Genomic DNA, 53,670 nt, shown 5'->3' with positions numbered 1-53,670 from the left:
AAAGAGTTCCTGTACCGCCATACTGTCAGCGCAGTGCGGTATCGAAAGGTGCAATCTCTAAGATTGCATGGGTCGCAAAGATTCCCCCACCATAGCTCTTAGCTTGGTGGTGGGAGTATGTCAAAGTGAAAAAAACTCAGCAGAATCCTTAAAAGTGTCATAATATTGGGTGCGAAATATTGAATTTTTCTCTATAGTAGCACCTGATCTACAAAGACATTTTTAAAAAGTAAAACTACCACAAGTGCAGCGCGGCATATTGTGGTGTACGGGGTTGAATCACAGATGACAGCAGAGAGTTTAGCTAAGTATCGCCGTTATATTGCGATTTCTTATGTCTTCATGTTTTTCGCTTTATTTACCCTGATTAGTGGTGTATTTGCCTACGGTTTTGCACGCAAAGTGACTCAAATCGATTCTACAGAAGTTTGGCTACAAGCCCAAGCGCTTTGGGTCATGCGCACCGTCGTGATTTATTCCATGATGGCCATTTTTGCCGCACTGTGGTTTATTCCTTTATTTTTCTATTATTGGGACACCTATCTTTGGGTGACTGCATGCACGGTAATTGGTGTGGTCTTTGCTGCGATTGCCTTTTTGTATCTATTAAATGCATGGATCCAAGGTCTATCCAAATTCGTTAAAAATAAGGCCGTCTTCTAAGTCGATTTATTTTTTTCCTGCCTACCCCTTGAAAAAATGGTTTGATTCCCCAATTTCAGACCACAGTTAAGTATTAAATTAAATTCCGTGAGGAGCATCGCCAGACATGGCTAAACGTGATTATTATGAGGTTTTAGGTGTATCTAAAACCGCAAGTGATGATGAAATTAAAAAAGCCTACCGTAAGTTGGCGATGAAGTATCACCCTGACCGTAATCCAGATAACCCAGAAGCTGAAGAAAAATTCAAAGAAGCTGCAGAAGCATATGAAGTTTTATCGGACAGCGAAAAACGTAGTATGTATGACCGTATGGGACATCAAGCTTTTGAAGGCGGCATGGGCGGCGGCGGTGGCTTCGGTGGCGGATTTGGCGCAGAAGATATCTTTAGTCAGTTTGGCGACATTTTCGGTGGCGCATTTGGCGGTGGTGGCCGTGGTGGTCAGCAACGCGCACGCCGTGGTTCAGACTTACGCTATGTCATGGAGCTTACCCTTGAGGAAGCTGTGAAGGGCGTGAAAAAAACCATTACCTTTACTGCGCCAGCGCCATGTGATGCCTGTGATGGTAAAGGATCTAAAAATCCGAATGACGTTGAAACCTGTAAAACCTGTCATGGTGCCGGTCAAGTGCGTATGCAACAGGGCTTCTTCTCTGTGCAGCAAACCTGTAGCACCTGTCGTGGTCAAGGTAAAATCATTAAGAACCCATGTAATAAATGTCATGGTTCAGGGGTTTCTGACCGTCAGCAAACTTTAGAGGTGACCATTCCTGCAGGTGTGGACAATGGCGACCGCGTACGTTTAAGTGGCAAAGGCGAGGCGATCCGTGATGGCCAAGCAGGCGACTTATATGTAGAAGTGGTGGTACGTGAACACGAAATCTTCCAACGTGATGGCGCTGACCTATATATGGATGTGCCTGTAAGCATTGCAGATGCTGCATTGGGTAAAGAAATTCAAATTCCGACACTCGATGGTCGTGTGAGCTTGAAAGTACCTGAAGGGACTCAAACTGGTAAATTGTTCCGCTTACGTGGTAAAGGTGTGAAGCCTGTACGTACCAGCATGACCGGTGACTTACTCTGCCGTATCGTGGTGGAAACGCCTGTGAACTTAACGGCTCGTCAACGTGAATTGTTGAAAGAGTTACAAGACACGATGGATGGCGATGACAATAAATCATCTCCGAAGAAAAAATCATTCTTCGACCGTTTGTTTGATTAATTGAAATGATTTGCTTGAGTTCGCTGTGATGTGAACTCAGGTATAAAAAAGCCTGCATAATTGCAGGCTTTTTTATTGAGCGTTTTAAGGTTTCGGCTGTGCTGTAGGCGGTAATAAACTCTCATAGCTCATGTCGAGCCTATAGATATTTTTAAGACGCTGTAGCTGATGACGTGCTTCAGCCTCACGACCATTAAATGCCAATAAACGTGCATATTTAATGATGTGGTATTTCGCTGGATAGCTGCGAACCAATTTTTCAGTATCCTGAATGATTTGTTCAGAAACGATGGAATATGGATTTAAACGAATAATCGCCACCCGATGTCTAAATTCTGTGAGTAAATAGATCGGCGCATGGTTGGTGATTTTCTCCGGCGTTTTTTCATATTTTGATGCCTGACCCAGCTGAATTGCTGCATTGGCATAATCACGATAAATCACCGTAATCAGCACGGCGCCAATCACGAAAACAATGCGGATAAACCACGGAGACAGGCTCAAAGTAGCCGTCTGTGGCTTCGCTGCTTGAAGAATCCCGATAATAAAACCCGCAGGCAGTAAGAAATATGCGTAGTTTTGCGGAAATTCTAGCATGGCATGAATAACGAAGACACCGACCATCAATAGGCCAATGACAGATAATGCAGACTTAGCTAACTTTTGTAATTGGATGCCCCAATAGGCGAAATAGGCCAAGAACGGCACACCAATAATGGCGCCATTCCACAATAAGAAATCCAAAATAAAATTGTGTGAGCTACGAATCCATACAGGCCCTTGTACCGTGTCCGAGATCGAGACAAACGCGCTACTGGTTTGATGCCAACCATAGCCAAACCAAGGCTGTGCAGCTACGGCATGCGCCATTTGTTGCCAAATGGCTAAACGAGACATATCTCCACTAGCACGTTCGGCTACGTCACGACTTTCTTGAATATTCATGTCGGATATTTGGCTCATGATTTGACTTAATTTTGGCATCAATACAATCAGTGCCACAAAGCCCATAAACCAGGCCAAGCTGTAAAACCAGCGAAGACGGATATAATCTTTGTACTGTGCATAAGCCAAATAGACTAGGACACAGATACTTGCCACCCAAGAGGTGCGAGATTGGCTGAGCGCGACCCCAATTAAAATAGGAATTGCACAAGCGACCAAATAGCGGGTTTTAACTTTTTGCTGTTCATAAACATATAAGCAGGCTAACAAGGACATGAGCAGAAACGTGGCCATGTTATTTGGCTGAGCAAAGTTTGCAAATGGGCGCGTAGTTCCACTAATTTTCATCACAAAAGGAAGAAACGAGTCGAAATCTAACCACTGACATATTGCGATGAGCCCTGTCATAACCCCAGAAGCAACAAAGGTATAGCTTAGGTATAGGAATGTTTTTTCGCGTTTTTCTGTACCTTGCGAGAGACTAAAACCTAGATTGATACACAGCCAGAAGCTGAACACAAACAGCATACAGAGCAAGGCGATACTAAAATAATATACCTGCCCAAAAGCCAGTTGGATGAAGGGGATCAGCGCTAAGAGCAACAGGGGCAAGGAAATTTTTGCCACCATGAGCTTTTCTTTAAAGAACGTTGCCGCTAAAGCAAACAGGGCAAAGAAGGTATAAAGCTCACCGGTATACGTGGCCCAAGGTCGGTAATGAATCGGAATCAGCCATGCCAGTGCAATACAGACTGCCGCACAAAGATACAATAGGGTTTTCATGAATATTCAAGATCAATAGAACGCGCCTATCATACCGTGAAAATGCCTAAACTTGGTGAGGGAATAGTCAGCGTCTGTCGTAGAAGTTGATTTGCACAATGACTCCAGAAAATGCAGGATTTTTTTGTTTGTAACTTAGCCTGCGCATGGAGTTTTGATATAGTAAGACCAATTTCGAATCAACATTAGGAAAATGTTATGTCAGCAGCTCCACGTATTGGTATCTTGGGCGCAGGCGGTCGTATGGGACGCATCTTAATTCAAGCGGTTCAGCAAGCTGGCTATCAATTGGCTGCTGCGGTAGAACGTCCTGAAAGTAGCTTGGTCGGTGCGGATGCTGGTGAACTTGCAGGGATTGGCGCGGTTGGCGTAAAGGTTGTCGGTAACCTTGCTGAGGTTTTAAAAGATTGTGATGTCGTGATCGATTTTACTGCACCTGCAGCAACGGCACAGCATCTTAAACTTTGCCGTGAAGCAGGCGTTGCGATTGTCATTGGTACCACAGGTATGAATGATGAGCAAAAAGCTTATCTCGATGAAACAGCAACAGAAACCCCAGTGGTCTATGCAGCGAACTATTCTGTCGGCGTAAACGTTTCAATCAAACTTCTTGAATTGGCATCAAAAGTATTTGGCGATACTGTAGATATTGAAGTGATTGAAGCCCATCATCGCCATAAAGTTGATGCACCATCAGGTACAGCGCTAATGTGGGGCGAAGCCATTGCCGGTGCTTTAGGACGTGACTTAAAACAAGATGCTGTGTATTGCCGTGAAGGTCATACGGGTCCACGTGAACGTCAAACCATTGGCTTCCAAACGATTCGTGGTGGTGACATTGTCGGTGAACATACTGCGATGTTTATTGCGGATGGCGAACGAGTTGAAATTACCCATAAAGCGACCAACCGTATGAACTTTGCCTCTGGTGCAGTACGTGCAGCTGCATGGGTAGTCGGTCGTGAAGCACGTAAGTACGATATGAAAGACGTACTGGGTTTTAACGATATTGACGTATAAAAGTGCGTTAAAATCCGTTATAACAACAGCATAAAATTAAAATAAGACGATCAATGGAATGAAAAAAGTCATCTTTATGGCCTGTGCTGTCGCATTCACTGCGGCAGTACAAGCGAAAACTATGGATAATGCCAAACTCACGATTAATAAAAATAATATTAAAGTTTGGACCTACCAAAATGCTCAAAATCCTGTCTTTCAATACAAAGCTGAAACCAGTTTTGATGTGCCCATCGAAAAAGCGGTTACCCTGATTTTAGATGTGGAAAATGCAGTGAATTGGGTCCCTTATATGGGCAGTGTCAAAGTCTTATCCCGCGATGACCAGAAAGGTGAATTCAGTTTATATATGGTGTTGGATTTTCCTTTTCCCTTAAAAGACCGTGATTTGGTGGTACAAGGCAAAATGCGTAAAGATGCACAGGGCATTATTAGCATCCAAAATAAAGCGGTGAAAAAAGGTTATCCGATCAATCCCAATTATGTACGCCTAACCGACTATGAGGGCGATTGGACCTTCCAGCGTTTAGGCAATCAAAAGGTCAAAGTTTCGACCTATGGCTACGCCAATCCGGAAGGTTCCATTCCGCTCAGTTTCGTGAATATGTTTGTGCAGCAACAGCCTTATCAAATGCTACAAAAAATGAAAGTGCAGTTGGGTAAAAGCAAAACTGCAACGGCATTTCCCGAAATTTTAAAATAAGCAGCAGTAATGATTCAGTTCAATATGAACGATCAATGACTTTGCATCTCAGGCAGGCGAAAAGCAGTCAACTGCTGCATGTGCTGTGCTTCTGGAAGTTCGATACTGAGTAAGGTCTGTTCTGGAAATTGATGCGGATGTAGCTTGATTTGAAATTGCCGCGCGGTCATTTGTTCACAGGCAAAGCGAAGTTTGGCTTGCTGCGGCATGATATTCATGCCGTTTTCAGATTTGGATTTATAAATATATAGCTGCTGATGTAACCCGCCGCTAGTGATCGGTTGGATCTGCTCAAGTTCATATTGCGTCAGTTTTTGGGCACTCAAAAAACCTTGAATTAAAGATTTACAGATAAAATTTTGCTGGCTTTGAGCTTGAGTGTGCTGTTCGGGTTGGCACGCCATAAGCGTGAGTGTGCTGATGATGATTAGACCCGCTCGAAGCTGTGTGAAGTCATTCATTTAATTGTCCCCCTATCGTTATTTTTGAGATATCAACCTGATGCCATCAGCTTAAATCTGTTAACTTAATGGGTACAGATACAAGAATGATTAAAAAAAGGGTACAGATGGCTTTTCAATATCAGCAGCTTGCGCAGCAGTTGGCACAGAAAATTTATAGTGGTGAATTGGCCGCAGGGCAGCGACTGTATGCGCTACGTCAATTTTCACAGCAGCATCAGATCAGTTTAAATACCGCGAAACGCTGCTATGAATTACTTGAAGCCAAAGGCCTCATTTATGTCAAAGAAAAGTCTGGTTATTTTGTGCAATCCTCACAGAAAGCCCAGCAAATTGCCGTGCCGAATCATCCTGATTTTGATTCCCAACCTCGTGAAATTTCGAATTTAGAATTGCAAATTCAGATCCATGAAGCATCTGCAAATAGTCGCCTGATTCATTTGGGTTCAATTCAGTTGTCCCCCAATTTTGTTCCTGTTGAAGCAATCAGACGTTCAATCCAAAGGGCATTAAAGCATTGTAAACCAGAAGATTTTTTATATAACAATCGGCAAGGTCATCCACAATTGCGTGAAGCTTTGTCGGCACATTGGGCTGAAGATGGTTTTTACATGCCTAAGGATGATATTTACATCAGCAATGGTTGTATGCCTGCTTTGTCAGTGATGTTGCAAAATCTGAGTGCGGAAGGGGAGAGTGTCATTGTTCCGACGCCGAACTATAACGGGCAATTGCAATTATTGGCTTTATTAAAGCGGAAAATTGTTGAAATTCCTGCCAATACGGAAGGTTTTGATTTAGATCGTTTAGAGCAGGCGATGCGGGATTCAGGCGCGAAAGTATGCTTATTGACTGCAAATTTTCAAAATCCTTTGGGTTTTTGTTTAAGTAATGAAGATAAGGAACGAATTGCACAACTGGCTGAAAAATATCAATGTTATGTGATTGAAGATGATATTTATGCGGAGTGTAGTTTCAATGCAAAGCGACCATTGCCTATCAAATATTGGGATCGGGCGGGCTATGTGATCTATTGTGCGTCGATTTCAAAATCTTTGTCGCCTTCTTATCGGGTGGGGTGGTTTTGTCTTCCACCACATTTGCAACATTTGCGTCCCAAATTACTTTTGCAAAATGATTCGGTGAATACGCCTTTGCAGTTAGGACTTGCAGATTTGATTTTTAGTCGTGCTTATCGCCAACATCTTGCTGAATTGCGTCCTAAATTAATGGGGCAAGTCGAGCAGTATCGTCAGTATATTTACGATGCTTTTCAAGGGGTTGATATCCGTCTAAATCGGCCTCAAGGCAGTTATGCACTGTGGTTGCAGATGCCTGAACAAATAGACAGTTTGGCGCTGTATTACCATGCGCAAAAACATGGCATCAACATTGTGCCAGGTTTAATTTTTGGTGAGGACAATCGTTATAACAACTGTATTCGTCTAAATGCCGGGCATGAGTTGTCTGTAGATATTCAGCAGGCCATTTTGTTGCTTGCAGATTGGGTGCGTAAGGAATGCAGAAACACAAATGTCATCTAGATTAATGAGTCCATAAAGCATACAAAAAAAAGCCTGCATGCAGCAGGCTTTTTGGGCTTAGATTTTTGCCGTTAAAAATCAGCTTTCAACACGATACGATAACGCACGTTTCCTGAATGCAAACGTTCAATCGCTTCATTCACCTGAGACATTGGATACATTTCAATTTGAGGTGCAATATTTTGACGTGCGGCGAATCGAAGTAATTCACGCAGTGCTGCAGGAGAGCCTGTTGATGAGCCAGTGACAGATTTAGCACCACTGATCAGCATACCTGCGGGGATTTGCATCGGCTCAAGTGCTAGGCCGAGCATGTGAACGCTTCCATTCGGTGCCAAAGTTGAAAGATAGGCTTGCCAATCCAACGTCACATTGACCGTGCTTAAAATTAAATTGAACTTACCACGTTGTGCTTTAATCGCGGCAAGATCACGACTATTCACCACATGGTCAGCCCCCATAGCTTTAAGTTCATCGGTTTTATCTAAGTTTGAGCTGAATGCGGTAATTTCACAGCCCCAAGCTTTGAGCAGTTTAATCGCCATATGACCTAAACCACCAATGCCGATCACGGCAACATGGTGAATGGCCTGAATTTGGTGCTGTAAAATGGGATCAAATACCGTAATCCCGCCGCAGAGCAGAGGACCAGCACTGGTTGGATCAAGATCATCTGGAAGCGGAATAACCCATTGCCAGCCAGCACGGACTTTGTCGGCAAAGCCACCTGCATGACCGACGATTGTCGCTGTCTTGGTTCCAGTACATTGCACTTGGCGACCATCGATACATGGGTCACAGTGTTGACAACTTTCTGCTGTCCAGCCTATGCCCACACGTTGTCCGATTTTCAGTCCTTTGGCTTCGCTGCCGAGTTGGGTAATGGTTCCAATCACTTCATGCCCTGGGACCACAGGATAAACCGAAGATTTCCAATCATTTTGGATAATAGAAATATCTGAGTGACAAAGACCGCAATACTCGACTTTGACTTCAACCTGATGGGCTTGTAATTCACCTGCATCAAATTGGTAGGGAACAAGGGCTTCACCACTGTTCATTGCTGCATAGGCGTGGATTGTATTGTCACTCATTATTCTATCCTTTATGTTTTGAGGTCATTCTTCGTGCGTGTATTTAAAGTCACAGTGATTTTCATGATCATTGACCATGCCAATGGCTTGCATCAGAGCATAGCAAGTCGTTGGGCCGACAAATTTAAAACCATTCTTTTTTAATGCTTTGGACATGGCCTGACTTTGAGCGGTTTGTGCAGGGGCGCTGCGATATTCAACTACATCATTATTGGCAATGTGTCCTTCGACAAAATTCCAAAGAAATTCCACAGGATGAATCCCTTGGGCTTTTAACTGTTGCCATGCTTTTGCATTATCTCGAATGGCAGTGAGTTTGCCGATATGGCGAATCAAACCTGAATCTTGTAATTTTTCTTGTAATTGTAGGTCACTCAACGCTGCAATTTCGGCAATGGGATATTGAAAAAAATGCTGCTGATAACAAGCCCGCTTTTTCAGTACAGTGATCCAAGACAGCCCCGCTTGTTGTCCTTCAAGACACAGCATTTCAAAGAGATGCTGCTCATCAAAACTAGGTTTAGCCCACTCAGTGTCGTGGTAGGCAATATACAAAGGATCTTCGGAGCACCAAGCACAGCGTTGTATTGTCATGTTGAATGCTCCTTTTTGACTTAAATTTTAAAGACTGTCCATTGATCGTTTTTATTGTCCCAATACAACAGTTCCGCTTGATCGAGATCGGCAAATTGAATCCATACATCTTTACCTGATTTGTCTGCATAGCCGGTGCTGATGAGTAATGCTTCTTCAGTGATCTCCATGATCCAGCCCTGATAAGACTGTCCATTGAGGCTGATTTTTTGTTGATTACCAGATTCTGCAAATTCCACCAGACGATTGATCAACGCTTCTGACATGTATGTTTCCTAAAATTAACGTAAATACGGATAGGGGTTAACGGCATTGCGACCTTTACCACCCAAGTAAATGCCATAATGCAAATGTGGTGCAGTATGTCGAGCATTGCCAGTATTACCTACATAGCCAATGACATCACCTTTTTTGACATAGTCGCCGACATTTAAGCCACGTTTATGACCATCAAGATGCGCATAATAATGCCAAGAACCTGCGGGTCCCATAATCCATATCACTTTACCACCCAAATTGTTATTACGTAAGTCAGCAACTAAACCTTCTGTAGCACTGAGGACTTTTGTTCCACGTGGAACAATAATATCAATACCTTCGTGGCTTCGTCCTTGGCTACGCGCTGCGCCCCAAGTATCCTTGAGCGCACTTCGTTTGACTTGATGAACAGGAACAGGCAATTGATTGGATAAACGCATGTTTTGTAATTTTTTCACTTCATGAGCAGGCAATGTACTGCCTGATGGTTTGGGTGGAGTCGACGTACAGGCGCTGAGTAAAAGCAAAATAAAACCAATACCGCCGAACAACCCTTTGCGAAGCTGAAAAAATCCTTGAGTCACGTTTGTCCCTATACAATTGATGAGCAGTTCAAAACTATGGCATAGAATGGCTTTCGAGTTCTAGCGTAGAAATGAGTTTTTTCATTGCAGTAGGAATACCGAGTGAAGTGGCTTGTATCGGTGTAAACCACTGTGCGTTGCATTCAATGGCCAAATGCTCTTTTTGATCGGCGGCAACGCTAAACACTGTAGCCTCTAAAAGCCAAGTAAAGTGGGTAAAGCTATGTGATATCTGCACTTGAGTGGTGGTAGGTTTCAGTCCAAGTTGCTGAGTGTGGGATTGAAACTCATGGGGTTGATCAAAAATAGGTAAACACCACAGACCACCCCATAGCCCGCTATTCGGACGTTGTATCCAAAGCCATTCTCCTGCAGATTGAATCAGCATGACTTGGGCCTCTCTCACTGGAACAGGCTTTTTAGGCTTTTTATAAGGTAATTCAGTCTCTAAACCTTGAGCATGTGCTTTGCAGTGCTGTTGCATGGGACAATATAAACAGAGCGGCTTTTTCGGCGTGCATACCGTTGCACCAAGATCCATAATCGCTTGGGTATAATCGTGGTTGCGTTCAATGGGGCAGAGCTCTGTCGCCAGTTGCCACATGGCCCGTTCATGTACAGGTTTCGATAAATCATCTTCTATAGCAAAGAAACGAGACAATACTCGCTTGACGTTGCCGTCCATAATCACGCCATATTGTCTTAAACCCAAAGACATCAGCGCACCCGCGGTAGACGGGCCGATGCCCGGTAGTTCCATCCACTGCTCAAGATTGCTTGGAAAATGTCCCTGACGTGCAACAATTCCTGCGGCTTTATGTAAGTTCCGAGCCCGTGCATAGTAGCCTAAGCCAGCCCAATAGGGCGCCACATCATCCCAAGAGGCATGGCCTAAATCTTCAACAGTCGGAAACCGTTGAATAAATCGATCAAAATATTGTAAGACGGTTTTGACTTGAGTCTGTTGTAGCATAATTTCTGAAACCCATACTTTGTAAGGGTCATCCTTCACTTGCCACGGTAAGTCATGACGACCATGGACATCAAACCAGTCGAGAAGGGCATCAGAAAAGTTAAACATGCAATACAGTCAAAATTGAAAAAACCTGCCTAGTATACATCTTTCAATAGGCATTCTTTTTGTTCAAAACGAAATCTGTATATCAGGGGAAATGCAAAAATAGTGGCCATCAAAAAAGGAGCCGAGGCTCCTTAGTGAGTGTAAATTTAAAGTTTAGCTTTTAAAGCCCCAGCGGGTATCGAGCGCCAATGTTTGGTTTTCATAACGTGGAATAATGTGAATATGCACATGTTCAGTGGCTTCGCCAAAAACTTGTCCATCATTAAACCCAATATGAAAGCCAGTAGGTTGATAGCGTAAATTTAATTCATTACGCGCTTGTTCAAGTAAGGACATTAAACTTTTACGTTCTTTATCAGTAATTTCAAAAAATGAACCAACATGACGTAGCGGGACAATGACAGCATGCCCTTTAGACAGTGTATGTGGTTCAGGAAGTACAACACCAAAATCATTTTTTGCAATCACGTCATATTCGTCAAAATTGCAATATGGACAATTGAGTTCTGTCATTGTGCTCTCCTCATTTTTATAAATTAAATATTGGTATTGGTTCTTAGCGCTTTAAGAACCAAGCTGGCGTGCTAACAAGGCATACATGGCCGCTAAGCTTTGCTGTTCTGCAGCAGCGTTATAAGCTAAATCTACGCCGTTTGCTTTGGCGCGTTCATCCGCCATCGGGTTGCTAAAGCCATGTTTTGCACCTTCAAAAATATTGATTTGATACTGCACTTGGGCAGCATCCATTTCATTTCTAAAGGTTGCAACATCATCTAAGCTCACCATCGAATCGAGCTCACCATGTTGCACTAAAATCTCTGCTTGGACTTGTCCTGTTTGTGCAGGAGTTGCTGTAGCAAGTGTTGCATGGAAGGTCACCACTGCTTTTAATGCAGCACCTGAACGAGCTAAATCCAGCACGACTTTTCCGCCATAGCAAAAGCCTATAGCTGCGAGTTTATCTGCATTTACTTCCTTTTGCTGTGCCAAAGTGTTTAATGCAGCAGACGCACGGGTCACGATGGTGTCACTATGATCAAAAGTCTGCATCATCCATTCATAAGCTTGCTTTGCATCAGTGGTGACTTTTTTGTCACCATACATATCCAAAGCGAAAGCAGCATAGCCTTGTTCTGCCAATTCGCGCGCACGTTGTTCGGTATATTCATTGCGTCCCCACCATTCCGGGGCAACTAACACACCTGCGACCGCAGTGTCTGACTCTGGTGCGGCAAAATAGCCAAAAAGTTGAGTTCCATCCGCTGCTGTATATTGAATTTCGCGCGTCTTAATTTTAACGGTCATGGTCAAATCCTTATGTGCGGCTACACAGTTGATGGAGATTTAAAAATAAAGGGAAATTGGTTTTTGTGAAATAAATATAAGATATCAATGTGAATTTTAAGTCAAATCAATCAAAAAAATTGTAAAAGAAAATAATGGAAAGAAGAAATATTGAGGAGCACCGAGATTTGTCGATGCTCCTAAAGAGAGTATTGTTATTTCGGGAGAACTTCAATGAGCTCTACATCAAAAATCAGCGTGCTATTTGGCTCAATGACGTCTGCTGAACCAATTTGACCATAGCCTAAATTTGCAGGAATGAAGAAGCGATATTTTGCACCTTCTTTCATCAACTGTAGACCTTCTGTCCAACCCTGAATGACTTGACTCACTTGGAACATCGCAGGTTGGTTACGTGCAATTGAACTATCAAAAACAGTGCCATCAATTAAGCGACCTTCATAGTGAACTTTCACTGTTGAATTGGCTTTGGGTGATTTACCTTTGCCGGCTTGAATGACTTGATACTGCAGGCCAGATTTCGTGACCAGAATGCTCGGTTTTTTGGCATTTTCAGCAAGGAAAGCTGCACCAATGGTGGCATTCGCATCCGCTTTTTGTTTCAGTTCAATCAGTTGTTTCGCTTCGGTTTGCTTTTTATATTGGGTTAAGGCACGGGTCATTTCTTCATCTGTTAGTGACGAAGCTTGACCTTTAGATGCTGCCTTTAAACCTGCAACAAATGCATCAATATCTAAATCCTTAATGGATTCAGCATTACTGCGTCCCATTAAATAACCAAAACTATAACCGACTTGTTCTGCAGCACTACTTTTATTACTGACATCTTTGGCAAATACAGTGCTTGAGCAGAGTGCCAAACACAACATACTGATCTGTAATTTCATGACCGAGTCTCAAAATAAAGCAGGAGAGCGAAAAGCTCTCCTGTACCGGTTTTATTATTTAACTTCAATGAGTTCTACATCAAAAATTAAAGTACTGTTCGGTGGAATCGTTCCTGGAACACCTTGAGCACCATAACCTAAGTTTGAAGGAATATATAAAGTGGCTTTACCGCCTTCTTTCATTAACTGTAGACCTTCAGTCCAACCTGGAATTACTTGGTTCAATGGGAATTCAATTGGCTCGCCGCGCTGTACTGAACTATCAAATACTGTGCCATCCACTAACTTACCTGTGTAGTGAACTTTAACAACTGATGTGGCTTGCGGTTGTTTACCTGTACCTTCTTTCGTTGTTAGGTACTGTAAACCAGAAGCAGTGGTTTTAACCCCCGCTTTGCTTTTGTTTTCCGTTAAGAAATTATCGCTGCTACTTTGTGCTTGCTTATTGCTTTCGAGCTGCTTATTTTGCATTTCTTGTTGGAACTCAGCATATGCTTTTTGTAATTCTTCTTCAGTATATGCAGGTTTTGCACGAGCATGGCCTGCACGAACGCCAGTGACAAAGCTATCAATATCTAATTCTGGAGGCGTTTGATGGGCAACTTCATAACCAAGTGCATAACTGATTTTAGCGACAGCAGAAGCGTTTGCAGCTGGTTGAGTTGATGTTGCTGATTGCGTAGCAGGTGTTTTAGTTGCATAGTAAACAGGAACAAGTGCGGCACCGCCGAGTAATACAGCGACAGCGATAGGTAGGGCCTTACTCATATATTTTCCCACAATTATTTTATATGTAAAAAGTTGCTGAAATTCTAGCAGACTTTTCCTGTTCAGCGCTTACCTATCTCTATGATCAGGTAAGGTGCAGGAAAGATCATCATAGTCATGTTCTTATTTTTATACTATAACGGTATGAATATATAAAACATTTTTTATACAGAAAGTGGCATGCAACATAAATTTCGCACATAAAAAAAGCCACCGTATTCGGTGGCTTTTTTGAATAGGCTTGAATTAGTCTTGGTCTTTTGAAGCTTTATAACCATAAGAATAGTTATAGCCATAACCATAACCATAACCAGCTGAGCTACGTTGAATGTCGTTTAAAATAATACCATTGACCTTCACACCCACTTGTTCAAAGCGGTTCACGGTTAACTCTAGTTCTTTCAACTGAGTTTTCGCATAACGAGCAATCACCAAATTTACACCAGCATATTGCGAAATAATGATACCGTCTGTCACCGCAAGTACAGGAGGGGTATCAATGATCACATGATCAAACATCGGTGAAATCAAATCTAAGAATTCTTTGAATTTACCAGAACTTAAAAGCTCAGATGGATTAGAAGGGCTTTTACCACGAGTAATCACACTCAAATTTGGAATTTCAGTGGTTTTAATGATGCTGTCTAGATCACGCTGACCATTTAAATACTCAGAAAGACCTGGTTGGTTGTCATGATTGAAGTATTTGTTCAAATAACCACGACGTAAATCGGCATCAATAATTAAAACACGTTTATCGCTTTGCGCAAGAATCGTAGCTAAATTGGTTGAAATAAACGATTTACCAACTTCTGGTGCTGGCCCCGAAATCATGATCAGGTTATTTTTTGCAGATGTCAGTGCAAAGTGAATGGCAGTACGCATACTGCGCAGGCTTTCAATTGCAATATCATCGCTATTTTTAACCGCAAGTACAGGAATGGTCTTTTTCTTCTTCAGTAACTTGATGCGACTTTCTTGAACAGGGGAACGTGGCACAGTGGCATAAACCGGAAGATCCAGATTATTTTCAATTTCTGAAGAATCTTTAATTCCTGAGCGAAGCATATTGCGAACAAGAGCAATTAATACACCAATAAAGCCACCGACAAATAGCGAGAGTATAAGGACAATTAACTTTTTAGGTTTAATAGGTTCAATTGGCTCTACTGCAGTATCAACGATGCGGACATTACCAATTTCCCCTGCTTTTGCAATACGGAGTTGTTGGTAAGAGTTGAGTAGAGCGGTATAGAGTTGCTGTTTCACTTCAACTTCACGATAAAGCTGTAAATAGCGGCGTTGTAAATCTGGAAGTTTTTTTAATGTGGCATTTAGTTCAGCAATTTTGCTATTAATTGCCCCCAATTGTGCATTCATTTGCTGCATCACTGGGTGTTCGCTGGTGTATTTTGCAGACGCCTCAGCTACTTTTTGTTCAAGCTGTGCTTTTTGGGTTTCGAGTGTAATACTTTGAGTTAAATACAACTCAGACTCTTTAGTGACATCTACCGTATTAAACTCTTGACGGAATTTGTTAAATTCGCGTTCCGCAACATCCAGTTGTTGTTTTAGTTCAGGTAGTTGCTCATCCAAAAACTTTAAGGTCTGCGCGCTTTCAGCTGAACGGCGTTCAATATTTTGCTGGCTATAGGCTGCTAAAATTGAATTGAGTACTTGGGTAATATGTTCTTTATCTTGACCCTGATAATTTAATCCAAGGACACCGGTCATTTTCCCTTTTTCAGCAACCGAAAAATTCTCTAAAATATTATCAACTGCAGCAGGTAAAGATTGCTTTTGAATTAGGTAGTGATCTTTTAACTTGTCGCGGGTAAAAATCGAAATATCCCACGATCCATCAGTGGTACGTAATGAATTCGCTTGATTGAGCTTCGCAGTCAGAATTTTTTCTTCAGTTTCGGTATCTATCAGTGTAATGAGATTATCTTCGAAGCTTAAACTGAGGTCTTTATCACGATATACGTTAGGCACATTAAATTGACGGACTTCAAAACTTTTTTCATCGTCTTTAAAAGTTACTGATTTATTTTTATATTCTGTGACATATTCATGCGGGGAAAATAAGCGATCAGTGAAAGAATTTTCTGTACCGGAAATTTTTAGGTCGAGATGTAAACTCTGAATGACATTACCAAGAACTAAACGTGATTTAAGAATCTCAATTTCTGCTTGGGTAGGTTGTTTTTGATCAATCATGCTTGATAGATCACCCAAGAGTGCTGCTGAAGTTCCTTTACTTTCCTCAACCTGTACCAGTGCATTTACTGCGTAGGTATCAGGCGTGGTTCTTAAATAAAGCAGGGCACAAACGAGACTTAAAATTACACATAAAGCAATTAACTTCCACTGTGCAATCAGAGAGAAAAATAATTCTTTTAAATCAATTGTATCTTCTGTATTGGTATTTTGGCTCATAATCGTACATCAAAAGTTAAATTTGTTTAGTCCAATCTGCAACGCAAGATTGGATCAGTTCTGAGGTCTGGTCAAAAAAAGCTTGATCGTGCTGATATGGGTCAGGCACATTTTTACCTTGCCAATGACCTAAACGAAAAGTCTTTCCCTTTGCAAATGGCCATGTCTGTTCAATATGCTTTTGTTGATTTGAACTCATGACCAAAATTAAATCTGATTTTTTGATCAGTTCAGCATTTAATTTTTGGGCAATATGTCCACTCATATCGATGCCAATTTTTTGCATACAGTATTGAGCTTTTTCATCTGCTGCATGTCCAATCATACCTGAGATTCCAGCTGAATAAATATTCAGGTCGGGATGATCTTTTTTTAGGAGATACTCCGCCATAGGACTTCGGCAAATATTACCTACACAGACCACCAAAATATTTTTAAATAACATTATTGGCCCAATCTGTCCAAGTTATAGATGATATTTGAGAAAGGAATCACTTGATTGATTACACGCTGCCAGCGAGCTAAACCAGATGCATCAACATACACAATATCATTGCTGCGCATTTTGAACTGGTTAGCGAGCCCAAAGTCACCGATACTGGTTAAATCTAAATGGTAAATTTCAGTCATCGGGCTATTTACATCGCTACGCACTACGTAGATTTTACCTCGACTTGCTGAAAGTGAGTTAATCCCTAGACTTTCACCGAGGACATCACTGAGGCTCATGCCTTGTTCACGCATTGGTAACGATTGGTTTTTGCCAGACTCTCCCATCACATAAATTTTTTGGTTTTCACGTGAGTTGACATAAATTGTGTCATTTGGTTTGATGAGTAAGTTGTGTAAAGAATATCCAGCTTTTTCAAGTTCAATACTATTGAGTACATAACTTTGACCATTTCTAACTAAGGTTAAAGATGCATTGTCACCAAATTGACTATTTACTCCGCCCGCCATACCTAATGCAGTATAAATACTAGTTGGTTGGTCGGTTAAATTAAACTGACCACCTTTCATCACGTTACCTTGAACAGAAAAACGTTGGCCTTGGTAGGAAAGTACCCGAACAATCACATCTGGGGTTTTTAAGTAACGAGCAAGTTGACTGCGTAATTCCTGATTGACTTGTGTCAGCGATTTTCCGGCAGCTTTATATCGGCCAATAATAGGGAATTGGATATAGCCACTTTGATCAATTTGGTAACCATTTGATTTAATCGCTTCTGCATTGCTTATTGTATTTGTGGGTGGTGTAATTTCAGGATATGCCCATAAATAAATAGATAAAATATCACCCGGATTTAAACGATAACTTTTTTGTTGTTGATTGAATAGATGGGCAAAATTTTGCTGATTTACTTGGGCGGGTTGAACAGCAACTAAATTTTCTTGAGTTAGTTTAATAACATTGACTGTCGAGCCTAAATCAGTCTGAAATGTACCTTCCTTAGGAAGGTCATAGGTTTGTAAGCCTGAAGTAATGGCACAACCCGTCATACTCAGACTCAAAGCTAACATACAGCTATAACGATAGTAACTCACTCGAATACAAATCCTATTTATAAAATTTTTGAATCATTGAAATACGGGTTTAAGTACCCAAATTACTCATTTTAGAATGTTAAGTTTATACTATTCACCTCGTAGAATATAGCTTTACATTTGTTTTAAATCGTAAGTTTAATCAACACTTGTATGGATAAATATCTTTTTAAAGATCTTGTTGTTAGTTAAATTTTTTTAAATATACAAAGTTGGTTTTATAGGGGGAGTTGTTTAATCCAATAAATATTGTTGATTAAAATTACAGTCCTCATAGAACATCATTACACAATCGAAATTTGATTTTCTGATATAATTTAACGCTATTTACAACATAACGATGATTGATGATTCATCGATGACATAGGCTTCAGTATGTTACAACTCTCCGAATTAAAAATTGCCATAATCGGATTAGGTTATGTCGGTTTACCGCTAGCTGTTGAGTTTGGAAAAAAAGTTCCCGTGGTGGGCTTTGATATTCATCAGAAGCGTATTGATGAATTACGTAGCGGACGTGATCATACCCTAGAAGTTTCTCCTGAAGAATTAGCACAATCAGCTCAATTAAGTTACAGCGCAAATTTAGAAGATTTAAAAGACTGTAATTTCTTTATTGTTACAGTGCCAACCCCGATTGATGAATATAAGCAGCCAGATCTAACGCCATTAGTGAAAGCCTCAGAAAGCATTGCAAAAGTGTTGAAAAAAGGTGATGTGGTTGTTTATGAATCGACCGTTTATCCGGGTGCAACAGAAGAAGTCTGTATTCCTGTTTTAGAGAAAAATTCAGGCTTAATATTCAATCAGGATTTTTATGCAGGCTATAGCCCTGAACGAATTAATCCGGGTGATAAATTACACCGGGTAACCAATATTTTAAAAATCACTTCGGGTTCAACACCAGAAGTGGCTGATTATGTTGATGAAGTCTATAACCTGATTATTGAAGCGGGTACTCATAAAGCAGCTAGCATTAAGGTTGCAGAAGCAGCGAAAGTGATTGAAAACACTCAGCGTGATGTGAATATTGCCTTAATTAATGAATTGGCATTGATTTTCAATAAAATGGGTATTGATACCGAAGCGGTATTACACGCAGCGGGAACAAAATGGAACTTCCTTCCATTCCGTCCGGGTTTAGTCGGTGGTCACTGCATCGGTGTTGACCCGTACTATTTAACGCATAAAGCCCAAGCGATTGGCTACAACCCTGAAATTATTTTAGCGGGTCGTCGTTTAAATGATGGTATGGGCGCTTACGTTGTGACTCAGCTAGTGAAAGCCATGCTGAAAAAACGCATTCAAGTGGAAGATGCCAAAGTCCTCATTTTAGGCTTAAGCTTTAAAGAAAACTGCCCGGATATCCGTAATACCCGTATCATTGATATTGTGAAAGAACTGCAAGAATATCATGTCAATGTTGATGTATATGATCCTTGGGTGGATGCTGCTGAAGCTGTGCATGAATATGGGATTCAGCCTGTACAAATGCCTGCACAAGGTGAGTATGATGCTGTGATTTTGGCAGTCGCGCATGAGCAATTTAAAGACATGGGCGTAGATGCCATCCGTGCTTTGGGTAAAGCTGATCATGTGTTGTATGACTTGAAATACGTGTTATCTCAAGCTGAATCTGATCTTCGTTTGTAAGGGGCATACCAAATGAATCAATATCAACAGGTATGTGAAAACCTTAAAACAGCGCCTAAAACATGGCTGGTAACTGGAGTTGCTGGATTTATTGGTTCAAACTTGCTTGAAACTTTATTAAAGCTGAATCAAACCGTAGTGGGTTTAGATAACTTTGCTACAGGTCATCAGCATAATTTGGATGAAGTGCAAAGTTTAGTGACTGCTGAGCAATGGGCGAAATTCAGTTTTATTGAAGGTGATATTCGCCAATTTTCCGACTGCCAAAAAGCCTGTGTTGGCGTGGATTATGTCTTGCATGAAGCCGCTTTAGGTTCTGTACCGCGTTCAATTGCAGACCCCATCACCACCAATGAAACCAATATCAGTGGTTTCTTAAATATGCTCACCGCAGCACGTGATGCGGGTGTTGCTAGCTTTACTTATGCGGCCAGCAGTTCAACCTATGGTGACCATCCGGCATTGCCAAAAGTGGAAGAAAATATTGGTAATCCACTTTCACCTTATGCGGTGACCAAGTATGTAAATGAACTCTATGCCGATGTGTTTGCACGTGCATACGGTTTTAAAGCGATTGGCCTACGTTATTTTAATGTGTTTGGTCAACGCCAAGATCCAAACGGTGCTTATGCGGCAGTGATCCCGAAATGGACGGCATCGATGATTGATGGTGAGGATGTCTTCATCAACGGTGACGGTGAAACCAGTCGTGATTTCTGTTTTATTGATAATACGGTTCAAGCCAATATTTTGGCGGCGACAGCATCGGATGAAGCGAAAAACCAAGTGTATAACGTGGCTGTGGGTGACCGTACTACGTTGAATGAGTTATATCGTGCCATTCAGGTGGCACTTGCTGAAAATGCGGTGAACTTTGAGCGCGATCCTGTGTACCGTGATTTCCGAGCTGGTGATGTACGTCATTCACAAGCCAGCATTGCCAAAATTGAGCAAGGCTTGGGTTATGCACCGCAGTTCAAAATTGCCGAAGGCATTCAACTGGCGATGCGTTGGTACGTAAACAACTTAAAATGATATTGAACAGATGATTGCGAAAATTTTCGCAAAGTATCAGTCGATTGGGCTGATTACCTTAAGTTTACTGGCAGGTGCGATAATGACATTTATCGCACTTCCTGTTTTAACACGCCTATATTCTGTTGCTGACTTTGGGGCTTACGGGATTGCATTGGCGATAGTCAGTGTACTTTCAACTGTAGCCAATTTGCGTTTGGATCAAGCGCTATTAGTTGCCGAAGAAGGTGATAAAAAAAGCCTGATCTTTGAAGGGGTAGTATTTTCAACTTTCATCGCGATTGTTAGCGGCATTGTTATTAGTTTTATTCTAAATATTGAAATGGCAGGGGCTGTTGCCACAGGCATACTTGCCAACACTTTGATTCAAAGTCTGTATAACTATCAATTTGCAGCGCATAAAGAATATTTTTGTGCAGGTTTAAATATTTTTAGAAGTGCCATTGTCGTGTTGGTGCAACTCTCGTTGCCATTCGTGATGCAGATCAGCTTGGCGAATAGTTATAACGTCAGCTCGATTATCATGATTGTGGCGGTGCTGATTTATTTACTAAATAATCAACTGTATCAAGTGAGTTGGCAAGCATTTAAACATTACAAAGATTTTATTTATGCCAATACACCGCATGCCTTGCTGAATAGTTTTTCGCATAATTTGCCTTACTATGTGGTGTCGCATTTTGTCGGTGTGCAGGCGATGGGCTTCTATGCCATTGTCGAAAGGACTTTGCGTGTTCCGATTAATTTGATTTCGCAAACTTTGCGTCAGTTCTTTATTCGCAAATTTAAAACCACGGATTCCAATCAAAGTGCTTTAAAGGCGAGTGTACTACTCAGTCTGGTTTCACTGCCATTATTTGCTTTGGTCTTTGTATTGCCTGAATCTTTATATTTATGGGTTTTTGGCAGTGAATGGGTGGGTATTTCGAGCTATTTCCAAATTTTAGCTTTGGGCTATTGGGCGATTTTCTGTAATCCGCCAAGCTCAGCTTTTCTGATTGCTAAGCGCAATAGCCAAGTGCTGTTTAAGTTGCAAATCGTAGAACTCATCATTAAGTTCGCTTTATTTGCAGGCTTCTATGCAGTCTTTGCTGATAAAGTATATATGTTGCTTGCGGTGCCTGTAGCACTGATCATTTATAACTTTGCCATTTTATATGTGGTGTGGAGAAACAAAAGCTGATGTTTTTTAAACTGTTAAAACTGATGAATTGGTTCACTGCACAATCCCGTCAGCAATTTTATAATGTGGCTTTTGGCACCAAATTTCGTTATTTCGGCAAAGCCTGTACGGTCGATATTAGCGGACAAGTGAAAATTGGCAACAATGTTTATATTGGCGATCATGTCAGTTTAATTGTCGAGCAAGGTGCGAGCTTAGAAATCGCGGATAACAGTTTTATTGGTGAAAGTTGTTATATCAAATGCTTTGGTGGCAAGGTGTCGATTGGTAAAGATGTCAGTATTAACTCTAAGTCATTTATCAATGGCTGTGGCGGTGTGAGCATTGGCGATAACACCCGTATTGGCACGCAAAGCATCATCATTGCCAGCAATCATAAATTTGGTGAACCTGATATTTTGGTGAAAGATGCGATTACCAAACAAGGGGTCAGTTTAGGTGAAAATATTTGGCTTGGTGCGCGGGTGACGGTACTTGATGGCGTGAAAATTCCAAATGATTCGGTGATTGGCGCGTGTAGCCTCGTGTCGAAACCTTTGGACGACTCGGGTGTCTATGTCGGCAGTCCTGCCAAAAAAATTAAATCGCTGTGATCTTATTTTTCATCCTGCATCGTGACTGCGGTTTCCATATCGTAAAGTGTATTTTCAGCGTAAAATAGCTGACTTATTTTCCTCCTTTTAAGTTGCCTCGCCTCATTCAGGTACTGTGTATGTCATTTATGGTTTCTGCTTTTCGACAGCTGTTTGATTTAGCTTATTTTATGGTAAAAGGCAGTGTGGCTTATGCACGTAAAAAAGGTGTGAAAGTTGGTGAAAACTGCCGAATCTATATTAAAAGTTGGGGCTCGGAACCGTTCTTGGTCAGTATTGGCGATCATGTGACGGTCACTTCAGGAGTGAAATTTATTACCCATGATGGCAGTACCTGTTTAGTCAAAGATGAGCAAGGGAAGCGCTATCAACGCTTTGCGCCGATTCAAGTCGGTTCTCATGTATTTATTGGGGTCAATACTATTGTAATGCCGGGTGTAAGCATTGGCTCCAACGTGGTGATTGGCGCAGGCTCGGTGGTGACCAAAGACATTCCTGATCACAGCGTGGCGATTGGCGTACCTGCCAAAGTGGTATCCAGTTTTTCCGATTATCAATCCAAAATTCAAAGCACCTGTGCCAGTGACAGTGAGCTTGCTGGCATCACGGATTATCGTGAGCGTGTTGAGCATGCCATGGCGATTCAAGCCTCAAAAACACTGCATTAATATTCTCCCATTTTAAAATTTAGGTCTGCATATGTTGAATAAAGTCATGTTCTTTTTGCCGAGCTTGGGCGGTGGCGGTGCAGAACGTACAGTCATTCAACTCGCCAATAGCTTTGCAGAACAAGGTCTCAATATTCATTTGGGCGTGTGTAATGTCACAGGTGACAAAGCCAAGCTATTACCCGAAGTGAGTTCTAAAATTGAATTGGTGAATTTTAATTGCGGTCGGGTGATGAATAGCATCACGCCTTTAAAAATAAAAATGAAAGCTGAGCAATACGACTGCTTAGTCGCAACGCAAACCCACACCAATATTGTGGCAGGTATTGCGAAAAGACTCGCAGGTGTTAAAACGCTATTAATCTTCCGTGAAGTATCTACGCCGTCCAAAAACTTAAAATTGCAAGGTCTTGCCAAATTTTTGCTGAAAACTTTGGTGAATTGGACTTATCCCATAGCACAGCAAGTGGTTTGTGTTTCCAAAGGGGTTGAAGCCGATTTTCGTGAATATTATGGCTATAAAAATAATAATCTGAGCACGATTTATAACCCTGTATTGGACGATGCCTATTTTGAAAAACTCAAAGCGCCAGTCACACACAAATTTTTAAATGGTGACCATAAAGTGATTTTGGCAGTGGGGCGTCTCACTGAAGCAAAGAACTTTGGTTTTCTGATCCGCTCCTTTAAAGCCTTGCATGATCAGCATCCTGAAACCCGATTATTGATTTTAGGTGAGGGCGAACTGCGTGCAGAGTTTGAAGATTTGGTATCTGACTTAGGTTTAAAAGATGTCGTGGATTTGCCGGGCTTTGATGCCAATCCATACGCTTATTTTAAATATGCATCGCTATTTGTTTTAAGCTCGAATTGGGAAGGCTTGCCGGGTGTACTTATTCAAGCCTTAGCCTCTAAAGTGAAAGTGGTGAGTACCAACTGTCCAAGTGGACCAATGGAAATTCTAGAAAACTCTAAGTTTGGTTTATTGGTTGAATGTAATGATCAGGCAGGTTTAACCCAGGCGATGCAACAGGCAATTTTTGCTGATTATGTACATTATTCAGAAGCTAATTTTGAAGCCCATATTCAGCAATTCCACAAAGCAACGGTATTGCAGCAGTACTTAAACATGATGGAGTCTGCAACATGAGCAAACCGTTGATGGTGCATGTGATCACCAACTTTGCAGGGGTGGGCGGTGCTGAGATGATGCTGGCACGCTTAATCCAGCAAACTGAACATGACTATCAGCATGTGGTTATTGCATTGATGAAAACCTCCGAGGTGTATCAAAGTACTTTAGATCGATGTCAGTCATATTATGCATTGGGTTGGAATGGAATCAATACGCTGGGGACGATTCAAAAACTGCGTGTTTTACTCAAACAATTACAACCGAAAACCGTGCAATGTTGGATGTACCATGCCAATGCATTGACAAGTTTAAGCATTATTGGTTTAGCCCAAAAACCAAAAGTAGTTTGGGGTATTCATCATTCGCTTGCTTCTCCTAAAGATGAATCGATCAGTACCAAGATTGCGTTGGGCATAAGCAAAATACTGTCACAGCAACCTAGTGCTATTATTTATTGTGCGCATTCATCCATGCAACAGCATCAGGCCTTCGGCTTTAAAAATGGCAATAGCCAAGTGATTGCCAATGGCGTGTTTCTCGATAAGTTTCAGCCGAATTTACAGTTAAATCAGCCTACGGTGATTGGTTTTGCAGGGCGTTATCACACGGCCAAAGGCTACCCCTATTTGTTTGAAACGATGGGCTTACTCAAGGATCAAGACATCATCTTTAAAATTGCAGGTAGCGGAGCGAGTTTAGAGAATCCTGAAGTAAAGGCTTTATTCGATCAATATCAATTGGATAGTCAAAAAGTCCATTTATTGGATCAAATCTCAGATATGCCTGCGTTTTATCAATCGATTGATGTATTCCTCATGACTTCAATTACTGAGGGCTTCCCAAATGTCTTGGTCGAAGCAATGGCATCAGGGTTACCGTGTATCAGCACCAATGTCGGCGATGCCAAATATATTGTGCAGGATTTAGGAAGTATTGTTCCACCACGTAATGCGCAAGCTTTGGCAGATGCGATTTTAGCCTATACACAAAAATCAGAAGCAGAAAAACAAAGCTTAAAACAAGCCGTGCGTGAGCGTGTAGAAGCACATTTCAGTATTGAGCAAGTGAGTCAGCAATATATGCAAGTTTGGGAGCAAAGCCGTTGAAATTTCTGATGATCAGCAGTTTTCTGCCTTCTGTTTTAAATTTCCGCGGGAAACTGTTGGAAGCTATTCATACGCAAGACTATGAAATTCATATTATGGCGCCTGAGTTTGCATCATTTCCTGAAGAGCAGCAAAAACTGCAAGCCCTTGGCTATCATCTGCATGAAATTCCCATGCAGCGCACAGGCACCAATCCGCTGGCGGATTTAAAACTGTTAAAACATCTCTATCAGAAGATCCGTCAAATTCAGCCGGATTATGTACTGTCTTACACGATCAAACCTGTGATTTATGGCACGCTTGCGTCATGGCTTGTGAAAGTACCGCATCGTTTTGCTTTAATTACAGGTCTGGGCTATGCCTTTCAAAATGTGGAATCTGGCAAGCGTAGTCTGTTTCAAAAGCTGGTGCATGGCTTATATACACAAGCGCTCAAACGTAGCGACAAAGTTTTTTTCCAAAACCCAGATGATTTAAAGCTGTTCCAAGAGATGCACTTACTGGATGTTAGTAAACCGACTGTAGTGGTGAATGGTTCAGGGGTAAATGTGCAAGATTTTGATGTCATGCCTTTACCAAAAAATGAACAAGGGCAGGTCAAAGCCGCATTCTTACTCATTGCACGCCTTTTAGGTGATAAAGGCGTACGTGAATATGCTGAATCGGCGCGCATCATCAAAGCACAATATCATGAGTCGGAATTTCATTTGGTCGGTTGGATTGATGATAATCCATCTGCTATCTCGCAATCTGAACTCGATACATGGATTGCCGATGGTCGCCTTAAATATTGGGGCAAACTCAGTGATGTCCGTCCTGCAATTGCAGAATGCTCAGTGTATGTGTTGCCATCTTATCGTGAAGGCACGCCACGTACGGTATTAGAGGCGATGGCAATGGGTCGTGCTGTGATTACCACCGATGCGCCGGGCTGTCGTGAAACCGTTACCAATGGTGTAAATGGCTATTTGGTTGCGGTGAAATCAGTCAATGAATTGGTGCAAAGCATGCAGTATTTTATTGAAGATCCTAAACTGATTGAGTATATGGGACAGCGTTCGCGGGAAATTGCGCTGGATAAATATGATGTGCATCAAGTGAATAAGCACATGATGGCTGAAATGGATATCCATTAAAGGCGATTTACCCAATTTAAGAGGCGATCCAGATGACTTTAAAATATATAAAAAGTGATTTATACCGTTATACCGGTCATGTCAGTTTGAAAACCTTTTTGAAAACTTATTTTTTCAATCGCGGTTTTAATTTTTCATTTTGGCTGCGTTTAGCCAGCGCGCAAAGTGCGTGGGCAAAACTGGCTTATCCGATTTATTATTATAAAAAAAAGCACTACGGCATAGATATTCATACTACGACTCAAATTGGCTATGGCTTGTTTATTGGGCATGGCGGGCCGTTGGTCGTCAATCCGACAACCGTGATTGGCAATAATGTGAATTTATCGCAATTTACCACCATTGGTGCAAATGGCGGCCGTCAAGCCGCAGAAATTGGCGACAATGTTTATATTGGGCCAAATGTCTGCATTATTGAGCATGTCAAAATTGGCAATAATGCCACTATAGGTGCGGGCAGCGTTGTGACGAAAGACATTCCTGAAAATGCAACTGCGGTAGGAAACTACGCGAAAGTGATCAGCATGAATAACCCAGGTCATGCAGTCAATCGTCGTTGGACCGATCTCTAAACGACTATATTTTCGGGATCTTTTGGAATGGGCACTACTTGAGTCCCTTTGACGGTTGAAATATTTTACAAATCTGATGGTCTCGAACAGGGTATAATCATTGCTAGAAATGGATACCATTCCCCCATCTTCATCTAATCTTAAGAGTGAACCATGTTAAAGCGCTTATTGGATATTGTTATCGCATCATCTGCGCTGGTGCTGCTGTCTCCTGTTTATGCTTTAGTGGCTTATAAGGTGAAAAAGAATTTAGGTTCACCTGTTTTATTCCGTCAGGTACGTCCGGGTCTGCATGGTAAACCGTTTGAAATGGTAAAGTTCCGCACCATGAAAGAAGCACTCGATCTCGATGGCAATCCATTACCTGACAGTGAGCGTCTGACGCCATTCGGAAAAATGCTCCGTGCCACCAGTTTGGATGAAATGCCTGAACTGTGGAATGTGATTAAAGGAGAGATGAGTATTGTCGGACCACGACCACTGTTGATGGAATATTTACCGCTCTATAATCGTGAGCAAGTCAAGCGTCATAACGTGCGTCCGGGCATCACAGGACATGCTCAAGTGAATGGTCGCAATGCCATTTCATGGGAAAAAAAGTTTGAACTCGATACTTGGTATGTGGAAAATCAGTCTTTATGGCTCGATTTTAAAATCATGCTGAAAACCGTGAAAAAAGTGATTGCCAAGGATGATATCAGTGCCGAAGGCGAAGCCACCATGACAAAATTTACCGGCACACCGGAACAAAAATAATGACAACACTCTATGCGATTTATGGCGCTTCAGGTTGTGGGCGCAGTTTAATGCCTGTTGCACGCCAGCAATTAGCACGTGAAAGCGATGCTTCAGAAATCGTATTTATTGATGATGCCTTAGAATCGGTTGCAGACGTAAATGGTCATCGTGCCATGAATTACCTCGCATTTTTAAATGAAACGGCTTCAGAAAAATACGTACAAATCGCGATTGCCAATAGTCGAGTACGCGAAAAAATCGCCCAGCGTTTAGAATTGGATGGCATTCAGCTTTGGTCGATCACTGCGGACAATGTGGTTTTAATGGATCAGATTGAATTCGCTGAAGGTTCTGCTTTGAGTCCTTTTGTCAGCATTGGCTCCAATGTCAAAATCGGCAAGTGCTTTCAAGCCAATTTATACAGTTATGTTGAGCATGATTGTGTGATTGGGGATTTCGTTACTTTTGCGCCAGGCGTAAAATGCAACGGCAATATTCATATACACGAGCATGCCTATATTGGCGCGGGTGCGATGATTAAGCAGGGCACACCTGATCAGCCTTTAGTGATTGGTGTAGGTGCTATTGTTGGTATGGGTGCTGTCGTGACTAAAAGTGTCCCAGCAGGCGCAACAGTGGTGGGCAATCCTGCCCGTATTGTGACGAAAAAATAGATTTTTAAACTCGATTTTGAGACTAGGAAAACTCCATGTTAAACAGTGCATTTGAACCTTGGCCAAGCTTTACTCAAGCAGAAGCCGATGCGGTATCAAAAGTCCTTTTATCTAATAAGGTGAATTATTGGACCGGTCAAGAATGCCGTGAATTTGAAAAGGAATTTGCACAGTTTGCAGGAACCAAGCATGCAGTTGCCGTGGCCAATGGTACAGTTGCGCTGGATGTAGCACTCAAAGCCTTAGGTATTGGCGCAGGCGACGATGTGATTGTTACCTCACGTACGTTTTTAGCTTCGGCAAGCTCGATTGTGACTGCAGGTGCCAATCCGATTTTTGCCGATGTAGAGCTGGATTCACAGAATATTTCTCGCCGTACCATTGAAGCAGTGATAACACCGAATACCAAAGCGATTATCTGTGTGCATTTGGCAGGCTGGATGTGTGATATGAACCCGATCATGCGGTTGGCTGAGGAAAAAGGCTTTTTTGTGATTGAGGATTGTGCCCAAGCGCATGGTGCAATGTACAAAGGAAAATCAGCTGGTTCCATCGGTCATATAGGCGCATGGTCTTTCTGCCAAGACAAAATCATGACCACGGGCGGTGAAGGCGGCATGGTCACTACCAATGATGAAAGTCTGTGGAAAAAAATGTGGTCGTATAAAGATCACGGCAAAAACTTTGATAGCGTGTATAACAAGCAACATCCACCGGGCTTCCGCTGGCTGCATGACTCATTTGGCACCAACTGGCGCATGATGGAAATGCAGGCGGTGATTGGCCGTTTACAGCTCAAACAAATGCCAGAATGGACTGCAAAACGTAATGCCAATATGGTGCGTATCCAAGCGGCGTTTGATAATAGTCCGTATTTTACTGTAGCAAAACCATCTGTTGAATATGTGCATGCAGCCTATAAATGCTATGTTCACGTCAATGTCGATGCATTACCCAACGGCTGGTCGCGTGATCGAATCATGGCAGAAATCAATGCATTGAATGTGCCTTGTTTTAGCGGCTCGTGTTCAGAAGTGTATTTAGAAAAAGCATTTGATGGTACGCCTTGGCGTCCTGCGCAGTCTTTACCGCAAGCTAAACAGCTCGGTACAACAAGTTTAATGTTCCTTGTACACCCAACATTGTCTGAGCATAGCCTGCAAAAAACCGTGGATGCGATTCAAGCAGTGATCGCAAAAATCTTAACCTGAAAAGCGCGTATAATATTCGTTCTCATCCGCTTTATTGACCCCATTTGAGCATCTTGTGAAAGACATTATCCGTTCTATAGCATCATTACCGCGTCGCCAAAAACAAATCGTTTTGGTGCTGATGGATATCTGTGTTTTACCGTTAATGATGTGGCTGGCATATGCCATACGTTTGGCACGTCCTAATGTTCAGGTCATGCAAGGACTGGATGCTTGGTATATTTATGTCGGTGTAGTTGGCATTCTGATTTTTGCATTGCTCGGTATTTACCGTGCAATTGTGCGTTCATTTAATGAAGATTATTTGCTGCGAATTTTAGTTGGAACATTTATTCAAATCGTGGCGCTGTACACGATTAAAAAACTCAATGTCGCATTTATTCCCATGAGTATTCCGCTCATGTATGGCTTTATGCTGTTTTCATACATGTGGTGGAGCCGTGCAGTCATTCGCTACGCTACTCTTAAAACTTTTGCCAAAAAGCAAAGCCGTAAACGTGTGGCAATTTATGGCGCAGGGCTGGCAGGACAACAAATTGCAGCAGCTTTAAACCGCTCAGATGATTATTTGCCCGTGTGTTTTATTGACGATAAGCGCTCCTTACAAGGTCAGTCACTGAGTGGTTTAAAAATTTATTCACCCAAAAAAGCGCAAGCAAAACTTGGAAAATTTGGCATTGAAGAAGTTTTACTTGCCATGCCTTCCGTTGGTCGTGCACGGAAAAAAGAGATTATTGAGTCTTTTGATACGGCAGATGTCAAAATTATGGAACTGCCAGGGGTAACCCAACTGGTCGATGGTCAAGTCCAAGTTTCAGATATCCGTGAAGTGGATATTATTGACCTATTGGGGCGTGATCCTGTACCGCCGAAACCTGAACTGTTAGAAAAAAATATTAAAAATAAAGTGGTCATGGTGACAGGGGCGGGCGGTTCGATTGGTTCTGAGCTTTGTCGTCAGATTGTGAAGCATCAGCCGAAAATGCTAGTGCTGTTTGAAATGTCTGAATTTGCTTTGTATTCAATGGACCGTGAATTGCAGGCTTCTGATATACAAATTATTCCAGTGCTGGGTTCTGTCACCAATCAGCAAAAATTAGAACGTATTATTCAAGAGTACAAAGTGCAAACAGTTTATCATGCCGCAGCTTATAAACATGTACCACTTGTTGAAGCAAACCCATTTGAAGGTATTTATAATACCTCCATTGGTACACAGCGTAGTGTAGATGCAGCGGTGAATCAAAATGTTGAAACTTTTGTTTTAATTTCAACAGATAAAGCGGTGCGTCCAACCAATGTCATGGGTGCGTCTAAACGTATGGCAGAATTGTATTGTCAGAGCCTAGCGTCGACGAATCCAAAAACGCAAATTAGTATTGTGCGCTTTGGTAATGTACTCGGTTCGTCAGGTTCTGTCGTCCCTTTGTTTAAAAAGCAGATTGCTCAAGGCGGGCCTGTTACAGTAACGCACCCAGAAGTCACGCGTTATTTTATGACCATTCCTGAAGCTGCGCAGTTGGTGATTCAGGCTGGTGCGATGGGGACTGGCGGTGATGTATTTTTATTGGATATGGGCGAGCCAGTTAAAATAGTAGATTTAGCTAAACAAATGATTCGTTTGAGTGGTTTTCGAGCAATCGATGAAAATGGTATAGGTGATATTGAGATACAATTTACAGGTCTACGTCCGGGTGAAAAGTTATATGAAGAGTTGTTAATTGATGCTGAAAATGTTGAAAAGACGGAGCATGAAAGGATATTAAAGTCTTATGAAAAATATTATGGATATTTAGAGGTTTCTGAAATATTTATACAGCTTAAAAATTACAAGTATCGTGATGATTTAAATGAATTATTTACGATACTAAAAAAATATGTGGATGGTTATTGTTCAGTATCTATAGATAAGTAATTTTAATAGTAGTATTAAAATTTAATTTAACTGGATGATATAATTAAGGATAACAAAATTAAAGCTATACCTTAATACAGTGAATTTTAAAATTTAGGATATTTATGAAGATTATAGTAACAGGTGGAGCAGGTTTTATTGGTTCTGCCGTGATTCGACATATTATTAATCATACTAATAATGAAGTATTAAATATTGATAAGCTGACCTATGCTGGCAATTTAGAATCTTTAGAAAGTATTGCTGATAGTGAGCGTTATCAGTTTTCTCAAACTGATATTTGCGATCGTATTGCATTAGATCAAATCTTTGAAAGTTTTCAACCAGATGCTGTGATGCATTTGGCAGCAGAGTCCCATGTAGATCGCTCAATTACAGGTTCGGCTGCATTTATTGAAACCAATATTATTGGTACATATCACTTGTTGGAAGCTACCCGTCATTATTGGAACGGTTTAAATCAAAATAGAAAACAAGCATTTCGTTTTCACCATATTTCAACAGATGAGGTTTATGGTGACTTAGAAGGTACAGATAACTTGTTCCTGGAGACAACACCCTATGCTCCGAGTTCGCCATATTCGGCAAGTAAGGCCAGTTCAGATCATTTAGTTCGAGCTTGGCATCGAACTTATGGACTACCAACAATGATTACCAATTGTTCAAATAATTATGGTCCTTATCATTTCCCTGAAAAATTGATTCCTTTAGTGATTTTAAATGCTTTAGAAGGTAAGGCGCTTCCAATTTACGGTAAAGGTGATCAAATTCGCGATTGGTTATTTGTTGAAGACCATGCTAGAGCATTATATAAAGTAGTGACAGAAGGTGTTGTCGGAGAGACGTACAACATTGGTGGGCACAATGAAAAACAAAACATTGAAGTCGTGAAAACGATTTGTAAGATTTTAGATGAGTTAAAGCCCCAGTCGAATGGACAAGCTTATGAGTCACTGATCACATTTGTACAAGATCGTCCTGGTCATGATTTACGTTATGCCATTGATGCAACAAAAATTGGCCATGAATTAGGCTGGAAACCTAAAGAAACGTTTGATACAGGTATTCGAAAAACAGTTGAATGGTATTTGAATAATTTAGAGTGGTGTCGTCGTGTTCAAGATGGCAGTTACCAACGTGAAAGATTAGGTGTGAATGCATAATGAATACAAAAGGTATTATTCTCGCAGGTGGATCGGGTACACGTTTATACCCAATTACAAAGGGTGTATCCAAACAACTACTCCCAATTTACGACAAGCCAATGATTTATTATCCAATTTCTGTACTTATGTTGGCAGGCATTCAGGATATTCTGATTATTACGACACCTGAGGATAAAGAGAGCTTTGAACGCCTGCTTGGTGATGGTTCACAGTTTGGTGTTCGTTTGCAGTATGCCATTCAACCTAGTCCGGATGGGTTGGCTCAAGCGTTTATTATCGGCGAAGAGTTTATTGGTGATAGTAATGTGTGCTTGGTACTTGGCGATAATATTTTCTATGGTCAGGGCTTTACACCAATGCTTAAGCAGGCTGTAGCTCGCCAAAAAGGCGCTACAGTTTTTGGCTATCAAGTAAAAGACCCTGAGCGTTTTGGTGTAGTTGAGTTTGATGAGCATAAACGCGCAATTTCATTAGAAGAAAAACCTAAGCAACCAAAATCAAATTTTGCAGTGACAGGTTTATATTTTTATGACAATGATGTGATTCAAATTGCAAAAGAAGTTAAACCTTCTGACCGTGGTGAGTTGGAAATCACGACAGTGAACCAAATGTATTTGGAGCGGGGTGACTTAAGTGTTGAGCTATTGGGTCGAGGCTTTGCATGGCTCGATACTGGTACACATGCAAGTTTGCTTGAAGCAGCACAATTTGTAGAGACCTTAGAAAAGCGTCAAGGTTATAAAGTTGCATGTCTAGAAGAAATTGCTTTTAATCAAGGTTGGTTGAGTAAAGAGCAAGTGTTAAAAATTGGGCAAAGCATGAGTAAGAATGACTATGGTCAATATTTGATTTCTTTGGTAACTGAATAAAATGGGTCTTGTAAAATTAATTGACTTGCCGAGTTTTGCTGATGACCGTGGTGGGTTAGTGGCTATTGAGTCCAATCAATCTATTCCCTTTGAAGTTAAGCGTTTATATTATATTTTTAATACAGTAGATAAACCTCGTGGATTTCATGCTCATATTGATCTCAAACAAGTTGCAATATGTTTAAAAGGTAGTTGCAGATTTATTCTGGAAAATGGCTCTAATAAAGAAGAAGTTATTTTAGATAACCCGACCCAAGGTTTGGTTATTGAAGGATTGATCTGGCGTGAAATGCATGATTTTTCTGAGGACTGTGTTTTACTTGTTTTGGCAAGTGAACATTTTGATGAGAATGACTATATTAGAGATTATCAAAAATTTTTAAGTGTGGTGCATAATGAAGTTTGAAAACCTATCGGCCAAAACAATAAACTTTAAATTAGTTGAAGAGTCTGATGCGGAGTTTATTTGTGAACTGAGAGCCAATCCAGAATTAAATAAACATATTTCTCAATCTTCAGCGGATATTCAAGCACAGCGTGATTGGATACGAAATTATAAAATGAGAGAAACAAATAATGAAGAGTATTATTTCATTATTTGTCGTAATGATAATAATCAAAGAATAGGTACAATTCGCTTATACGATTTTAAGGAAAATCCAAAATCATTCTGTTGGGGGAGCTGGATATTAAATGAAAATAAAACACGGTATGCAGCCATAGAAAGTGCTTTATTGGTTTATAAATTGGCTTTTGAAGAACTTGGTTTTCAGCAATCACATTTTGATGTGCGTAAAGATAATCTTGGTGTACATAATTTCCATATGAGATTAGGCGCAGAACATATTAATGGTAATGACTTAGATAATTTCTATATATACCCAGCATCTCAATATTTTGAAATTTTAAAAGAATATCAAAAGTTTATAGGTTAAATATGAAAAGTATAAAAGAAATGGTAATTGGACAGACATTTGAAATTAATAGAAATTTTTCAGATAAAGATGTTGATTTATTTTCATTGTTGTCAGGAGATGTAAACCCTGTACATTTGGATGAAGCGTTTGCAAAAACCACAATGTTTGGTGGAAGAATTGTTCATGGTGCGTTACTTACAAGTATTTTTTCAACAATATTTGCAAATAATTTACCAGGACCAGGTTGTATTTATTTAAAATCTGAAAATAAATTCTTGAAGCCAGTTTTTTTGAATGAAGTAGTAAAATTTAAAGTAGAAATTATAAATATTATAGTTGAAAAAAAACGTGTAGTTTTTAAGACTACGGCTGTATTTAGAAACCAAGAATGCATCGTAGGCACAGCAGAACTTTATATTCCTGAGTGAAAAGCAAGATGATTACCTTTTTAGATTTAAAAAATATTAATCAGCAGTATCGTGAAGAGTTAATTACGGCTTGCACGAGAGTTATTGATTCTGGGTGGTATATTGGTGGAAATGAGCTAGAACAGTTTGAACAAAATTTTGCAAACTATTGCGGGGTTAAATTTGCAATTGGCGTGGCCAATGGTTTAGATGCATTAATTTTAACCTTACGTGCTTGGAAAGAGCTGGGTAAGCTTCATGATGGTGATGAAGTGATTGTTCCTTCAAATACCTATATTGCCAGTATTCTCGCTATCACAGCCAATAACTTAACACCTGTATTAGTAGAGCCTGATTTAAATACTTATAATATTGACCCTGCTAAAATTCAACAGGCTATTACTGCTAAAACCCGTGTTATTCTGCCTGTGCATTTATATGGTCAATTGGCAGAAATGCCTGAAATTATGCAAATTGCTAAACAACACAATTTATTGGTTTTAGAAGACTCCGCACAAAGTCACGGGGCACAAATACAAGGTAAAAAAGCAGGAAACTGGGGCGATGCTTCAGGTTTTAGTTTTTATCCTGGAAAAAATTTAGGTGCATTGGGTGATGCAGGTGCAGTTACAACGAATGATGCAGAATTAGCGACCATGTTAAAAGCATTACGTAACTATGGCTCGCATGAAAAGTATAAAAATTTAGTACCAGGCGTAAATAGCCGTTTAGATGAAATTCAAGCGGCGATGTTAGATGTTAAGCTCAAATACTTGGATCAAGAAACTCAGCATAGACGTCATATTGCGAGTTTATATTTGAATGGAATCAAAAATCCTTTAATTCAACTCCCATTGAATGGAATTAATGCTGAATCCTATGAGCAGCATGTTTGGCATTTATTTGTAATTCGCACCAATCAGCGTGAAGCACTACAAAAATATTTAAACAAGCAGGGTATACAAACGCTCATTCATTACCCGATACCACCGCATAAGCAGCAAGCATATAAGGAATGGAATGATCAAAGCTATCCATTGGCTGAAGTCATGCATCAAGAGGTGCTAAGTTTGCCTATTAGTCCTGTAATGCAGACTGAACAAGTCAAATTGGTGGTAGCAGCTATTAATTCTTTTGAGGGGTAAGCATGCTAGATTTTTTAAAGAAGCTATTGCCTACAACGTTTAAAGATTGGTTACGTCCGTTTAAGATGACGTTAGTGGATAATCCAAAAAAGAGAAAGTTGTTCTTGCATATGCAGAGAAAGCATCAAGAGCTTTTGCACCAAATAAAAGGTAAAGAGAAAATAAAAGTAGTTTTTCTAGCTATTCATAAGAGCGTTTGGAAAGTCGATCCAGTGTTTCAGAAAATGCTGAACGATCCTTTCTTTGAACCTGTAATACTTGTATGTCCTTATACAGTTTATGGGGAAGAACGTATGAAGCAGGATATGCAAGAATGTTATGAATATTTTAAAGAAAAAGGTTACCCGCTGCTTTCTTCTTATCATGCAGAAGAACAACGTTGGATCACACTTGAAGAAATACAGCCTGATATAGTGTTCTTTACCAATCCACATAATTTAACACGCAAAGAATATTATGAAGATGCGTATTTGAATTATTTGAGTTGTTATGCTGGTTATGGGATGCCTATTTCAAAATATGAAAATTATCAGGCCCAATTTAATCAGGTATTTCATAATGCGATTTGGAAAATTTTTGTCCAAACTGTTGAAATGGTCGAAAATTATAAAAATATTTCCCAGAGAGGTCGTGTTGGCATAGAGTTAGTAGGGGATTGTTTAGTTGAGCAATTAAGAGGAACAAGATTTGATCAATCAACTTGGAAGAATGCGAAGCAAAAAATAAAAATAATATATGCTCCACATCATACAATAGAGGATAATAAAATATTCTCTATTAGTACTTTTTTAGAAAATGCTTTTTTTATAAAAGAAATTGCACTTAAATATAAAGACGATATCTATTGGTCTTTTAAACCACATCCATTATTAAAAGAAAAGTTATTAATACATCCTGATTGGGGAAAGCAAAGAACTGAAGATTATTATGGTTTCTGGACAGAGTTTGAAAGTAGTCAAGTTGATGAAGGTGAGTACATAGATCTATTCAAAAATTCAGATGCTATGATTCTAGACTCTTCTTCATTCTTAGGTGAATATCTTTTTGTGGATAAGCCTATTCTATATTTATTGAAAAAAGATAGTTTAAATTACTTTAGTAGTTTTGGGCATAAGTGCTTAAGTGTAAGTAGTCAGGCATTAGGCAATAAGGAAATTGAAAACTTTATAGTTCAAATGCTAAATGATACAGATGTAAATCAGCATAAAAGATGTGTCCTGATTGATGATTATGATAGAAGTTTAGGTTATAAAATAGATACTTCTACTCGAATTTTGAAAATATTGAAGCAATAGGTAAATATAATGCAAGCTATTATTTTGGCAGCAGGTAAAGGCTCTAGACTTGGTAATTACACGAAAGAAAATACAAAGTGTATGCTAGAAGTCAATGGAGAAAAGCTTATTGATTTAAGTTTAAAAAACCTTGCGGCTATAGGTATCACAAAAGTTGTACTGGTTGTAGGATACCAAAAAGATAATTTAATAGCTTATCTTGGTAATAAAAAATTTGGTATCTCTATTACATATATAGATAATCCGATTTATGAAACTACTAATAATATTTATTCTTTATATTTAGCAAGAGAATATTTAAAGGCTGATGATACTTTATTACTTGAGAGTGATTTAATCTATGATGTCGCTATTCTTGAAGGGCTTACAGCCGATAAAAGACCATCTCTTGCAGTAGTAGATAAGTACCAAGCATGGATGGATGGTACTGTAGTTAAGTTAGACAAAAACTGTAAAATTACTAGTTTTGTTCCTAAAGCGTTTTTCGATTTTTCAGAAGTTAATCGATATTATAAAACAGTCAATATTTACAAGTTTTCAAAAGAATTTTCTGAACATACTTATGTACCATTTTTAGAAGCTTATAGCACTGCTTTAGGTAATAATGAGTATTATGAACAAGTACTTCGAGTTGTACTAGAGTTAGAAAATCAGGAGCTTGAAGCCTATCCATTAAGTACAGAGCGCTGGTATGAGATTGATGATGTACAAGACAAAGATAATGCAGAGGTGGTCTTTGCTAAAACACCAGAGTTGAAACTTGATCTTGTACAACGTCGTTACGGTGGCTATTGGAGATATCCACAGCTTGTAGATTTTTGTTATTTAGTAAATCCCTATTTCCCTGATGAAGTTTTTATAAATGAGTGTAAAGCTTACTTTCAACCTCTCATAAGTCAGTATCCTTCTGGCTCTGCAGTACAAAGTTTGTTAGCAAGTAAACTCTTTAATATTGAACCTAGTCAAATAGTAGTGACAAACGGTGCTGCAGAAACGATTAAAGTTTTAAGTACGGTATTTAAAGGTAAATTTGGTATTTTAGAGCCAACTTTTTATGAGTATATCGATGCTATTGGTCATGATCGAGTGATTAGAAAGTTAGTTAACTCAACTGATTTTAGCTATGGAATTGATCCCTTATTTGAGCTGGCAAAAGAAGTTGAAAATATAATCCTGATAAATCCTGATAATCCTAGTGGAAATTTTATCGCTAAAGCCGACGTAATCAGCCTGTTGGATTATCTTAAGGAAGAGGGTAAAAATTTAATACTCGATGAGTCGTTTATAGATTTTGCAGAGGATGGTTTTAAAGAATCCTTATTTACTCCAGATCTCATTAATAATTACAATAATTTATTTTTAATTAAATCGATTAGTAAGAGTTACGGTGTGCCAGGTGCAAGGCTTGGTGTTACAGCAAGTAGTAACACAGAAGTGATCCGTAAGATTGATAGGGAAACGAGTATTTGGAATATTAATTCATTTGGTGAGTTCTTCTTACAAATTATTGGCAAGTATATTTCAAAGTATAAAAAATCCTGTCAGAGGATCGTTGTTGAGCGTTCACGTTTTATGTCTGAAATAAAAAATATTAGTTTCCTTAAGGTATATCCATCACAGGCGAATTATTTTTTGTGTGAAGTAGTAGATAAATATACAGCTACTGAGCTGGCACAGAAATTACTTTTTGAGAATGAGTTATTTGTTAAAGATTTAACTGGTAAGAAAGGTTTTGAGGATAGGCAGTTTTTAAGAATAGCTGTACGTGATGAGATAGATAATGATAAGCTACTTAGCGCTTTGAAGGTAATGCAATGAAAGTGATTGCAAGAAATGATATAGAAAGTTTAAATATTAATGATTTTGAAATTCTGACATGGGTAAAAGAGGCATTTGGGGTAAAAGAAGAAAGCATGTTACCTCATAAAATTAGTCAGACTTTTAATCAGGGAAGAAATTTTTATAATACTATGCCAGCAATTATTCCTAGTATTGATGCGGCAGGAGTAAAGATTGTTTCTAGGTATTCTGAACGTACACCATCCATTATGGGGGAGCTTTTATTATATAGGTATTCTAATGGTGAGCCTCTAGCTTTATTGGATGGTACTTGGATAACAGCAAAGAGAACAGGAGCAGTTGCTGCTTTGGCCGTTGAGACTTTGGCGAAAAAAAACTTTGAGACAGTCGCTATTTTGGGTTTGGGACAAACGGGGATGAGTTTTTTGGAAATGTTTTTAACTAATCCTTTAAATATTACTAAAAAAATCAAGCTTAGAAATTATAAAGATCATGCTCAGAGAGCAAAAGAAATACTACTAAGTAGAGGTGTAAAAAATATAGAAATATGTAATACCAATGAAGCCTTGATTAGGGACTCAGATGTAATAGTTTCTGCAATTACTGTTGCAGAAGAACAATTGGGAAGAGATGAATGGTTTAAAGAAGGTTGCTTAGTTGTGCCTATACATACACGTGGCTTTCAAAATTGTGATTTATTTTTTGATAAAGTTTTTGCGGATGATAAAGCACATGTTGAAGGCTTCAAGTACTTTAACAATTTCAAAAGTTTTGATGAGATAAGTTCAGTTTTGTTAGGTCTTGCAAGTGGACGAACCAACAATCATGAAAGAATTCTATCTTATAACATTGGTATTGCATTACATGACATTTATTGTGCTAAAAAGATTTACGATAGATTGTTATAAGTTATGTTACTGAAACAAAAAGCGATTAGGGGTTTTGCTTGGAGCCTTGCTGATAAGATGATTAATCAGCTTGGCTATTTAGCTGTAACTATATATCTAGCACGGCTGATTGGTCCAGAAAGTTTTGGACTTATTGGTATGCTTACAATTTTTATGCTGTTAGCGGAAAGTGTTATTAGCAATGGATTTTCTGCTGCTCTCGTACAGCGTAGTAATCAGGTGACACCAGAAGACGAAAGCACAGTGTTTTATATAAACATGGCGTGGGGTGTGGCCATGTATATTTTACTTTATTTTAGTGCCCCATTCATAGCAGATTTTTATAAGGCACCTCAACTAATCGATATATCACGGCTCCTCTTTGTGGTGATAATTATCAATTCTTTAGTTGTAGTAGTACGTGCGAAATTAACAATAAATATAGATTTTAAGAGTCAAACTATTGCTAGTACGATAGCGACTCTGCTTTCAGCAGTAGTGGGTGTTTACTTAGCACAGCGAGGCTATGACTACTGGGCATTTGTATGGATGTTGGTTATTAAATCAGCATTGAATGCGTTGTTAATTTGGTTGTTTTGTCGTTGGTTGCCGCAATTTATATTTAGTGTTGAGTCATTTAAGCGTTTATTTAAATTTGGTTCAAATTTAATGATAGCAGGATTTGTAGCGACGTTTGTGAACAATCTTTATATTGCATTGATAGGGCGTTATTTTAATGCTACGCAAGTGGGTTATTTCACTCAAGCAAATAATCTAAGTAATAACCTATACTTGATGCTTTCCTCTACTTTGCAAGGGGTTACTTATCCGATATTAACCTCTATAAAAGATGAAAGAGAGCGGCTAGTTAGTATATATAAACAGTTAATATCTATTACCCTATTGGTATCTCTTCCATTATTGGTAGGTTTGGCGGCGGTATCTGATGAGGTTGTGTTGCTGTTTTTGGGCGAGGAGTGGCTTTCAGTAGCTCCTGTGCTAAGCATACTTTGTTTTGCGCGTGCAATTACACCTATCAGTGCGATTAATATGAATATATTGAATGCGATAGGTCGGTCAGACTTATTTTTAAAGGTGGATTTATCTAAACTCCCTATGACTCTCGCTGCCTTATTGATATCTGTCCCTTATGGTATAGAGGCTGTAGCTTGGGCTATGGTGGCAACCACTGTTATAGCATTCTTTATAAATGCCTACTTTCCTGGCAAGTTATTTGGGTTTGGTGGTTGGTCACAACTTAAGGTTGCGGCTAAATACATTATCGCTGCCGCAATTATGTATGTTGCAGTAAGCCAGTTAGAATTGGAGGTTGTATTGTGGTTAGGATTAATTGTCAAAATTTCGCTAGGAATGCTTCTTTATCCTTTACTGCTTGTTATAATGCGCGACCAGTCTTTAATTCGATATATAAGTTTACTTATCGGTAAAGTAAGAGTTTAACGGTTAAAAAATTTCATTATGAATATCCCTCCATTAGTATCCGTAGTCATTCCTTGCTATAACCATGAAAGTTTTGTGCAAGATAGTATTCAAAGTGTAATCGATCAAACTTATGAAAATATTGAGTTAATTATTATTGATGATGGTTCAAAAGATGGCTCGGTAGAAAAGATAAAAGAAATGATTCCTGCTTGCCAAGAAAGGTTTGTTCGGTTTGAGTTTCGATATAGACCAAATAAAGGGTTAAGTGCAACTTTAAATGAGGCTTTAGAATGGTGTGAGGGCGAGTTTTTTTCACCACAAGCGTCAGATGATATATCATTACCTGATAAACTGTTGAAAATGATTGATGTGCTGTTAGAGCAGGAAGAAAATATAGCTGGTGTTTTTGCAGGTGTGAGGGCAATCACGGTAGATAAAAGTGATCTATATGAGTTTGGAGATGAAAAATTAATTGAATTCGAAAATGTTATATTAAGAAATACATCGTTACCAGGTCAGATAGTAGTACTAAAAACTCATATTTTGAGGAAAGTTGGAGGGTATGATGAAACAAAGAAAATAGAGGATTTACCATTATTTTTAAAGATAACCTCGTTAGGATATAATTTATATTCTATTAGTGATTCTTTACTCTTATACCGAAAACATGATCTTAGCACATCGAATCGAGCTGATTTTATGCTGCAGGCTGTTTTAGAGGTTTTATCAGAATACCAAGATAATAGATTATACAAAAAAGCAGTTAGTAATAGTTATATGATAGAAGTAGAAACAGTTATTAAAACAGACAGGAAAATTGGTTTGGTTTGGTTAATGAAATCAATTAGCTATTACCCACTTAATTTATTTACAAAAAAGTTTATAAGAGTGTCTCTTTTAGTCTTCCTCCCCTTACAGGTTATAAAGTTTTTGAAAGGTAAGCGTTAAAATGCAAATGATCCCTAAAAAAATACATTACTGTTGGTTTGGTGGTAATCCATTACCAGAAATTGCTCATAAGTGTATGGAAAGCTGGGAAAATTTTTGCCCTGATTATGAAATTATACGTTGGGATGAAAGTAATTGTGATTTGCAAATTAATGATTTTGTTAGAGGAGCAGTAGAGCATAAAAAGTGGGCGTTTGTCTCAGATTATTTTCGTCTCAAAGTTATTGAGGAGCATGGCGGTATATATCTAGACATAGATGTTGAATTACTAAAACCCTTTGATAATTTATTAGAATTAGAAGGTTTTATGGGGTTTGAACTCTCAAAGTTTAATTGTATTAATTCTGGTTTGGGTTTTGGTGCTACGCCTCATAATAAAATTATACAAAAACTTAGAGAAAATTATGAACAGGCGTCTTTTGTAAAAAAAGATGGTTCATTAGATATGACACCATGCCCAGAGCGAGATACTAAGGTTTTAGTACAATTGGGATTGAAACAGATAGATAAGAATCAATTAATTGATAGATTTATGTTTCTTTCATCTGATTATTTTTCTCCAATTGGATTAATGGGTGAAGAGAATTTTACAGAAAACACTTATTCAATACATCATTTTAATGCTTCATGGCTCGATGAATACCAAAAAGAACAACTGGAATTTAGCAGGAATATGAGAAGTAAATATGGAAATGTATTAGGATATTTATGTTATAAGACAATTTTACCATTTAAAATTATACGTTACTACGGTATAGGTTATTTATTCAAAAAAATTTATCATAAATTAACTTTTAGCAAGTAGGCTATACTACGGTGAATTAATTGTTTCCATATATTTTAGTATTATTTTTTGTGGTATGTACTATTTATTTAGGACAGAAATCTAACAAAGTAAATTTAGTAATAATACCTATATTATTACTGACATTACTTGCAGGCTTAAGAGATAGATATGTTGGAACCGATACATGGACTTATACCCAACCTTTTAATCCTAACTATGATAATACTACTTTGGTATTGGATGCTAATGTTGAATATGGATATCAGATATTTGTTTATTTAATAAATTATTTAACTAATGAATATTATTGGTATCTTTTTATAATGGCTTTAATCACAGTAATTTTGATGATTTTAGCCATTAGAAAGTACTCTATTGACTATTTGTTGTCAATTTATATATATATAACTTTTGGTTTTTATACTTTTTTATTTAATACAGTAAGGCAAGCAATTGCATTAGCGATATTATTTTATGGTGTTAAGTTTTTTTTGGAAAAAAAATTGCTTAAATATATCCTGGTTGTATTTATTGCTTCCCTATTTCATATATCTGCATGGGTGATGCTTCCATTTTACTTTTTTATTCATTTCAAGCTAAGAGTTGAATTAAAAGTTGCATTCACTTTTATTTCATCTTTGTTAGCTAGTAGTGTGGTAATAAAATATTTATCAGCTAATAATCAACGCTATGAACATTATACACAAACTTCTGAAAATGCTGGTGGGTATCTTTTATTAATATTTTATTCTATTATTGCTCTAGCTCTCTATGTTTTTGGTAGAAATTTAAGAGAGAATAACAAATCTTATAATTTGCTAGAGCAATTATATTTTTGTGGGTTAGTATTTGTAATACCTATCACTTTATTAGGTACAGATCCATCAGGTCCTCAACGCGTATTGTATAATTTTTCTGTATATTTAATATTATTAATCCCTTTAGTAATCAAGGATAAATTTAATCAATTAGGCTATAAAATTTTATTTTATATACTAGGTTTTGTGTATTTTATGATGATGACTTATAGTTTATATGGTATTTATCCATATGAGCTAAATGATAAATTTAGGATTTTTTAAAATGACTGTATCTGTAGGTATACCGATTTATAATGCTGAAAATTTTCTTGATAATGCTATTAAATCTGTTTTAAATCAAACATATAATGATTTTGAGCTGTTGCTTATTGATGATGGATCTACTGATCGTTCATTAGAAATTGCAAAAAAGTATGAACAGCTTGATAGCCGTGTAAGAGTAATACATGATGGTAAAAATAAAAGATTACCACTTCGTTTAAACCAACTCATTCAGGAATCAAAATATGACTTAATTGCACGAATGGATGCAGATGACATTATGCATCCTGAGCGCTTAGAGAAACAGGTTAATATACTTAATAATTCTCGTTATGATTTGGTTTCAACTTCTTATTTTTCGATTGATTCAAAAGATAAAATTGTTAGTGCACGTATTATTAATAAAATTAATTTAGATTTAAGTGACTTGTTGCTAGGTAATTATTATATCTTACACCCTTCGATAATGGCAAGAAAAAGTTGGTTTTTGAACCATTTTTATAATTCAGATTTTGATCGTGCAGAGGATTATGAACTTTGGTTTAGATCCAAAGTTAATAATAATTTTAATATTAAAATTATGAATGAGCCTTTGATGTTTTATAGAGAGGAAGGTAGTGTTTCTAAGAATAAGCAGCTTAAATCATATATAACAACTAATAAAATTTTGGATAAATATCTAAAAAATATTGGTTTTTTAAATTATTTAAATGCTAAAATGAGAAATACATTTAAGATTTTTATATTTTCATATCTTTATAATAAAAGGTTGGAGTCATATTTGCTTAAACGAAGAAATAATATCCATCAGGAAGAATATGATACTTCAAAAGCACAGTTAATTCTGAATTCTATAATTTTTGATAGATACAATTGATTTGTTTAAATTGGAATAAGTTTGTGAAAAAAAATAGTATTTCACCAAAAGTGTTTGTTATTGGAACTACGGCTTCAAACCTTTTTTTGTTTCGTAAAGATTTTATCCTTTCTTTTATCAATAAAGGTTATCAAGTTTATGCATTAGTATCTGAATATGACGATTACTGGATAAAAAAAATTCAAAAATTAGGTGCTGAGGTAATCACATATCAGCTTAGTAGAAGTGGTTTAAATCCTTTCAAGGATCTTAAATCAATGGTTGAGTTAAAGCGATATATTAATCAGTATAATCCGGATATAGTATTCTCATTTTTTACAAAGCCTGTTATTTATGGATCTTTAGCTGCTCGTTTGAGCGGTGTTCCAAATGTCATTGGTATGATTGAAGGTCTTGGCTCTCCATTTACAGAACATCCTTCAGGTCAAACCCTTAAAATGAAACTTATAAAATTTATTCAAGTTTCACTTTATCGAATTGCATTTCCTTTTTTAGATAAAATTATTTTTTTAAACAAGGATGATCCAATTGACTTGGTTGAAAAAAATAAAATTTTTACTACAAAAGATGCAGTAAAGGTTTTGGGGCCAATTGGTTTAAGTTTAAAAGATTATCCTTATAAAGCTTGGGATGATTCAAAAAGCGTATCTTTCATATTCGTTGCACGATTGTTAGCTGAAAAAGGGATTTATGAGTATTTAGAGGCCGCAAAACTTGTAAAATTGAAGTATCCTAAAACCATTTTCAAAGTAATTGGCGGTTTAGACTTAGAAAATCCATATGGCCTTTCACAATCAGAATTAGATAAACTTATAGCGTCGAAGCTTATTGAATATCTTGGTTATGTAAATAATGTATCTGAACATATAGCAGACAGTGCAGTATTTGTATTACCTTCATATTATCGAGAAGGCGTACCTCGTAGCACCCAAGAAGCAATGGCCATTGGCCGCCCCGTTATTACCACAGATGTACCGGGTTGTCGTGATACTGTAATCGATGGGGTCAATGGATTCTTAATTCCTAAATGGGATGTAAATGCACTTGTAGAAAAAATGTGTTTTTTTATTGAAAACCCTGACCAAATCAACATTATGGGCAAAGAAAGTTATAAGATTGCATGTGAAAAATTTGATGTTCATAAAGTAAATAAAAAACTATTTGAAATTATGGAAATTGAAGACTGATATGAAGCGCATTGTTGACATAGTAATTTCATTGATTGCACTCGTCCTTTTATCACCAATTTTTTGTTGGGTTGCATTTAAGGTTCGTAAAAACTTAGGTTCTCCAATCTTTTTTCTGCAAGACCGTCCAGGTAAAGATGGCAAACTTTTTAAAATGATAAAGTTCCGATCGATGAAAGATGCATTTGATAAAGAAGGAAATCCTTTGCCAGATGATCAACGAATTACACCATTCGGACATAAATTACGCGCAACAACATTAGATGAAATGCCACAACTTTTAAATGTTTTAAAGGGTGACATGAGTATTGTGGGCCCTCGTCCACAAATGAAAGATTTTTTGGAACACTACACTGCTGAGCAAATGCGACGACATGAAGTAAAGCCAGGTATGACAGGGCTCGCTCAAGTCAGTGGTCGTAATAATCTTTCATGGGAAGAAAAATTTGAGTTAGATGTACAATATGTCGATACTCATACGATATGGCTTGATTTTAACATTATGTTTAAAACAGTTGAAGTCATGTTAAAGAAAGAAGGTATTAATGCTCCGGACCAAGAGGTTGGAGCTGTCCGTTTTTCAAGCAAAAATAATTCTCAGTCTGAATCAATTCGTAAATAATTTATTTTTATCACAATGAGTCATATGATCAAAAAAGCCATTCTCCCAGTCGCAGGCCTTGGTACACGGTTTCTACCTGCGAGTAAATCTATTCCCAAAGAAATGGTCACAGTGGTTGACCGACCAGCGATTGAATATGTAGTTAAAGAAGCAGTTGCTGCTGGCATTGAACAGATTATTCTTGTTACCCATTCCTCAAAAGCATCCATTGAAAACTATTTTGATCGTAACTTTGAGCTGGAAACCACTCTAGAACATAAAAAGAAATTTGATTTACTCAAAGAAATCACTGAAATTTTACCACCACACGTCAGTGTGATTAGTGTACGTCAACCACAGCCACTTGGTTTAGGTCATGCTGTACTGTGTGCTAAAGCTGTAGTAGGCGATGATGATTTTGCTGTATTACTTCCAGATGTTCTTGTAAAAGATCCATCTGAAAATAATGATCTAAGTCTCATGATTCAACGTTTTGATGAAACCCATGCATCACAAATTATGGTGGAAGCTGTACCAGATCACATGGTAGATCAATACGGTATTGTCGATGTTGCTTGTATACCTGCCGAAGGGCATAGCATCGTCATGCAAGGCATTGTCGAGAAACCTGCCCTCGACACTGCACCATCAAATTTATCGGTAGTGGGTCGCTATATTTTACCTGCCAAAATTATGCAACTTTTAGAGCAAACTCCGAAAGGTGCAGGCAATGAAATCCAACTGACCGATGCGATTGCCATGCTACAACAAACCGATACAGTTGAAGCGTATCGTATGAAAGGTCAAACTTTTGACTGTGGTAGCAAGTTGGGTTATTTAAAAGCTGTACTTCATTATGGTGTAGATCATCCAAAGTTAGGTGAGGAATTTAAAGCGCTGATCAAAGACCTAAAACTATAAAAAGAGACAGATATGAAAGTTGCAGTATTTGGACAAACACTTTTTTCAGGTGTATTTGCTGCTTTGCTAGCAGAATGCGGTCATCACGTTTTTTGGTATGAACCACTGAAAACGTGTGAAAGCGAACAAATGTATATACAAGATGAAGCTGTAAAAAATCTACTCAACAAACAACAAAGTAGTTTTTTAAAATACTGCGACTTTAATGATATTCCTTTAGATGCAGATGCTTATTTCTTCAGTTTTAACCCTGCCGAAGAAAAGCAATGTATTGAAATTCTTCAAAACATCAAACAACGTCCCATTATTCACCCTAAATTGATGATCAATGCGTCTACTTTAGGACTACATGGGACAGAAAAATTTGCAAAAATTTTGCATGAAGATGAGTGGGTCTATTTACCCGACATGATTCAGGAAGGAAATGCTTTACAAAGTTTTGCCCAAGCCAAGCAGTTGATTGTTGGGTCTGCATCAGATGCTGCTCAAATTAAAATTAAGGAACTCTTACGCCCTTTATTTCCACGTCAGCAGCAATATTTATTTATGCCTATTTTAGATGCTGAATTTACCAAGTTGAGTATCTCCGGCATGTTGGCGACACGGATTAGCTATATCAATGACTTGGCAATGGTTGCTGAGAAATTAGGCATTGATATTGAGTCAGTTCGTCAGGGGATGGCTGCGGATAATCGTATTGGAGGATCTTATCTCTATCCAGGTGCAGGTTTTGGTGGAGAAAACTTTTCACATGATATTCAGACCCTAACGCATACGGTGTCAGGTGTGGGCGCAAATAGCCAACTCCTTGCTCAAGTTTGGGACATTAATGAGCAGCAAAAAGAAGTTTTATTCCGCAAATTGTGGAATTATTATCATGGTGATTTAAAAGGGAAAACTGTTGCGATATGGGGCGCTGCATTTAAAGAAAAAACGTCTAGTACTAAACAATCTCCTATTCATGCCATGTTGGCAGCACTATGGGCTCAAGGTATAAATGTTAAATTACACGACCCTCAAGCCTTGGATGAAATGAAAAAAATATATGGTGAGCGACCTGATCTAATGTATTGCACAGAGCAATATGAGGCAGTGCAAGATGCACATGCTTTGTGCTTACTGACGGCATGGAAACAATATTGGAGTCCAAATTATACCGAATTGCTTAAAACCATGCAGCACCCACTTATTTTGGATGGGCGCAATATTTATGATCCAGCGTATGTGAAGTCTCAAGGTTTTGCATATATGGGGGTAGGACGTTAATGGCTGTTAAAACTCAACCTTATGCTGTACAAAATTTAGATTCAGTTTTAGGCAGTCTTCATAGTTTGAAAACTAAATTTGAAAATAGGCATTTAACAGAACTCTTTGCTGAAGACCCTCAGCGATTCGAAAAATTCTCTGTGACTTTAGAGCCGGTGGTTTTTGATTTTAGTAAACATAGAGTCAATCAGCTCGTTATCAAAAATCTAGTCCAGTGGGCACAGACACAAGATTTAGAGTTGTGGATAAAGCGTTTATTTTCTACTGAAGAAATTAACTATACCGAACAGCGTGCAGCCATGCATTGGGCACTGCGGTTGCCAAAGCAGGATTCGCAGCATCCTAAATTAGCTGCTCAAGTCCATACACAACTTGAGCGTATGTATGCTTTGGTAGAAAAAATTCATGCTGGCCAGTGCCGCGGCGCAACTGGTGAAGTCATTCAAGATGTGGTGAATATTGGGGTCGGAGGGTCAGACTTAGGACCACTGATGGTGAGTCATGCCTTATCTGATTTCAAAAAATCCACACATAAGCCACTCAATGTGCATTTTGTTTCGACCATTGATGGTAGTCAGCTTTCAGATTTATTGCATCAACTTCGCCCCGAAACCACGCTATTTATTATTTCTTCAAAATCGTTCGGGACCATTGATACCTTATCCAATGCGCAAACAGTGCGTTTATGGCTTGAAAAAGCACTTGGACAAGAATCCCAAATTCTAAAGCATCATTTTATTGGCGTATCTACTAAAGCAGATAAAATGACGGAATGGGGCATTGCAGCCGATAACCAATTTTTACTTTGGGATTGGGTCGGCGGTCGCTATTCACTTTGGTCATGTATCGGTTTGCCGATTGCACTGACAATTGGAGTTGATGGCTTTAAACAACTGTTAGCTGGCGCATATGCGGTAGACCAGCATTTTCAGACGGCACCTTTCGAACAGAATATTCCTGTATTAATGGGCTTATTGGGTGCGTGGAATAATAATTTCCTTGATATTCAGACCCATGCAGTACTGCCCTATGATGGGCGTTTGAAATATTTCGCCTCTTATTTGCAGCAGTTAGAAATGGAATCGAATGGTAAATCGATTCAACGCGATGGGAAAAAAGTAGATCTAGACACTTGTCCGATTATATGGGGGGAAGTGGGACCAAATGCGCAGCATGCTTTTTATCAATTGCTGCATCAAGGTAGTCAAGCAGTGAGTTGTGATTTTATTGCGCCAGTGCAGCGCTATCAGGCCCAACAATTTACCTATGTCGATAATGCAGAGGCGCTGGTGGAACAGCATCATTTGGCCTTATCCAATTGTTTGGCTCAATCGCGCTTACTGGCATTTGGTAATCAAGCTTTAAATCAACAAGAAGTACAAGATTTGCCGGAATATAAACAATATGAAGGCAATCAACCAAGTTCAACCATTTTATTGCAAGAGCTAAATCCATATAGTTTGGGCATGTTGATTGCAATGTATGAACATAAAGTTTTTGTACAGTCGGTGCTTTGGAACATTAACCCGTTTGATCAATGGGGTGTAGAAAAAGGTAAGGAAATTGCCAATCAGTTACTGCCTATTTTGAATGGGGAACAGAATGATCTTTCTGCGCTAGACGCCTCAACACAAGGTTTATTGCAGATACTATTAGGAAAGAATAATGGCTAAAATTTTAGTAACAGGTGGTGCAGGTTATATTGGTTCACATACTTGTATTCAACTTTTGAGCGCAGGGCATGACGTTGTTGTACTGGATAATTTGTCCAACAGTTCTGTCGAATCCTTAGCACGTGTTCAAGCGTTGGCAGCTAAAACATTAGATTTTGTTGAAGGTGATATTCTCGATCAGCAAATTTTAGATCAAATTTTTCAGCATCACTCTATTGATGCAGTGATTCACTTTGCAGGTTTAAAAGCTGTGGGTGAAAGCCAAAAAGAGCCGCTAAAATATTTTGAAAATAATATCTCAGGTTCTATTAGCTTAGTTAAAGCAATGGAACGTGCCCAGGTTTTTAAATTGGTCTTTAGTTCATCGGCAACAGTCTATGATGAAGCCAATATTTCACCCTTGAATGAAACCATGCCTACAGGTATGCCAAGTAATAACTATGGCTATACCAAACTGATTGTCGAGCAATTACTAGAAAAATTATCGGCTGCAGATGAGCGCTGGTCAATTGCATTGCTGCGTTATTTTAACCCTGTAGGCGCACATAAAAGTGGCCAAATGGGTGAAGACCCACAAGGGATACCCAATAATTTGATGCCTTATGTCACACAGGTTGCAGTCGGCCGTCGTGATAAGTTGTCAATTTTTGGCAATGATTATGATACGGTAGATGGAACTGGTGTACGTGACTATATACATGTTGTAGATTTAGCGAATGCGCATTTATGCGCCTTAAACAATCGCCTAAATGCTACAGGCTGCCGTGCGTGGAATATTGGCACTGGCAATGGGATTTCAGTAAAACAAATTCGGGATACTTTTGAGAAGGTAAATGGTGTTGAGATACCATTTGAATATGTACCTCGTCGAGAAGGTGATGTTGCAACTTCATTTGCTGATAATGCCCGTGCTATCGCAGAGTTAGATTGGCAGCCTCAATATGGTTTAGAAGATATGTTGAAGGATAGCTGGAACTGGCAAAAGCAAAATCCAAATGGATACAACTAAGATTTAAATTTAGTGTGTAAATTCATTAAATACAGTATGGCAAATTTTGTATTTGCCATACTTCTCACTACTTAACTTAAGTCGTGAGTCGTGTATTGATTGTGCAAAAATGATGATAGATCTTATCTTTTGTTTGAAAAAAATCGTTATCATATGTAAAAGATAAATTGATTGAAATAACATATGAAATATCAAGCTCTTAGGGTTTTATCATTTGCGATTTTTTCTTCTCTAGCTCTGCCCGTTGCTGCTCAAGGGATTGTATTAAATAACCAAGATGTACGCACAGATCTAAATTGGCTGAATCAGCAAGGTGTGATCCAAATCAGCACTTCGACTTGGCCATTGAGTGGTGAAGAAATTCAGCGTGCATTATCTACTGCCAAAATTGAAAATAATGCTCAGCAGAAAGTTGTCAGTTCGGTTATGGCAAATTTAGAAGCAGAAAATACCTCTATTAAGCTCGATTTATTTGCTGAAACAGATCCACAAAACATCCCGCAAAAATTTGCAGATGAGCAAAAATCGCAATATCAAGCGGCCCTTGAATTGAATGCAGGTGGAACGCAGTGGGATGCAAGACTGCGAGTCAATGCTGAAAAAGATCCAATCATTGACCATGGACATGATGTCAATTTAGAAGGTTCTTATATTGCAGGAAAATTGTGGAATCAATGGTTGATTGCGGGACAAATCCCAACCTATTGGGGACCTGGACATGAAGGAAGCCTAATCCGTGGTGATGCGAGTCGCCCTGTTTATGGTTTGACCATGCAGCGTGCTGAACAACAAGCATTTGAAACAAAGTGGCTGTCATGGATTGGTCCTTGGCAATATCAAGCTTTTGCTGGCCGATTAGATGATTATAAAGCCGTTCCTGATACGAATTTATTAGGCCTACGCTTAACTGCACAGCCATTGCCTTACTTGGAGCTAGGCGCTTCTCGAATTCTTCAATGGGGAGGTGAAGGGCGGTCAGAAAGTTTTGACTCATTATGGAATGCGATTAAAGGGAATGACAACTTTGATGATGGTGCTCTAGATAAGTCTAATCAAATTGCGGGTTTTGATGCACGCCTTAATTTAAACCACTGGAGTGGTGTACCGATTAGCCTTTATGGGCAATATGTCGGTGAAGATGAAGCTGGGCTTCTTCCTTCAAAAAAAATGTATTTAGCAGGTATCGATTATTCTTCACAATTAAATAATTTACCTTTGCAAGTGTATGCGGAATGGGCTGATACTCGAACCAATGGTGATGCGCTTGGTATTTCTTACGATCATCATATATATACAGATGGCTATTACCAACACGGCTTCCCGTTAGGGCATGCCATGGGCGGGGATGGTCAAATGCTAAGTCTTGGTGGAGATATTCGCTTTGATGTTATGAATCGCTTAAATGGTCGAGTAATGATGGCCAAAGTGAATCAGTCAAATTCAAGTACCAATCATGCATTTGCGCAAAAAGATGAAATTAAAGCTTTAGATCTTACTTGGACACATTACTTAAAACCAAATGCGCCATTGAAGCTGAATGGATGGGTGAGTGATTCTGATGTCTATGGTCAAGATGCGGGAGTGTCTATCGGAGTCGAAATTCCATTGGATCGTTCATTATTTTAATCAGTTGTCAGCTTAAATAGAATTTCTTTCTAGTTGAGCGTAAGCGTCCGCTGAACACACCTTCTGAATTCATCCTATAAGCCTTAATTTAGTCCCCACTTAGAAACAAGTGGGGACTAAAATTTATGACTACAAATCATCAGACATCCATCGCATCTCTTGCGAAAAAACGAAGAACATACAGTGCTGAATTTAAACAGCAGATCGTTCAGGCTTGTAAAGCACCGGACGTTTCAATTGCTTCAG

General features: G+C 39.0%; 53 protein-coding genes. 39 read left to right on the top strand and 14 right to left on the bottom strand.

Translation table 11 applies throughout. The features are described 5' to 3' along the window. Window positions 1-285 precede the first annotated feature (285 nt). Both FTU05_RS12320 and dnaJ read left to right on the top strand, forming a co-directional pair. The gene (locus tag FTU05_RS12320) at window positions 286-663 is read left to right on the top strand and encodes a hypothetical protein (RefSeq protein WP_180165506.1); all 378 of its coding nucleotides are present in this window, start codon (window positions 286-288) and stop codon (window positions 661-663) included. Window positions 664-769: 106 nt separating this feature from the next. Beyond that, the gene (gene dnaJ, locus FTU05_RS12315) at window positions 770-1,888 is read left to right on the top strand and encodes a molecular chaperone DnaJ (protein WP_180026213.1); all 1,119 of its coding nucleotides are present in this window, start codon (window positions 770-772) and stop codon (window positions 1,886-1,888) included. An 84-nt stretch (window positions 1,889-1,972) separates the two neighbouring features. Here dnaJ and FTU05_RS12310 read toward each other — a convergent pair whose 3' ends face one another. Beyond that, complete coding sequence (locus FTU05_RS12310) at window positions 1,973-3,616, bottom strand: PglL family O-oligosaccharyltransferase (protein WP_180165504.1); 1,644 nt, start codon at window positions 3,614-3,616, stop codon at window positions 1,973-1,975. 198 nt (window positions 3,617-3,814) lie between these two features. Here FTU05_RS12310 and dapB point away from each other — a divergent pair, with 198 nt between their 5' ends. Next, complete coding sequence (dapB, locus tag FTU05_RS12305) at window positions 3,815-4,636, top strand: 4-hydroxy-tetrahydrodipicolinate reductase (RefSeq protein ID WP_078194102.1); 822 nt, start codon at window positions 3,815-3,817, stop codon at window positions 4,634-4,636. Between the two features lie 58 nt (window positions 4,637-4,694). Beyond that, entirely contained in the window at window positions 4,695-5,339 is a 645-nt protein-coding gene (locus tag FTU05_RS12300; RefSeq protein ID WP_180026211.1) for an START domain-containing protein, read from the top strand. A gap of 32 nt (window positions 5,340-5,371) precedes the next feature. Here the strand turns inward: FTU05_RS12300 and FTU05_RS12295 are convergent, their stop codons facing one another. Next, complete coding sequence (locus tag FTU05_RS12295; RefSeq protein WP_257222632.1) at window positions 5,372-5,800, bottom strand: hypothetical protein; 429 nt, start codon at window positions 5,798-5,800, stop codon at window positions 5,372-5,374. Between the two features lie 107 nt (window positions 5,801-5,907). Between FTU05_RS12295 and FTU05_RS12290 the strand changes: the two genes are divergently transcribed. Continuing rightward, window positions 5,908-7,344: a PLP-dependent aminotransferase family protein gene (locus tag FTU05_RS12290; protein ID WP_180026210.1), complete on the top strand. Its 1,437-nt coding sequence runs from the start codon at window positions 5,908-5,910 to the stop codon at window positions 7,342-7,344. Window positions 7,345-7,415: 71 nt separating this feature from the next. On the opposite strand, the gene FTU05_RS12285 is transcribed toward FTU05_RS12290, so the two are convergent. The 12 genes from FTU05_RS12285 to FTU05_RS12230 form a co-directional block, all read right to left on the bottom strand. After that, the gene (locus FTU05_RS12285; RefSeq protein ID WP_180022938.1) at window positions 7,416-8,438 is read right to left on the bottom strand and encodes an NAD(P)-dependent alcohol dehydrogenase; all 1,023 of its coding nucleotides are present in this window, start codon (window positions 8,436-8,438) and stop codon (window positions 7,416-7,418) included. A 24-nt stretch (window positions 8,439-8,462) separates the two neighbouring features. Continuing rightward, the gene (locus FTU05_RS12280; RefSeq protein WP_180065156.1) at window positions 8,463-9,032 is read right to left on the bottom strand and encodes a DNA-3-methyladenine glycosylase I; all 570 of its coding nucleotides are present in this window, start codon (window positions 9,030-9,032) and stop codon (window positions 8,463-8,465) included. A 20-nt stretch (window positions 9,033-9,052) separates the two neighbouring features. Continuing rightward, window positions 9,053-9,298 (bottom strand): hypothetical protein, encoded by a 246-nt coding sequence (locus FTU05_RS12275; RefSeq protein ID WP_078191630.1) that lies wholly within the window; start codon window positions 9,296-9,298, stop codon window positions 9,053-9,055. 15 nt (window positions 9,299-9,313) lie between these two features. Beyond that, window positions 9,314-9,841 (bottom strand): M23 family metallopeptidase, encoded by a 528-nt coding sequence (locus FTU05_RS12270; RefSeq protein WP_168379469.1) that lies wholly within the window; start codon window positions 9,839-9,841, stop codon window positions 9,314-9,316. A 67-nt stretch (window positions 9,842-9,908) separates the two neighbouring features. Next, the gene (gene mutY, locus FTU05_RS12265; protein WP_180165502.1) at window positions 9,909-10,955 is read right to left on the bottom strand and encodes an A/G-specific adenine glycosylase; all 1,047 of its coding nucleotides are present in this window, start codon (window positions 10,953-10,955) and stop codon (window positions 9,909-9,911) included. Between the two features lie 153 nt (window positions 10,956-11,108). Further along, complete coding sequence (locus FTU05_RS12260) at window positions 11,109-11,468, bottom strand: HIT family protein (RefSeq protein ID WP_078191628.1); 360 nt, start codon at window positions 11,466-11,468, stop codon at window positions 11,109-11,111. A gap of 51 nt (window positions 11,469-11,519) precedes the next feature. After that, entirely contained in the window at window positions 11,520-12,260 is a 741-nt protein-coding gene (locus tag FTU05_RS12255; RefSeq protein WP_180165500.1) for a dienelactone hydrolase family protein, read from the bottom strand. 194 nt (window positions 12,261-12,454) lie between these two features. Beyond that, the gene (locus tag FTU05_RS12250; protein ID WP_180073496.1) at window positions 12,455-13,147 is read right to left on the bottom strand and encodes an FKBP-type peptidyl-prolyl cis-trans isomerase; all 693 of its coding nucleotides are present in this window, start codon (window positions 13,145-13,147) and stop codon (window positions 12,455-12,457) included. Between the two features lie 54 nt (window positions 13,148-13,201). Next, window positions 13,202-13,915, bottom strand: a complete 714-nt coding sequence (locus tag FTU05_RS12245; RefSeq protein WP_078191625.1) for an FKBP-type peptidyl-prolyl cis-trans isomerase — start codon at window positions 13,913-13,915, stop codon at window positions 13,202-13,204. A gap of 246 nt (window positions 13,916-14,161) precedes the next feature. Beyond that, window positions 14,162-16,354, bottom strand: coding sequence for a polysaccharide biosynthesis tyrosine autokinase (locus FTU05_RS12240; RefSeq protein WP_180165499.1), 2,193 nt, complete (start codon window positions 16,352-16,354; stop codon window positions 14,162-14,164). A 16-nt stretch (window positions 16,355-16,370) separates the two neighbouring features. Then, on the bottom strand, window positions 16,371-16,799 hold the full coding sequence (locus FTU05_RS12235; RefSeq protein WP_180003627.1) for a low molecular weight protein-tyrosine-phosphatase: 429 nt from the start codon (window positions 16,797-16,799) through the stop codon (window positions 16,371-16,373). Continuing rightward, window positions 16,799-17,875, bottom strand: a complete 1,077-nt coding sequence (locus FTU05_RS12230; protein ID WP_180110097.1) for a polysaccharide biosynthesis/export family protein — start codon at window positions 17,873-17,875, stop codon at window positions 16,799-16,801. Before FTU05_RS12230 ends, FTU05_RS12235 begins: the two co-directional genes overlap by 1 nt. Window positions 17,876-18,274: 399 nt before the next feature. On the opposite strand from FTU05_RS12230, the gene tviB reads away from it, so the two are divergent. The 34 genes from tviB to FTU05_RS12060 all read left to right on the top strand — a co-directional run bounded on the left by tviB (window position 18,275) and on the right by FTU05_RS12060 (window position 53,424). Beyond that, a complete protein-coding gene (tviB, locus tag FTU05_RS12225) occupies window positions 18,275-19,552 on the top strand; it encodes a Vi polysaccharide biosynthesis UDP-N-acetylglucosamine C-6 dehydrogenase TviB (protein ID WP_180110855.1) in 1,278 nt (425 codons plus the stop codon). Between the two features lie 12 nt (window positions 19,553-19,564). Continuing rightward, window positions 19,565-20,587: an NAD-dependent epimerase/dehydratase family protein gene (locus FTU05_RS12220; RefSeq protein ID WP_180165497.1), complete on the top strand. Its 1,023-nt coding sequence runs from the start codon at window positions 19,565-19,567 to the stop codon at window positions 20,585-20,587. Window positions 20,588-20,597: 10 nt separating this feature from the next. Beyond that, the gene (locus FTU05_RS12215; RefSeq protein ID WP_180110853.1) at window positions 20,598-21,770 is read left to right on the top strand and encodes a lipopolysaccharide biosynthesis protein; all 1,173 of its coding nucleotides are present in this window, start codon (window positions 20,598-20,600) and stop codon (window positions 21,768-21,770) included. After that, the gene (locus tag FTU05_RS12210) at window positions 21,770-22,363 is read left to right on the top strand and encodes an acyltransferase (protein ID WP_180110852.1); all 594 of its coding nucleotides are present in this window, start codon (window positions 21,770-21,772) and stop codon (window positions 22,361-22,363) included. Before FTU05_RS12215 ends, FTU05_RS12210 begins: the two co-directional genes overlap by 1 nt. Window positions 22,364-22,482: 119 nt before the next feature. Further along, window positions 22,483-23,031, top strand: a complete 549-nt coding sequence (locus FTU05_RS12205) for a DapH/DapD/GlmU-related protein (RefSeq protein WP_180110851.1) — start codon at window positions 22,483-22,485, stop codon at window positions 23,029-23,031. Between the two features lie 31 nt (window positions 23,032-23,062). After that, window positions 23,063-24,181 carry a glycosyltransferase gene (locus tag FTU05_RS12200; protein WP_180110850.1) on the top strand — a complete coding sequence of 373 codons (1,119 nt, stop codon included), beginning with the start codon at window positions 23,063-23,065 and terminating at the stop codon, window positions 24,179-24,181. After that, on the top strand, window positions 24,178-25,272 hold the full coding sequence (locus tag FTU05_RS12195; RefSeq protein ID WP_180165495.1) for a glycosyltransferase: 1,095 nt from the start codon (window positions 24,178-24,180) through the stop codon (window positions 25,270-25,272). The genes FTU05_RS12200 and FTU05_RS12195 overlap by 4 nt, the downstream gene beginning before the upstream one ends. After that, window positions 25,269-26,408 (top strand): glycosyltransferase family 4 protein, encoded by a 1,140-nt coding sequence (locus FTU05_RS12190; RefSeq protein ID WP_180165493.1) that lies wholly within the window; start codon window positions 25,269-25,271, stop codon window positions 26,406-26,408. Before FTU05_RS12195 ends, FTU05_RS12190 begins: the two co-directional genes overlap by 4 nt. A 32-nt stretch (window positions 26,409-26,440) precedes the next feature. Next, window positions 26,441-26,980, top strand: a complete 540-nt coding sequence (locus tag FTU05_RS12185; protein WP_180165490.1) for a serine O-acetyltransferase — start codon at window positions 26,441-26,443, stop codon at window positions 26,978-26,980. Between the two features lie 153 nt (window positions 26,981-27,133). Beyond that, window positions 27,134-27,736, top strand: a complete 603-nt coding sequence (locus FTU05_RS12180; RefSeq protein WP_180165488.1) for a sugar transferase — start codon at window positions 27,134-27,136, stop codon at window positions 27,734-27,736. After that, window positions 27,736-28,392 (top strand): NeuD/PglB/VioB family sugar acetyltransferase, encoded by a 657-nt coding sequence (locus FTU05_RS12175; RefSeq protein WP_180165487.1) that lies wholly within the window; start codon window positions 27,736-27,738, stop codon window positions 28,390-28,392. Before FTU05_RS12180 ends, FTU05_RS12175 begins: the two co-directional genes overlap by 1 nt. 35 nt (window positions 28,393-28,427) lie before the next feature. Next, window positions 28,428-29,603 carry a DegT/DnrJ/EryC1/StrS aminotransferase family protein gene (locus tag FTU05_RS12170; protein ID WP_180165485.1) on the top strand — a complete coding sequence of 392 codons (1,176 nt, stop codon included), beginning with the start codon at window positions 28,428-28,430 and terminating at the stop codon, window positions 29,601-29,603. Window positions 29,604-29,658: 55 nt separating this feature from the next. Then, window positions 29,659-31,518 carry a nucleoside-diphosphate sugar epimerase/dehydratase gene (locus FTU05_RS12165; protein WP_180165483.1) on the top strand — a complete coding sequence of 620 codons (1,860 nt, stop codon included), beginning with the start codon at window positions 29,659-29,661 and terminating at the stop codon, window positions 31,516-31,518. A 104-nt stretch (window positions 31,519-31,622) separates the two neighbouring features. Beyond that, entirely contained in the window at window positions 31,623-32,681 is a 1,059-nt protein-coding gene (gene rfbB, locus FTU05_RS12160; RefSeq protein WP_180165482.1) for a dTDP-glucose 4,6-dehydratase, read from the top strand. Beyond that, window positions 32,681-33,553, top strand: a complete 873-nt coding sequence (rfbA, locus tag FTU05_RS12155; protein ID WP_180165481.1) for a glucose-1-phosphate thymidylyltransferase RfbA — start codon at window positions 32,681-32,683, stop codon at window positions 33,551-33,553. The genes rfbB and rfbA overlap by 1 nt, the downstream gene beginning before the upstream one ends. Before the next feature lies 1 nt (window position 33,554). Beyond that, window positions 33,555-33,959 (top strand): FdtA/QdtA family cupin domain-containing protein, encoded by a 405-nt coding sequence (locus FTU05_RS12150; protein WP_180165480.1) that lies wholly within the window; start codon window positions 33,555-33,557, stop codon window positions 33,957-33,959. Continuing rightward, window positions 33,949-34,488, top strand: a complete 540-nt coding sequence (locus tag FTU05_RS12145; RefSeq protein ID WP_180165479.1) for a GNAT family N-acetyltransferase — start codon at window positions 33,949-33,951, stop codon at window positions 34,486-34,488. The genes FTU05_RS12150 and FTU05_RS12145 overlap by 11 nt, the downstream gene beginning before the upstream one ends. 2 nt (window positions 34,489-34,490) lie before the next feature. Next, entirely contained in the window at window positions 34,491-34,898 is a 408-nt protein-coding gene (locus tag FTU05_RS12140) for a MaoC family dehydratase (RefSeq protein ID WP_180165478.1), read from the top strand. Window positions 34,899-34,906: 8 nt separating this feature from the next. Continuing rightward, a complete protein-coding gene (locus FTU05_RS12135; protein ID WP_180165477.1) occupies window positions 34,907-36,022 on the top strand; it encodes a DegT/DnrJ/EryC1/StrS aminotransferase family protein in 1,116 nt (371 codons plus the stop codon). Between the two features lie 2 nt (window positions 36,023-36,024). Continuing rightward, complete coding sequence (locus FTU05_RS12130; RefSeq protein ID WP_180165476.1) at window positions 36,025-37,317, top strand: CDP-glycerol glycerophosphotransferase family protein; 1,293 nt, start codon at window positions 36,025-36,027, stop codon at window positions 37,315-37,317. A gap of 9 nt (window positions 37,318-37,326) precedes the next feature. After that, complete coding sequence (locus FTU05_RS12125; RefSeq protein ID WP_180165474.1) at window positions 37,327-39,135, top strand: aminotransferase class I/II-fold pyridoxal phosphate-dependent enzyme; 1,809 nt, start codon at window positions 37,327-37,329, stop codon at window positions 39,133-39,135. After that, a complete protein-coding gene (locus tag FTU05_RS12120; protein WP_180035081.1) occupies window positions 39,132-40,025 on the top strand; it encodes an ornithine cyclodeaminase family protein in 894 nt (297 codons plus the stop codon). Before FTU05_RS12125 ends, FTU05_RS12120 begins: the two co-directional genes overlap by 4 nt. A gap of 3 nt (window positions 40,026-40,028) precedes the next feature. After that, the gene (locus tag FTU05_RS12115; RefSeq protein WP_180165472.1) at window positions 40,029-41,465 is read left to right on the top strand and encodes a lipopolysaccharide biosynthesis protein; all 1,437 of its coding nucleotides are present in this window, start codon (window positions 40,029-40,031) and stop codon (window positions 41,463-41,465) included. A gap of 18 nt (window positions 41,466-41,483) precedes the next feature. Further along, window positions 41,484-42,395, top strand: coding sequence for a glycosyltransferase family 2 protein (locus tag FTU05_RS12110; protein ID WP_218953380.1), 912 nt, complete (start codon window positions 41,484-41,486; stop codon window positions 42,393-42,395). A gap of 1 nt (window position 42,396) precedes the next feature. After that, a complete protein-coding gene (locus tag FTU05_RS12105; protein WP_180165469.1) occupies window positions 42,397-43,200 on the top strand; it encodes a glycosyltransferase family 32 protein in 804 nt (267 codons plus the stop codon). 20 nt (window positions 43,201-43,220) lie between these two features. Then, window positions 43,221-44,264, top strand: a complete 1,044-nt coding sequence (locus FTU05_RS12100; protein WP_180165467.1) for an EpsG family protein — start codon at window positions 43,221-43,223, stop codon at window positions 44,262-44,264. Between the two features lies 1 nt (window position 44,265). Next, complete coding sequence (locus FTU05_RS12095; protein ID WP_180165465.1) at window positions 44,266-45,141, top strand: glycosyltransferase family 2 protein; 876 nt, start codon at window positions 44,266-44,268, stop codon at window positions 45,139-45,141. 23 nt (window positions 45,142-45,164) lie between these two features. Next, window positions 45,165-46,328 carry a glycosyltransferase family 4 protein gene (locus FTU05_RS12090; RefSeq protein ID WP_373685305.1) on the top strand — a complete coding sequence of 388 codons (1,164 nt, stop codon included), beginning with the start codon at window positions 45,165-45,167 and terminating at the stop codon, window positions 46,326-46,328. A gap of 1 nt (window position 46,329) precedes the next feature. After that, a complete protein-coding gene (locus FTU05_RS12085; protein WP_180165463.1) occupies window positions 46,330-46,950 on the top strand; it encodes a sugar transferase in 621 nt (206 codons plus the stop codon). Window positions 46,951-46,974: 24 nt separating this feature from the next. Then, the gene (gene galU, locus FTU05_RS12080; protein WP_180165461.1) at window positions 46,975-47,850 is read left to right on the top strand and encodes a UTP--glucose-1-phosphate uridylyltransferase GalU; all 876 of its coding nucleotides are present in this window, start codon (window positions 46,975-46,977) and stop codon (window positions 47,848-47,850) included. 12 nt (window positions 47,851-47,862) lie between these two features. Then, the gene (locus tag FTU05_RS12075) at window positions 47,863-49,116 is read left to right on the top strand and encodes a nucleotide sugar dehydrogenase (RefSeq protein ID WP_180165459.1); all 1,254 of its coding nucleotides are present in this window, start codon (window positions 47,863-47,865) and stop codon (window positions 49,114-49,116) included. Next, the gene (pgi, locus tag FTU05_RS12070) at window positions 49,116-50,789 is read left to right on the top strand and encodes a glucose-6-phosphate isomerase (protein WP_180165458.1); all 1,674 of its coding nucleotides are present in this window, start codon (window positions 49,116-49,118) and stop codon (window positions 50,787-50,789) included. The genes FTU05_RS12075 and pgi overlap by 1 nt, the downstream gene beginning before the upstream one ends. Continuing rightward, window positions 50,782-51,798, top strand: coding sequence for a UDP-glucose 4-epimerase GalE (galE, locus tag FTU05_RS12065; protein WP_180165456.1), 1,017 nt, complete (start codon window positions 50,782-50,784; stop codon window positions 51,796-51,798). The genes pgi and galE overlap by 8 nt, the downstream gene beginning before the upstream one ends. 183 nt (window positions 51,799-51,981) lie before the next feature. After that, window positions 51,982-53,424: a capsule assembly Wzi family protein gene (locus FTU05_RS12060; protein WP_180165454.1), complete on the top strand. Its 1,443-nt coding sequence runs from the start codon at window positions 51,982-51,984 to the stop codon at window positions 53,422-53,424. Window positions 53,425-53,670: the final 246 nt, after the last annotated feature.

The sequence above is a fragment of the Acinetobacter sp. YH12049 genome (genome assembly GCF_013419875.1).
In the GTDB taxonomy this organism is placed as follows: Bacteria; Pseudomonadota; Gammaproteobacteria; order Pseudomonadales; family Moraxellaceae; genus Acinetobacter; species Acinetobacter amyesii.
The sequence above is the reverse complement of the archived record's forward strand: the minus strand, read 5'-3'. Positions and strand labels throughout refer to the sequence as shown.

Coding starts and splice junctions, on each gene's coding strand:
- FTU05_RS12320 (WP_180165506.1), top strand. CDS start 286: ATGACAGCAGAGAGTTTAGCTAAGTATCGCCGTTATATTGCGATTTCT.
- dnaJ (WP_180026213.1), top strand. CDS start 770: ATGGCTAAACGTGATTATTATGAGGTTTTAGGTGTATCTAAAACCGCA.
- FTU05_RS12310 (WP_180165504.1), bottom strand. CDS start 3,616: ATGAAAACCCTATTGTATCTTTGTGCGGCAGTCTGTATTGCACTGGCA.
- dapB (WP_078194102.1), top strand. CDS start 3,815: ATGTCAGCAGCTCCACGTATTGGTATCTTGGGCGCAGGCGGTCGTATG.
- FTU05_RS12300 (WP_180026211.1), top strand. CDS start 4,695: ATGAAAAAAGTCATCTTTATGGCCTGTGCTGTCGCATTCACTGCGGCA.
- FTU05_RS12295 (WP_257222632.1), bottom strand. CDS start 5,800: ATGAATGACTTCACACAGCTTCGAGCGGGTCTAATCATCATCAGCACA.
- FTU05_RS12290 (WP_180026210.1), top strand. CDS start 5,908: ATGGCTTTTCAATATCAGCAGCTTGCGCAGCAGTTGGCACAGAAAATT.
- FTU05_RS12285 (WP_180022938.1), bottom strand. CDS start 8,438: ATGAGTGACAATACAATCCACGCCTATGCAGCAATGAACAGTGGTGAA.
- FTU05_RS12280 (WP_180065156.1), bottom strand. CDS start 9,032: ATGACAATACAACGCTGTGCTTGGTGCTCCGAAGATCCTTTGTATATT.
- FTU05_RS12275 (WP_078191630.1), bottom strand. CDS start 9,298: ATGTCAGAAGCGTTGATCAATCGTCTGGTGGAATTTGCAGAATCTGGT.
- mutY (WP_180165502.1), bottom strand. CDS start 10,955: ATGTTTAACTTTTCTGATGCCCTTCTCGACTGGTTTGATGTCCATGGT.
- FTU05_RS12260 (WP_078191628.1), bottom strand. CDS start 11,468: ATGACAGAACTCAATTGTCCATATTGCAATTTTGACGAATATGACGTG.
- FTU05_RS12255 (WP_180165500.1), bottom strand. CDS start 12,260: ATGACCGTTAAAATTAAGACGCGCGAAATTCAATATACAGCAGCGGAT.
- FTU05_RS12250 (WP_180073496.1), bottom strand. CDS start 13,147: ATGAAATTACAGATCAGTATGTTGTGTTTGGCACTCTGCTCAAGCACT.
- FTU05_RS12245 (WP_078191625.1), bottom strand. CDS start 13,915: ATGAGTAAGGCCCTACCTATCGCTGTCGCTGTATTACTCGGCGGTGCC.
- FTU05_RS12240 (WP_180165499.1), bottom strand. CDS start 16,354: ATGAGCCAAAATACCAATACAGAAGATACAATTGATTTAAAAGAATTA.
- FTU05_RS12235 (WP_180003627.1), bottom strand. CDS start 16,799: ATGTTATTTAAAAATATTTTGGTGGTCTGTGTAGGTAATATTTGCCGA.
- FTU05_RS12230 (WP_180110097.1), bottom strand. CDS start 17,875: ATGTTAGCTTTGAGTCTGAGTATGACGGGTTGTGCCATTACTTCAGGC.
- tviB (WP_180110855.1), top strand. CDS start 18,275: ATGTTACAACTCTCCGAATTAAAAATTGCCATAATCGGATTAGGTTAT.
- FTU05_RS12220 (WP_180165497.1), top strand. CDS start 19,565: ATGAATCAATATCAACAGGTATGTGAAAACCTTAAAACAGCGCCTAAA.
- FTU05_RS12215 (WP_180110853.1), top strand. CDS start 20,598: ATGATTGCGAAAATTTTCGCAAAGTATCAGTCGATTGGGCTGATTACC.
- FTU05_RS12210 (WP_180110852.1), top strand. CDS start 21,770: ATGTTTTTTAAACTGTTAAAACTGATGAATTGGTTCACTGCACAATCC.
- FTU05_RS12205 (WP_180110851.1), top strand. CDS start 22,483: ATGTCATTTATGGTTTCTGCTTTTCGACAGCTGTTTGATTTAGCTTAT.
- FTU05_RS12200 (WP_180110850.1), top strand. CDS start 23,063: ATGTTGAATAAAGTCATGTTCTTTTTGCCGAGCTTGGGCGGTGGCGGT.
- FTU05_RS12195 (WP_180165495.1), top strand. CDS start 24,178: ATGAGCAAACCGTTGATGGTGCATGTGATCACCAACTTTGCAGGGGTG.
- FTU05_RS12185 (WP_180165490.1), top strand. CDS start 26,441: ATGACTTTAAAATATATAAAAAGTGATTTATACCGTTATACCGGTCAT.
- FTU05_RS12180 (WP_180165488.1), top strand. CDS start 27,134: ATGTTAAAGCGCTTATTGGATATTGTTATCGCATCATCTGCGCTGGTG.
- FTU05_RS12175 (WP_180165487.1), top strand. CDS start 27,736: ATGACAACACTCTATGCGATTTATGGCGCTTCAGGTTGTGGGCGCAGT.
- FTU05_RS12170 (WP_180165485.1), top strand. CDS start 28,428: ATGTTAAACAGTGCATTTGAACCTTGGCCAAGCTTTACTCAAGCAGAA.
- rfbB (WP_180165482.1), top strand. CDS start 31,623: ATGAAGATTATAGTAACAGGTGGAGCAGGTTTTATTGGTTCTGCCGTG.
- rfbA (WP_180165481.1), top strand. CDS start 32,681: ATGAATACAAAAGGTATTATTCTCGCAGGTGGATCGGGTACACGTTTA.
- FTU05_RS12150 (WP_180165480.1), top strand. CDS start 33,555: ATGGGTCTTGTAAAATTAATTGACTTGCCGAGTTTTGCTGATGACCGT.
- FTU05_RS12145 (WP_180165479.1), top strand. CDS start 33,949: ATGAAGTTTGAAAACCTATCGGCCAAAACAATAAACTTTAAATTAGTT.
- FTU05_RS12140 (WP_180165478.1), top strand. CDS start 34,491: ATGAAAAGTATAAAAGAAATGGTAATTGGACAGACATTTGAAATTAAT.
- FTU05_RS12135 (WP_180165477.1), top strand. CDS start 34,907: ATGATTACCTTTTTAGATTTAAAAAATATTAATCAGCAGTATCGTGAA.
- FTU05_RS12130 (WP_180165476.1), top strand. CDS start 36,025: ATGCTAGATTTTTTAAAGAAGCTATTGCCTACAACGTTTAAAGATTGG.
- FTU05_RS12125 (WP_180165474.1), top strand. CDS start 37,327: ATGCAAGCTATTATTTTGGCAGCAGGTAAAGGCTCTAGACTTGGTAAT.
- FTU05_RS12120 (WP_180035081.1), top strand. CDS start 39,132: ATGAAAGTGATTGCAAGAAATGATATAGAAAGTTTAAATATTAATGAT.
- FTU05_RS12115 (WP_180165472.1), top strand. CDS start 40,029: ATGTTACTGAAACAAAAAGCGATTAGGGGTTTTGCTTGGAGCCTTGCT.
- FTU05_RS12110 (WP_218953380.1), top strand. CDS start 41,484: ATGAATATCCCTCCATTAGTATCCGTAGTCATTCCTTGCTATAACCAT.
- FTU05_RS12105 (WP_180165469.1), top strand. CDS start 42,397: ATGCAAATGATCCCTAAAAAAATACATTACTGTTGGTTTGGTGGTAAT.
- FTU05_RS12095 (WP_180165465.1), top strand. CDS start 44,266: ATGACTGTATCTGTAGGTATACCGATTTATAATGCTGAAAATTTTCTT.
- FTU05_RS12085 (WP_180165463.1), top strand. CDS start 46,330: ATGAAGCGCATTGTTGACATAGTAATTTCATTGATTGCACTCGTCCTT.
- galU (WP_180165461.1), top strand. CDS start 46,975: ATGATCAAAAAAGCCATTCTCCCAGTCGCAGGCCTTGGTACACGGTTT.
- FTU05_RS12075 (WP_180165459.1), top strand. CDS start 47,863: ATGAAAGTTGCAGTATTTGGACAAACACTTTTTTCAGGTGTATTTGCT.
- pgi (WP_180165458.1), top strand. CDS start 49,116: ATGGCTGTTAAAACTCAACCTTATGCTGTACAAAATTTAGATTCAGTT.
- galE (WP_180165456.1), top strand. CDS start 50,782: ATGGCTAAAATTTTAGTAACAGGTGGTGCAGGTTATATTGGTTCACAT.
- FTU05_RS12060 (WP_180165454.1), top strand. CDS start 51,982: ATGAAATATCAAGCTCTTAGGGTTTTATCATTTGCGATTTTTTCTTCT.